The following is a 57671-nucleotide window of genomic DNA, read 5'->3' as shown; positions in this document are numbered from 1 at the left end:
TTCCAGGGCCAAGGTCCCGGGTGTGTGGGTTTGCATGGACTTCTCGAAAAAGACCACGCGGCCTTTTCCCATCGATTTGGCGCGGTACATGGCCACATCGGCGTCGCGGATCAGTTCCTCCGCGCTGGGGTAATCCGAGCGCCACACCGCGATCCCGAAACAGGCCGATATGTACACCTCGTGGCCGTCTAATTCGAAGGGCACCGCCAAGGCGTCGAGCATCGCCTGAGCAAAATCCTCGGCCTCACGGTCCCCTTCCAAATCCTCCAACAGCACCAGAAACTCATCGCCTCCCACGCGCGCAAAGGTATCGATCCGCCGCACGCAATTTTGCAAACGTTCGCTGACAGCCACCAACAATTTGTCCCCGAGCAGGTGGCCCAGAGAATCGTTGACCGGTTTGAAGCGGTCGAGGTCGAGCGCCAACAGGGCAAAACGTTCTTCCGGATGGCGTTTGATGCGCTCGACCGCGTGGGCCAAACGATCCATCAATAAGCCGCGATTGGGCAGCCCGGTCAGGCCGTCGTGGGCCGCATCGTGTTTCAACTGTTTTTCCGCATGGCTGCGTCCCAGGAAATTGGCCAGCATGGCGCCGACCGTGCGCACGATGCGTTTGTCGTCTTCACCCCAATACCGACAGCCGGTTAAATCGGCAATCCCGATGTAACCCCAACTACCGCGCTCCTTGGCCGCAACCGGCATCAGCAGCAAGGCACGGAGACCCAGCGCTTCCATAAAGGCCGCCGCCGGCTCCATGCCCTTTTCCAGGTCGGTGCAATTGTCAACCACGATTTTCCGGCGCCGCACGATGCGTTCGTGTAAGCGGGGGAACCGGGTCAGGTCTAACTCAACGGGATCGGGAACGGTCACCGCGACGTCGGGACAAGTCCACTCCAGGATTTTGCTAACGCTTTTGTCCTGCTGGTTAAAAATACCGACAAAGGCGAGATGGGTCCCGGTCACCTCGCCCAGAAGCCGCACCGCTTGGCGCAAGTCGGGATAGTGAATGGTGGAAAACAGGTTGGAAATACGCGCCACCGCCTCTTCAATCATCAAACTCTGGCGCAACTTCTCTTCCACATGACCCCGCTCCCCCACCTCCTCTTCCAACCGTTTATTCACCTGGCAAATCTCTTGAAAACGGTTTTCGAGGGCCATGTGGGCATGGGTCAGGGCCAAACTCTTGCGGTTGAACTGTTCACCGTAGCGATAGGCGGCAAAACCCCCAAACAACAACACCGCCAATACCGACAAAATGGAATGGAACCGTGCCGATTCCGTCTCGGCGCTGATCCAGGCCATGCGCTCTGAAAATGCCGCGGCGCGCCGCGTGCGAAACGCCGAAACCCGATCAATCAAACCATCGGCAAGGGCGTCCAGTTCGGCCCGGCGCGGGTCGGCGGGGTCGATTTCGGTCGTACGACGATCCGACAGCCATTCCATCCCGTGGCGGGCAAAGGTGGAGGCTTCTTTGTGAATCTGAAACACATCGCGATCCCGCGCCGCCAACTCGAGGCGCGCAAAAGCTTCCTCCACGGCGAGAATCCGGGCACGGGCATCCATTAAACGCTGGTCGTCAACCGGCTCGGGGTTCACAAAATGATCGTGCAACGCGCGCAGGCGCTGCTCCATTTGGTAGGTCTGTTCCAACACCTGAAAACGCGGATCGTTTAATTGCTCGATGTGGCGGCCGTTCTGATAGGCAACGCGGGCATGCCAAAGCGTGACCAGCAACGCCGGCACCAACACCAAAAAAAATCCTAGGAACAAGTCCTTGCGCGATCTCATAACCCGCCTCGCCGTCTCCGAGTGGCCATCCTCATTCGCCCACCTTCCGCGTGACGTCCCCAAGCGCCAACCCGAAACCCATCATCCCGAACCAAAGCCCAACGGACGCCGCGACTCGCCGACCGCCTCATGGGAAGCGCCGGGCACAGCCCGCGTTGGGCAAAGACAACAGATGCGTGCAACGGGTTTTTCGATTCTAACCTGAGGCCGCGACTTGGAGCGAGAGAATTCATAACCGAAGCAAGATTCGCCGGCGATGGGAAAATTCACATTATTTGGCAAATCATCCGACTTCCGCGGCATACGGGGTCGCGATCACCCTTCCCAATCGGTGCGTTAGGTCAAGAGACGGAACAACAAAAAGGCACCGACGTAGTTCCCGAGATTGGAGCCAAGGTGACTCATCACCACCACGAGCAGGGTGCGGGTCAAGGGATTGGCATAGATACCGCGCACGCTGCTGAGGTCGATCGGGATGCGTTCACAATCGGTCACCCGCGGCCGCCGACGCCAACCTTCGACCAAACCCACCACCACCGCGGTACGCAGGAGCGGACTTAAAACGGTAAAAGGCGTCACCAGCAAACCCGCCGTAAACGCGGCCAAGGTGGGACGCGCCGGGAGCATGAACAACCCCGTGCATAGCCAATTGGGAATGGCCCAGGTCAACAGAATTTCACGAAAGGATAGGTCACCGCGGCCAAAGAACCCATAGACCAACAAGCCGATGAGGAGCGCGCTCACCATCCAAGGGAACACCCGTACCCACCACGGGGGTTGCGGCATACCGGCAAGGGCATCGCGATCAACCGGGGTTTCGAAGTGGCGGGCCACCGCGGCCAAGCGTTCGGCCGGAATCAAGGCCACCACGTGGTCGCCCTCGGCGCGGCGAATCGAGTCCATTAAATATTGATCCGACTCGTCAAAAAAGGGTTGGGCGACCTCGGGCAAATGGGCACGCAGGGCGCCGTGCATCGATTCGGCGGGTAGGCTGTCTGGCTTGCGGCGCCAAACCAGGGCACGCAACAGTTGCAACAGGGTTTTGGCACGGCGGTTGGGTGACAGTTCCCGCCAGCTCCGTTTCAGGGTCACCTGGAGATCGCGCTCCCCAAAAACCAACTTGGCGCCCATTTCCTGCGCCACCTCCATGCGCGCCAGCATTTCCTGACCCAGCCGCACGGCCACATCTTTGCCCTGCCGGTGTTGAAACCAGGCGGCGGCCACATTGCCCAGCAACATCAAAAAGCGGCCTTGACGCAAGACGTCGATCACTTTGAGGCGACGCCAAAACAGATCGTCGGTAAGGATTTTGAAGCGGGTTTCGCACAAAGCGACACACACGGTATCGGGATTGAGCGCGGCGATCTTTTGGTCCACGGCTTCTAAGTCGGCGGTGTCGTGATCCGTGAGGCCCACCAAGGAAATCAGGCGATCCCCGTCCTTGATTTGCAAAAAGGGCGGATCGCCGGGCGGGTGGTCGGCGGGGTTGGGCGGTGATAAAGCAGCGGTCAAAACAACAACTCCGTGGCGGCGGTCCGGCGGTATTCTAACCGAAGCCCGTGGAACTTGGAAAAAATAGCCGGGTTGGGGATGGATTTCTCCCACCGGCGCACCTCAAACGGAGGGAAACCCCTATTCGGGTGACCCAACACTCAGTATGAGGGTTCCCGACGAAGGGGCCGCCTTCCCAGGTACCACAAAGAACGCGGCAACCAAAAATTTACCGGGAAACCAAGGATGATCCCGCGCCGCATCCTCGAGAAAAAGCCAGGTAAAATTCAAGTAAACGAGGAACCTTTTTTGTCCAACTCTTGATAACATACGGCAACTTATCAAAGCGCAAGAACGGCTAAGCGTCGGGCATTAAAAACAAGGCTCGCCTTAGGTCAAACAACAAAGTGACGAAAGAAAGACACCTTTTCTGACCGATACAGAGGGTCACGAAAACACAAAAACCCGCAACCCGCGCGTTACTTAGTATGCTTTTTTTAATTCATTGCTGCCTTCACCGCGAAGGCCTGCACGCGGCGCATCCCTAATTGAGTCCATGGCAAGGTCGGCAAAAGCCTTTGATTCAGGACGATCCGAACCTGATCACTCGGCATTAAGCGGCGGAAGCGTTCTTGATGATCACGAACCTCGGCCGAATCACCGAATATTTTGCCATCCCGCGGCGATTCCGAGAAGCGGCCCAATTCTTAAAAGTACCGTCCGTTTCGCTCCATTCGTTCGATAGAAAAAGAGGGTTAAAAAGGGTGCCGAAGAGGGAGAATTCTCCGGCACCAAACACCATCGAAGAAAAGAACGAGGACGAGAACGAAGGAAGTAAGGACACTATCCCACGGGAGTTTGCTTAGTCTTTATGGGTTAAAGGTTAGGCACCATCCTACTGCCAAATGCAAAATCTCTCAAGTGAAATTTTCCCTTAAAAAACTTCACAACAACTCACCAAGCCTCAAAAACCGAAGTTTTTAAAATCTCAATTTAACCAAACGTTCAAACTTTCAATCTGTTTCTCGTGGAACCGCTACCCAAGGTTCCGGTGTAACCATGATGAAGGCTAATCTCCTCATCCTTTTTCTTAAGATCCGTCCCCGGATTGCATCATGTTTTGCGCGTAACCCCATAACCGAAGGCCCGCCTCCCTGCCCCTGGTTTCACCCATTGCCGCCCGAAAACCTGAAACCACCGGCCCAACGGTTCATTGCCAGACGGAAACCCTGGTTTTCTGAAATTTTTCACGACCAAACCTTTGTCCTGGTTCGTCGTAAAAACACCACCAAACCACGCGGTTTCTCCTATGCCTAGCTTATTTTCCCGCTTATCCATCATTTGAAGAGAGGTTCCCATGACGCAGTCGACCCCCAGCCCGGACAACCAACCCGGTCCCGTCACCCGTTTGCTCAACCACTGGCAACAAGGTTGTCCCGAGGCGTTGTCGCAACTGATCCCCCTTGTTTATGACGACCTGCGCCGCATGGCCAACGCCCACCTGTACGGCGAAAACCGTTCCGCGCTCCAGCCGACCGCATTAATTAATGAACTCTACCTGCGCCTGCAACAAGCGGCCCATTACGATATTCAAGACCGCACCGATTTTTTCCGTTTTTCCAGCGCCTTGATGCGCCGCATTTTGGTGGACGAGGCCCGTTACCGCTGTGCCGCCAAACGCGGCCACGGCAAACCCATGCAATCGATTGACGATCCCAACTTCTTTAAATTGGCCAACGGTGAAACAGTTCAGCCCGAAACCTTGCTGAGTATTGACGAGGGCTTGCGTGCTTTGCAGAAACGGCACCAGCGCGCCGCCAAGGTTTTGGAGATGCGGTTTTTCGCCGGGTTCACGGTGAAGGAAATCGCCAAAATCCTCGACGTCTCCCGCGCCTGCGTGCTGCGCGACTGGCAACTGGCCCGCCAATACCTGGAACCCCGCTTGAGCCCCGGCGATCCCAACGCCGAGGAAAAACAAAGCGCGTAGCCCGCATTTCTCACCTGTATCCTGCTTCGCGAGCCAAAAACCTTGCTATCACCGCGTTTGCTCCCACCGTTGCATGGCAACGGTGAGAACCGGCCTTCGACGTAGCGCTGCTACGCCGAATGGTCGGACCCCTGTGTCCGGTTTCGGTCGCAAGCCTTGTGCTACCAAACTTTTTGACACGCTCGCGACGAAAACTGGTGAGAAATTCGGGCTAGCCCGGTCCAACCTAAAGGAGCAAGGATGAACACCGCCCGTCCCATCCCAGCCGATCCCGACGCCACCGTGGACAACCTGGTCGAAGCCGCCTTCGATTATCCACCCCAACAGCAGCGCCTGTTCCTAGAAAACCGCTGCCGAAACCAGCCCAAAATCCTGGCCCAGTGCCTGGCTTTACTTGGTTTAGATGAAGTTGATTCGGTGCTGTGCAGCAACCTCGATGTGGAATACGCCCACGAAACCCGCGGCGGCATCGCGGCCTTGACCGACCGCTACCAACTCGGCGGCGTGGTGGCGCGCGGCGGCAGCAGCAAGGTGTATTACGCGCGTTGCCGCGCGACCAACCAACCGGTCGCACTCAAACTCCTCAAGGCCGGGCCGGCCCACGTCTCATGGCGGCAACACTTTTTGCGCGAACAAAACCTGCTGGCGCGCCTCGACCATCCCAACGTGGTGCGCTTCCACGACGCGGGCCAACTCCCCGGCGGGCAATTGTACGTGGCAACGGAATTCATCGCGGGCGATTCCTTATTGCACCACTGCGACCGGCACCAACTGGACCTGCTGCAACGGCTGCGTTTGTTCCGCAAATTGTGCGCGGCGGTGGGCGATCTACACCAGCAGCGCCTGATCCACCTCGACCTCAAACCGGACAACATCTTGGTCACCCCGGAAGGCCGGATCAAACTGATCGATTTCGGCTTGGCCCAACTGAATCCCTACCATAGCGACTGGATCCACGGACAACCGAGCATGTTGACCTGTGAATACGCCGCCCCCGAACTGCTGGGCGGCGAAGGCTTTAACCACCAAAGCGACATCTACGCGCTGGGCGTGGTGCTCTACGAATTGCTGTGCGGGATTCACCCGTTCGAGGGCGTTTCCACCTACGACTTGGTCCACAAACGCCGCGAACAAGCGGTGCTGGCACCGAGCACCTCGCTCAAGCTGCTGCGCATCAACGAAAAAGGCCGCGCGCGTCTGCGCGGTTTAACCAAAGCACGACGCATGCAGGGCATCCCGGTTGGCGAATGGATCGCACCGGATTTAGACGCGGTGGTCCTAAGGGCCATGCATCCCAACCACGAGGAACGCTTCAGCGACACCAAACAACTCAGCCAGGCGGTATTGCGCCACCTGCTCGGATTCACCACCCCGAAACGGGGTAACCGCTTGTGGCAACGCACCTTGGCGTGGCTACGCCGCTTCGATTTGGTCGCTTAGGAAGATTTACCGCGGTGAATGGAACCGATTAAGGTGTGCCTGTCCGCATTGTGAACATACCTTCCTCGGTGTCAAACACCAAGTGCTTGTCCTGGTGGCGGGCCAGGACAATGAGGCTGTCGCTAACGGGAAACAGCTTGCCGTTTTCGAGCTTGTAGCGTTTGCGCGTGACCTCGCCAGATACCGAGTCCCTGGGATATAGATCGAAGTACACGGCATGGGCATCCGCAAAAACCCCGTGAATCAGCGATTCGAAGGGGTTCCTTCGATACTGCCGGCTGGACTTTTTTCGTTGCACCGGTTCACGTTCAGGCAAGTGGCGCTGTACTTTTTGGAAGGTAGCATCATATTCAACCACGGAACCGGTTTTACTGTGCAACGCAAAGAAGGCCTCGCCATTCGCATAAAAATATACCGTGTGGTGCTTTTCGGATTGAAATTGGTGCACCGGCAAAAATTCTTTTCTTTCTAAGTCAAGAAAGGACAGGATATGCAGCCCTTCTTCGTCCTTAAAGCGACAAAGAAACCGGCCCTCTGCTAAAGCTTGGGTACCATACCAAAGCATACTTGCCGGGCGTCCCTTAAATGATTCGAGCTTAATCGTTTCTCTGAATTCGCGCTGGGCGGTTACATAATAGGCAAGCTTGTTTTTCATAACTAAAAAGCCGTCTTTGTAAGGAAAGACCTTTCTGGCGGCAAAAATTTTCAATCGTGGGTCGTCGATTTCATGGACTTGGCCGGCTTCGAGATCAATCAAGCACAATTTGGTTTTCATCTGAGAAAAGTTGAGCACGGCAAGATGGTTTCCGTTTTGTGCGGCACCATGAAGGTTTTGGACAAAGTAATCATCCAACGGGAAGGCTTCGCTGCTCAAATCCGAGAAGCAAAGTGAAAGGAGAAAGAGCGTAACAATCATAAATACAACCCTTTTGGCTGAATCAAAACAGACCCGGAGCCAGTCCGGGTCGCGCTTTAAACGCTATACCAAGATCAGTAGTTTTGCAGTTCGCATTCAGCCCAATCTCGTTCGATCATTTCCCAGGTTTCTTCATCACATGGCGACGGAAAGGTCTGTACCGAACAATCGTAAATTTCCTCGAGAATGTCAAGACAGTCGGGCGTGCTGTCCGCAAGCATCACAAATGACAGAGAAGATAGAAATAGAAGAAACGCGATAACCTTTTTCATGGAATCAATCACCGATAGCGTGACGAAAACGAAGACGCGAACAATCGAACCCCGTCTGTCCTCGTCGTTGATTAGGGCGCCTCAAACGAGGCAGGCCTGATTCCAACATATCAATCACAGAACTGTCTATTGAAAAAAAATCACAGTAAACCGTCAAGTCTCTCAAAAGCAGCTTACCTCTTCTAAACCCGAATCCAGCCAAACAAGCACAGATAATTATCTTGTCTCCATTGCTGCTTTGGAAAACAACACTGTTTAAATTTAGAACCGTCCTTTGGCGAACCATAGGTTGGTTCCGTCTCATCGCGTCACGCTGTTCCCGCGGTAATTTTTCGCGTCGCGAATTGATTAATCCGGCCGGCCCGAGACCGTGATCGTGTTTGGGAACCTGACCGTCGTCTCGAGCACGCCTGTCCCTGTCCCACCCACGAGCACGCTTTTCTTTTTTCTGGTTAGGAACCTCCGGCGGGCCGGAAGCCCTGGTACTGCCAGGTGCTGCCCGGCGCGCTCGCGCCCCGGTAGGCGGACCGGCAGATCCTCGCGCCGTTGGAGAAGCTGCCACCGCGCACCACGCGCTTGCCGCCTCCCGCGGCGCCGACGGGATTCATACCATCTTGTGGGTCATAAGAACCGTACCAATCTGCGCACCATTCCAAAACATTGCCATGCATCTGATAGAGACCCCAGGGATTACACGGCAGATCCTTAACCGAAACAACCTGGTCGCGATAAATTTGATCAGGTTTGTTTTGCCGATACCGATATCGTCCATCAAAGTTGACCTGAGCCGTGTCAATCCTTTCACCGAAAGAAAAAGGTGTTTCGGTTTCCGCCCTAGCGCCCGCCACTGAGAACAAAATGCGGTCACATCGAAAAAGGAGACCGATTCAACGGGAAAGTCTTCGCCTGGGGATCGGCTGGGATTGTCACCCATTACGGCCGACCACAACGCCTGGGGGCAAGCCGTATCGGCGAGCCAAAAGCCTTTGGTGAGGGTGATTTCCCGTTGATCCTCATCGTCTGATCGCCCATGTTCCGTCGCGGGCGAACCCATGGTGAACTGTCCCGGTGGGCACCAGCGGAAGGTTTGGTCCACGCCGGCGACCTCGACCGTTTGCCAAATGCCGTAGGCGTCCCGGCCGTATGCGATGGTGCTCGGGTAGGGAAAATCGTCGGGTGGGGCGATGCGTCGCACCCGTGTTACCGCCATCTTGCCTTCCCCTTTTCGTCGCCTTTGATCATGATCAACTGCATTCGTTTCACACCGGTGTCTTCGTTAGCAGCGGGCGGTTTTTTTCTTGCGGCCGAGGCGGTTTTTTTCTTCGAGTTTGGCGATGTAGGTGGTAGCCAGGTGGACTTTGCACTGGGTTTTGCCCATGTCGACGTTAACCTTGCCGATTTTGGCGGCCACCGTTTTGGCTTGCTCAAGCAGTGGGATGGTGAAGGCGGCGGCGCCGAGCACAAACCCGTTCATGGCGTAGCGGGTTCGGTTGGGGCAGTCGTGGATGGTGTCGCCGACCCGGGTTAGCAAGGTTTCCAGTGTTGCGAAATCGAGTTGGTCGTCGGGTGTGATCGAGAGGCAATGGGTCAAGGTGGCCCAGCCCGCCGCGCTGACATGGTCGCGGTCGTCCTCGATCCAGCGCAGCGCGACGTCCCAGCCGTTGCCCGATTCCGCCGCCACGCCCGCGACCGAATATTCCGAGATCCAGAACCAGAAGGCTCTGTCGGCCCAGGCGTCGAGGTCTTGTTCCGTGAAGGTTTTGGGGTCGGCGGCCAGGCCCGCCAAATATTGGGCGTCGGCGTTGCCGGTGTCGAACAAGGCGCGCACCAGGTCTTGGTCTTTTTTGATCCCTTTGACCATTTTTTTGAGTTCGCCGACACGCACCCCGAAGGCCTCGCCCTCGTAGCCCTGGTTGCGGTAAATGCGCAACGCGTCCTCGTTGCTCTTGGCCTCTAGCTCGGCCATCACGGTTTCCAATGTGGTCATCCGTGCCCCCTGTTGATTGGTTTTAATCCGTATCTAACAGGATTCGGGCGCGGGATTCAATCTTATTTGAAGCGGTAGGAGAATCCGGTCAGGAACGTAGAAAGGCGGCTTTTATCGACGATGGGGCTGTCTTCGATGGTGCTCGGTAAAAACGAGGTGTTAAAAATGCTCAACCATTGCCAACCGGAACGACCCAGGGGCCGAATCACCTGCACACCGACGGCGGGAATCACGGCGGCATCCGGCTGATAGAAAGGCCGGGTCGGCAGGGCCTCGGGTAGGGTGACACCGTAGTAATAATCGGTGTTGTTTTTATCGCGGTAACCCAGGGAGAGGTCGCCGGACAGAATCCACATCCCGGCACGGTGCCTTCGCTGGAGCGACAGGTCCAATTCGTAACCACCGCTGCGGTCCAACACATCGAACATGGCCTCAAAATTCAAGCTGTTACGGCCGAAATTGCGTTGATAGGCCAGGCCGAGATCAAGGGATTTTTCGCGATCTTCCATGCCGCGCAACACCTCGGAATCGTCTTCCTCGTAGCTTTCGAAACGGGGTTGCAGGGCGAATTCGAAGGTTTGTTTGCGGGACTGCACCAAAGCGTAACTTGCGCGGATCCCTTGAAAGGTAAAGCGCCCCGACCGGTAGGTCAGCAACGGGATCGGGATCACCTCGGAATCCTGGCCGGCATAGGCGTTGTCGTTAACGAGCAAACCCAGGCCCAAGCTGAACCGGGGCGGACCGGGCTCGGCGCCGGCGGGAGGTTGTGCTTGCAGGAATCCGAACAGAAGCAGGGCGAACAGCGAAAAAAGACGGGGCATAAGCTTCTTCTCCTGGAATTGATCGGGGTGATGGTTTTTCGACACGGGGTTCAGGGCAAGCGCGGCCACTCCGCCTTTGGGGCAAGCGAAACCGAGCGGGCCGAAACCCGCTCGTGCAAAGTACATGGGACCTATTTGGATTTAGCCGGGTTTGGCGACCAGGACGATGCGTTCGCGACCGGAAACCACCACGCCACCGGGTTTTTCGATGGTGATCGCGTAGAGGGCCGGTTTTTTGACACCGATTTTGGCATCGATCGGGATGATAACCTCGCCGTCACCCGCGGGCATGTCAAACACGCCGCCGTCGACGGGGAAGCGTTCGTCCCCTTCTTCGTCGAAGATCCAGAGTTGGTATTGGTAGGTGCTGGGATCGTTGGCGGCCAAACCTTGGATGCGCATGTAGCCTTCTTGGGCGTCGCCGGACCAGACCACGTCGCCGGAAGCACCGGTCGCGGTTTGATCCGGGGTCGCTTGCCAAGGCAGCGTGGTCGCATCGGTTGAGGCGAGCAGTTGTTGTCGCTGTTCCAGCGGCGAGGGCGGCCGGTTGGCGGCTTCAATCGAGGCGCGCAACTCTTGTTCCAAGGCCGGACGCATCTCGGCGATGGTCGCGGTACGAATTTCGGCGATTTGATCGGCACTGGGCTCGCGCGGCAGCAGGGCGAAGGCGGCCAGGGCGGCTGCAACCAACCAACCGATGATGTTGGTCATGATACCGGCGCTGCTGGATGCTTCCGTTTCTTTGGCCGGAAAAGGCGTCACGACCCCGTTGTCGGCTTCATCCTTGGGCGAAGCGCCCTTTTGGTTCTTTTCCGCAAAAAACATTTTGGCGTCTTCGGCGATGTGGATGTGCAGTTCAGCGGGTAATTTTTCTTCTTCGGATTCCTCGTGGGCGAGCATGGCGGCGGCGACGGCCAGACCTATTTCGTCTTCCAATTCAGCGTAGGCATCCAGTTCGAGCCCGGCGAGGGCGATGCGGTCCTTGCGGTCGAGGTCACCGGTTTCACGGTCAACCAAGATATCGAGAAGGCGTTCGTTGTTCATTGAGCGGCCCTCCTTTCCTTTGGTTTCCCGATCCGTTCCAATTTCTCGCGAATCGTGGCTAAGCCGCGGCGGATGTGGGACTTCACGGTGCCCAGTGCCACCCCGGTGGTTTCGGCGATTTCACCATGACTCATGCCGAGGTGAAGGGACAGGTACAAAACTTTGCGCTGCTCGCGACCCATGTCGTTCATGGCCTCGTGGGCGCGTGTGGCGTCGGCGGAAGCTTCCAAACCGGCGGCGTAGGCGGGTTCGGCGGTTTCGGCGAGTTGGACTTGTTCGGGCCGCCGCTTTTGTTGGCGGAGCCGGTCGATTAAACGGCGTCGAGCGATCATCACCACAAAGGTTTTTTCCGAGGATTTTTCGGCATCAAAGCGCCCGGCATTTTTCCATAGATCGATAAAGATCTCCTGCACGGCGTCTTCGGCTTCTTGTGCGGGGCACAGTCGTTTGGCGACGGACCAGATGAGACCGCCGTAAGTGTCGATACACTTTTTAACCGCGCCTTGATCACCCTGCGCAACCCGAGGCAGCAAGGGGGTGGTGGCATTCATGGATACTCCAGGTAAGGGGTCCGTGGTATCGAAAACCCTGAGCGAGCTTACGAGCATGGATCAATCTCGCGGGATCCGCGGGGGTAGGGCATGGCATGGCGCAGAACGGGGGAGATTGAAACAGGTATCATCGTAGCCGCTTATCCTCCAAAAATCCTATGCAAATCGACAAGAAACAGTGAAAAACCGGGAAGCGCGCACCCGGCTCGGGTTCCGGGCCCCTGAAGAACGCCTGACAAAAGCTGGACAATCAATAGACAAGACAGGAAATGGAGACAGCAAGCGGTGGGAAGTCCGGGTCGGCCGCCCCGGGCCCGGTGCGATTGCCATCCACCGTTACCAGTCTCTTTCGCCGGCGAGGATGGTATGGATGCAGGCGATGTCGTTTTTTTTTGCGAGATGGTTTGAGGATTTGGTAAGCCCTTTTCCGGCAGGGGTTTTCGTTCGGGTCCGCACTCAATTTTGCTTTGTTTGGGATTCTTTATTTCTCAGGATGTGCGGATGGTTTGAGGATGCGGCCACGCCCCGGCACCCTCTGATCCCTCTTCCCGGCGCGGATGAGGCCGTCACTTCGATTCGGCTTCCCGGCGTTTCAAAATCAAGCACCGAACCCATTGGTTCCCGGCATGATAACCCCGGGCTTTCGACAGTTTAGGTAGACCGAACCCCGTCTCATCGGTTCCATTCGGATGCCGAAACCCAAACAATACAGCACCGTCGAAGCCACGGCTTCATCCGCGTCGGGTAAGCGCAACAGAGGGCGCCTCACCGCGCCCGCATCCTCTTTTCATCCTCATATCCTGAGAGAAAACGGATACCAACCCATGCCTAAAACATGGACAGCATCAACCCATCCTCGTCCAGCGCTTCGCCTTCAGTTCAAAGCGCGGCAAGGTCCCCTTGGCCACCACCTCAATCGGGATCCGCAACGCGAATTCAGCCTTGAGCGCCTCACCCAAGCTTTCCACCCAGTCGCCCTCGGCGTTGTCGGTGGGTTCGACTTGGAGCCGCATCTCGGTCATGGCGTCCCGTTCTTCAAGGAGTACGCGGTACTCGGCCACGACCGCGAAGCGGCGCACCACCGCCTCCACCGCCGCCGGGTACATGTTGACGCCGCGCACCACCACCATGTCGTCCGCGCGACCCAAAATTCCGCAGGGAAAACCCCACTCGATGGTTTGCCAATGGGGCTCGGGCGCTTGTAATTGGACCAAATCACCGGTGCGGTAACGCAGCACGGGGGCGGCCTCGCGGCCAAGCGTGGTGAGCACCAGCTCGCCGCGTTCACCCGCGGACGCCGGCGCCTCGGTAACGGGGTCGATGACTTCCACCAGGTAATCGCTTTCAATGATGTGCATCAACCCTTCGACATGGGGGCTCTCATAACCGGCCGGGCCGATTTCGGTCATGCCGTAATGGTCGACCACCCTTGCCCCGCGCCAAAATTGGCGCATCGCCCGGCGTGTCGCGGGGATGGCACCCCCCGGCTCGCCGGCGACAATGATCACCTTGAGGGGAATGCTGTCCAGATCGAAGTCGTTCTGCGCGGCGACCTCTCCCAAGCGCAAAGCGTAGGTCGGGGTACAACACAAAACGGTGGTTTGGTTGGCCGCCATCGCTTGCAAGCGGCCCAAACTGTTCAGAGCACCGCCGGGGATGCAGAGGTTCCCGCCGGCTTGGGCGGCCTCGAAGGCCGTCCAAAAACCCAAAAAGGGACCGAAGCCAAAGGCGAAAAAGATGCGCTCGCCGCCCCGCACCCCGGCGGCATCGTAAACGCGCAACCAGTGGCTCAGCATCCAATCCCAACTCCCCGGGGTATCCAATAACCGCAACGGCGCCCCAGTGGTGCCGCTGGTTTGGCAGTAACGGGTATAGTGGTGCGCCGGCTCGGTTGTGTTGCGACCATAGGGGGGAAAGGCCTGCTGATCAGCAACCAAATCGCGCTTAAAGGTAAAGGGAAAGGCGCGCCGAAAATCGGCCAAACCCATTTCCGGGAACCGCGCCAAAAAGGCGTTTACCCGCTCGCGGTAAAACGCATTGTCCGCGGCGAGTCGGCCCAACATGGCGTGCAGACGGGTTTGCTGGTGGTGTTCGAGCGCGTGGCGGTCGGAAAAAAACGGCGGCATGGTCGGCATAAACGCTCCCCTCGGCAGACACAGGCTGATCAACATCCGGTGGCGACAAGCGCCGGCCGTTACTCCACGGCTTCCAACAGCTTCTTGGGCGCCTCACTAATTTGGTCGTACAGCTTGTCGGGGATTTTGGCGGCTTTGAGCTTGCGGGTATCGTTGTCGACGCTCACGAATACGACGGTCAAGCGGCCCTTGGCCACCAGGCGGCCGTCGAACACACGGCGGAACAAAAAGACGTAGTTCAACACCTTGCGCAGTTTTTCTTCGACAACGAGATGGACCTCGACTTCCTCGTCGTAGGCAAGCGGGGCGAGGTAATCCATTTGCGCTTTGACACGGGGCCAACCATGGCTGTTCTTCTTTTTGAGGCGAAAACCGGAGAAGCCGAGCTCGTGGTAAAACGCGTGTTCGGCGAGTTCCATGTAACGAAAATAGTTGGAGAAATGAAGAATCCCAGCGGGATCGGCCTCATGAAATTCGATCCGTTTGATGTACTTGTATTCGTAGATGGCGCGTCTCCTCACAAGCGAAAACTTTTGTTAAGAACACTTAAGCTCCGATCAACCGGTAACCGGAAAAAGGTAAAGCTCACCGCGCCGGCACAAATGACGCGGCGATGCACGCGTCGTGAGATTATCATGAATCGCCCGCGAGGTTGGAGCCCTTTTTATTGTGGGCGATTTGACCCTGAGGGATGGCGCGACAACGCCTCGCGTGTCAACACCTTCAGCGTTTTACCATCCGTGAACGCCTGAGACCCAGGGTGCGACCATGTTCAATGATCGTACCCGGGGCTAACATAGGGAATCCCTTCAGGATTCGTCCAGGGTGGCCGGGAAAAGCCCGGCTTCTATTCAAAGCATGGTCCAGGGATGGGGTGGTGCGGCCCCGGTTGGGGCGCGCCGGGCCGGGGTTTCGCATTTGGCACCACGCCATTGGGTCGGTTATCGCTTCAAGGGCGAGGTTCCGCTTAAACCGAAAGCTTAGCTGGTGCGGGCCAAGCTCTGGAATTGCTTGGTTTTCTTGTGGCCGGCATGGATTGGGGTCGGCATCGGCACGGCATCAAACGACAGCAGGTAACGGTACACCGATTGATCAACGCGAAGAACGGCCGCCCACCGACATTCGACCTCGAGCGGTTCGCCGTCGTAGGGATGAAGCATCACGGTTTCCGGGTCGTGTTCGTGGCAATCACCCACGGCCAACATGGCCTCCAAAGTCACCACTTGGTCCGGCTCGGCCAAACGAAACACCTCAATCAACCGGCGACCACGTGCCAATTGCAACATCCAGCCGGTCAAGCGTTCCGCCTTGGTGTTCATGTAAACCACGGCCCCACAATCGTCTACCTGAATCAACGCCTGCTCCGATTGTTGCATCACCATCTGACTAAATTTGACGGCGTCGGCGGTCTGGCCTTCCACTCGATGGCGAAAACACGCCAGTTCAAGGGAAAGCCGCAATTCACGGAGGGTGAAATCGGGGTGCAGGTAGTGGAATGGATCGGTCTCTTCAAAAGCTTCGTGGTCCCGTTCCGAAAGCAACAATACCGGCCGAAAGAAACAATTAGCTGTCTCCAGCGCGGTCCGGGTGTGGATCATTCGCTGATCCGGGTCGGTTAAATCAATAACCACCAAAGTGTTAGCCTGTTTTTCCAACCAATCAGGTAAGGTCTCACGGGTCAAAACAGTAGCAACCAGGCGGAGTTGCTGAAAACGGTCAACCAAAAAACGACCGCGCTCGAGGTCGCAGCACAAAATACCAATGTTTAAGGACGAAGGAAGCATAAGCACAGCACTTTCGGGTGTCCGGCGGCAGGGCCACCCAGAAAAAATAATAGATCGGCGAAAATTAAGCCAAATGAAGTGGATTGTTGAGACCTAATATAAGGGAAAAAATGACCCGTTTTCAAGTTTTTTGCCCGTTCTTTTTCACAATTCTTTAACTTTCGGTGCCGCGACCTTGCCCGACCCCCTCCTTTTCAAATGTCACCGCCTTTGAAACAATGATTTCATTCTTCCCGTAAATCGGGACATGATTACCAATATGGATACCCAACCGATGTTCAGTACCCTCGCCGACGCACTCGACCTCAACCTCGATGCGATGGTCGCCATCGACGGCCAAGCCATGCCGCAACCCTACCGCGATTTACTGGTTCACGAGGGCGACATGACCCTGCGCCTGCAGGACCATTACCAAACCGAGATCCACTTGCGCGCGCTCAGCGTGGTGCGCGAGCAAGAGCGCCTGTTGCGCAAGGTGTTGCTTACTCGCCCCGACGGCTTGCTGGTCGAGTTCGGGGTGATCCGCATTTTCCTGGATGTCTTCACCGACGAGGTGCGGCCCTGGGTAGAAAGTTGCCGTTACCCCCTGGGCGGCTTGCTGGCGCGGTTTAACGTGCCGCGCCGTAGTGAATTGCAAGGCTTCTTTCGCATTCGCAGCGATGCGGCCCTTGAGGATGTGTTAGGTTTGGAGAGGACGACCGATTTGTATGGGCGGCTGAATCGCCTGGTCACCACCGACCACCAAACCATCGCCGAGGTGGTCGAAATTTTGCCACCCTCGTAGGCGGCAACCGAACCGAGCCGTTTCCAGCAGGCTCCAACGTTTATCGGGAAGGGCGCCAAACCGCCCAATGCTCATTTGTTCGGAGGCATGGTCGCATGTTGCAACACGAAACCGTTGACGCCGTCATCATCGGCGCCGGTCCCACCGGCTGTATCGCCGCCACCCATCTCGCCAAGGCCGGTTTTAAGGTCGCGGTTTTAGAGAAAACAACCTTCCCACGCTACCGCGTCGGCGAGTCCCTCATTCCCTACTGTTATTTCCCGTTGGAACGCGCCGGCCTCATTGACAAAGTGAAAGCGGCGGGATTCCAAAAGAAACACAGTGTCCAGTTTGCGGCAATGGACGGCACCTGCTCCCATCCGTTCTATTTCACCGAACACATGCACCATGACGCGGCGACAACCTGGCAGGTGGAACGCACCCGCTTCGACCAAATCTTGGTGGATCACGCCCGCGAGGCCGGGGCCGAAATTCATTTTGAAACCCAGGCCAAGGACCTTGTTCGCGATGCGGCCGGCACGGTCACGGGTGTGCAAGCCCTCCACAAAAGCCACCCGATCACCTTCGAGGCGCGCCTGACCATCGACGCCAGCGGTCGCGACAGTTTCGCCATTAACAAAAACCAATGGCGGGTACGGGATCCAAAACTGAAGAAAGTCGCGATTTGGACCTATTACGAAGACGCCAAACGGGATGAAGGTTTGGACGAGGGCGCCACCACCATCGCCTACCTGCCGGAAAAGGGCTGGTTCTGGTACTTGCCGCTGGGCGAGAACAAAACCTCGGTAGGCATTGTCGCAGAAAAAGCGTACCTGTACCGCGACGGCCGCGAACCGGCCCAAATCTTTGCCCGCGAAGTTCAGGCCAACCGTTGGATCGCGGACCACCTGGCGGGCGCTAGCCACAACGGCGCCTTCCGCGTCACCGGCGATTACAGCTACCGCGCCAAACACATCGCGGAGGACGGTTTGGTGCTTGCCGGCGACGCCTTCGCGTTCCTCGACCCGGTTTTTTCTTCCGGTCTGTTCCTGGCCCTGGTAGGCGGCGAGCAGGCGGCGCAGGCAGGCATTGCCGCCCTCCGTGCCGACGACGTGCGCGCGGCCCGCTTCGGCGATTACGCGGAACGCTTCATCGGGGGCATGGAAGCCTTCCGCAAACTGGTTTACGCCTTTTACGATCAAGGCTTTAGCTTCGGTGCCCTGGTCAAAAAGTACCCGGACCAAAGGCCCGCGCTCACCGATTGTTTGATCGGCAATGTGTTTCGCGATTTCGACCAACTGTTCCAAGCCATGGCTGATTTCGCCGCGGTCCCCGAGGCCTTGGGTCATGGACGGCCGCGCACCGAGTCCGTCTCGTGCTAAAGCCAACCGGCACTAAGGCCTTTGTACCTAATTCGTTTCCCACCCGCCGCTAGGAGGGTGGGAAACCCAATAAAACGCGGATCGTAACTGCATCCGCATTTCCTTTGTGCAGCGCCTTTGGGTAGAATGGGCATGTTTTTCTACCATGTCTCCCGAGGCGGTCTGATGCAGTATCTATTGGTTGTACCTGTTGCTTTTTATCGTGCGCCCGACGGTCGCGTCGCCTGTGAAAGCGCCTTCGTTGAACACCTGCGCATGACCCGCACGATGTTCGAACCCAAGTTCACCTCAATGCGCATCGCCGCGCCCACCATGTCGGACGAAGAATACGAAAAGAACAAACACCACCTCGGCCATTTCACCGAAGAAGAAGAACAAATCTTCTATACGCGGCTCCACCAATTCGAAGCGTCCCGCCTGTTGTTCGCCCTTTTTTTGTGGCTGCCCACCTACTTAAAGATCATCGGCGCGGTGCGCAAGGCCTCGCTGGTCCACAGCGGCCTCTCGTTTGACATCCTCATGCCGTTTGAAATTTTTTCGTTATTTGCCGGCACCGTTATGGGTAAAAAGACGGTGTTCGTCATTGATATCGACAACCGCAAAAGCGCCGATATGCGCTACGCCACCGGCGCCATGTCCAAGAAGAGTTACCTGATCAGCAAGTACGTTTACAACCCGTTGCGCATCCTGCAAATTCGCTGGGCGGTTCGTTTTTGCTCCCTGCTCATGCTCAAAAGTCAATCGTTGGTCGACGATTACGGCAAAGGCAAAGACCACGTCAAAAACTTCTACGACGTCGCCTTTTCGCCCGAATATGTCATTCCCGAGGACCGCTTGGCGCAAAAAACGCGCGACGTCCAAGACACGGGTAAACCCCTCGACCTCACCTTCTTCGGCCGTTTGGTTCCCTACAAAGGCATCGACTACTGCATTCGCGCGGTAAAAAAAGCGCGCGCGTTGGGGGCCGTGGGCGCGCGCCTACACATCCTCGGGTCGGGTTACCAAGAAGACGAACTCAAGGCGCTTACGGCGGAATTGGGTGCCGAGGACTATGTGATTTTCCACGGCGCGGTCCCCTTCGGCCCGGTTTTTTTCAACCAGCTCTACGACTATCATTTATTAATGGCTGCACCCTTGTCCCAAGACACGCCGCGCAGCCTGTTTGATGCGATGGCCGCGGGGATTCCTTTACTCGCCTTTGACACGGATTACTACAAAGATCTGGTCAACACGGGCGCGGTGGACGTGGTTCCCTGGCGGTCGGTGGACGCCTTGGCGGAAAAAATTGTCGCCTTTCACCAGGACCGTCCCCTTTTGGCCCAACGCATCGAAGCCGGCGTAACCTTCGCCAAGGAAAACAGCCAAGACATTTGGATGGCGCGCCGCCACCGCTGGATTCTGGACCTTTTTCCTGATTAACGCGGAAATTGGGTCTGAACCAAATTGGGTTTATAATACGCGTTAATTTTTGCAGTCTTCCGTCCCCACGCTGACCACCCGTCCGACATCGATATACAGCGACCGAAACAACCGCGACACACAGCTTGATCGCGGCCGAAATAAGGTATTCGTCCTTCCTGAATCAGGTCGCACGATTCGCCGCCGTACCCGACACAACCGCGTTACGGCATGGGTAGCAGAACCGCGGAACAGGCAGACACGGCAACCCGGCAGGGTGCGGCGCGGGTCGAAAAGACCCGTCAAGGGGCTTCGGTTTGTTTTCAAGCCCGACACCCTTGCGCGGTTTGCCACCGATTCAGAGGTCTCGACTCCGTCGCCGCCAGGCGGCTTTCCACAAAGGATTCCCACCCTATGAAAAAGAGTTTCATTGGCTATTGGCTCTTGTTTGCCGCCGCACTCGCGAGCGCGCAAACGCGCCACCACGCGCGCCAACCGGTTGGTTTGCAAGAAAATCCCCCTACCGCCTACGCCGTTACGGGCGTAACGGTCCAAGCCGATCCCAAAACGGTGATCGAGAACGCGGTCATTTTGGTTCGCGACGGCGTGATCGAAGCCGTCGGCCCGGCCGCAACGATCACCCTTCCGGCCGACGCCTTGGTCATCGACAAAAAGGGCGCATTTGTCTATCCCGGATTTATTGATTTGATGACGGACGCGGGCAAGAAGAAAAAGGCCGGCGAAGGCGGCAAAAAGAATCAGCCCGCCGGCACGGCCGACCACAACGCGGAAAACACGGCGGGCAAACTGCGCGCCGACAGCTACAACTACCCCAAGAAAAAAGCAAAAACCCTGCGCGAGGCGGGTTTCACCGCGGCCGTCTTTGTGCCCTCCGGCGGTATTTTCCGCGGCATCGCCTGCCTGACCTTACTCCAAGAAGGTCGCACCAACGACGTCATGCTCGACCCCGAGGTCGCGGGCGTCGTCAGTTTTGAAGGCGCCGTCCGCCAGGCGTACCCAGATTCAGCCATGGGTGGTATCGCCATGATTCGCCAAACCGTGGGCGACGCGCGCTGGTACGAACAAGCCCATGCGACCTACCAAAAACACCCCACCGGGCAAACACCACCCAGTGTGAACCGCGACTTGGCCGCCCTGGTTCCTTTTGCCAAGGGCGAGAAACCCTTTTTGTTTCAAGTGCGCAACCACCACGAGGCCTTGCGCGCGCTGAAATTGAGCGAAGAGCTGAAGGTCACATCCTGGGTTTTCGCCGGTGACGACGCCTACCGGCGCGTCGATGCATTTAAAGCGTACAACCCCAACTTGATCCTGCCGTTGGATTTCGCGGAAAAACCGGCGGTGGCTGATCCCGCCATGGAAGGCACCATCAGCCTGCGCGAACTGCGCCATTGGTACCTCTCCCCCGCCGGCCCGGCGGCGCTGGCCGAAGCCGACATCAACTTCGTGCTCACCAGCCACGGCCTTAAGAAAAGCGGTGACATCCTCGGCAACCTGCGTTTGGCACACCACCGCGGTTTGGCCAAAGAAACGCTGTTGGCGGCTTTGACAACCCGACCTGCCGCCTGGTTGAACCAATCGGACCGCATGGGTGTGATTAAAGCGGGCGCCATGGCCAACTTCTTCATCACCGCGGGCGACCTGTTCACCACCGAAACCACGGTCGGCGAATCCTGGGTCCGCGGTGAACGGCGGCGCTTCGACAAGGGCGACGAACAGGGTGTGTTGGGCGATTACCAATTCACGGTCGCCAAGAAAAAATACAGCCTGACCCTGGCCGGCAGCCCCAAGAAACTGAAAGGCACCTTGAAGCGCGGCAAAAAAGACGTGACCACCTCGGCTTGGTCGCTGGACAAGGGCCGGCTGGTGTTCCACATCAACGACAGCACCCTGGCGGGTGAAGGCGTGGCACGGGTGAACGCACGGGTTGAGGAAAACGGTTTCTACGGCCAGGTAATTCGCGCCGACGGTACCCGTTTCTCATTGAACGCCCAACGCGGGAAAGCGGCCGACGCCGACAAACCCAAGGCCTACCAAGGTCCCAAACTCTTGGACGAACCGCTCGCCACGGTGTTTCCCGACGGCGCTTTCGGCCGCAACGCCATGCCGGAACAACCCGCGCTGGTTGCCGTTACCAACGCCACCATCTGGACCTCCGGTCCCGACGGCAACCTCGAAAACGCGACGCTGCTGGTCAAAGCCGGTAAAATCGCCGCGGTCGGCACCGATGTCGCCGTGCCGGAAGGTGCGCTCGTGATCGACGCCGCCGGCAAACACGTCAGCCCCGGCTTGATCGACGAGCACTCCCACGCCGGTTTGGACGCGGTCAACGAATGGACCACCACCAACTCGGCCGAGGTCGGCACCCACGAGGTGATCAACCCCGACGACATCAGCCTGTACTACATGATGGCGGGCGGCCTGACCATGGCCAACCAGCTCCACGGCTCGGCCAACCCCATCGGCGGCCAGAACTCGGTGATTAAGTTGCGCTGGGGTAAAACTGCCGAGGAACTGCGTTACGCCAACGCCATGCCCGGCATTAAGTTCGCCCTGGGTGAAAACGTCAAACGCGCCAACTTCCCGGCCCCCGACGGTTACTATCCCCTGACCCGTCTTGGTGTGGAACAGTTCTTCCGCGATCAATTCGACGCGGCCCTCGCCTACCGTGCCGCGTGGCAGGACTACGAAAAAGCGGCCGACAAAAAACACCGCATTCCCCCACGCCGCGATTACCGCTGGGACACCCTGCTGGAAATCATCGACGGCAAACGCCAAATCCACTGTCACTCCTACCGTCAGGACGAAATTTTGGCCCTGATGCGGGTCGCCGAAGACTTCGGTTTCAAAATCGACGTCTTCACCCACATCCTCGAAGGCTACAAGGTGGCACCGGAAATGGCCAAACACGGCGCCATGGCCAACACCTTCACCGATTGGTGGGCCTTCAAAATGGAAGTAGTCGACGCCATGCCCTACAACGCGGCGCTGATGCACCAAGCCGGTGTGGTCGTCGGCTTCAACTCGGACGACGACGAACTGGCGCGCCGCCTCAACACGGAAGCGGCCAAGGCGGTTAAATACGGCGGCGTTTCACCGGAGGAAGCCCTCAAAATGGTGACCTTAAACCCGGCCCGTCAACTGCGCATCGACGAACACGTGGGCAGCTTGGAAGTGGGCAAAGACGCTGACTTTGTCCTGTGGAACCATTCGCCCCTGTCCATGTACGCGGTCGCCCAGCAAACCTGGATCGACGGCACCAAGTACTTCGACCGCGAGGAAGCCAAACAACACACGGCCGAGGCACAGAAGCAACGCCGTGTTTTGATTCAATTGGCGCTCTCCGACAAAGGCAAGGGCCCCAAATCCGACCGCGCCAAAGGCAAAACCCGGCGCATGATGCACTGCGAGGATCTGGACGCATTTAGCGACGGTTCTCTCGACGGCCATCATCACCACGCACACCACTAGGAGGTCCCCCTATGAAACCTTTTCCATCTTTTAAGCGGGCGCTCCTGAACGGGATGCTCGCGGCCCTGCTGCTCTGTTCCATCACCCATCTCAGCGCCCACGACTCGGTCCCCGGCGCCAAACAATCCCAACCCGTCGCGATTAAAGACGTGATGATCGTACCGGTCAGCGGGCCGGTCATCGAAAAGGGCACCATCGTGTTTTCCGAGGGTAAAATCGCGGCTTTGGGCACGGACGTCGCCATTCCCGCCGGCAGCAAAATCATCGACGGTCAAGGCCGCCGCGTGGTGCCGGCGTTCATTGAAAGCTGGTCCTACCTTGGCCTGCGCGAGGTCGGTTCGGTCAAAGCAACCCAAGACTACGACGAGTCCGGTGAGATCAATCCCAACCTGCACGCCCACAAGGCGGTCAACCCCGATTCCGAATTGATTCCGGTTACCCGCGCCAACGGGATCGGCCTGGCGATCACGCGGCCCAGCGGTCTGATCGGCGGCCAAGCCTCACTGATCCGCCTGGACGGCTGGACCTACGAGGACATGACGCTGGCCCCCAATGTGGCGATGGCGATGGATTGGCCGCAAACGCGGTTCTTGAACGTGCCGTGGTTGCCCCAACAGCGCCGCGATGAATTTAAGAAAAAGCGCGAAAAGGATCTGGCGGCCTTGGAAGCGTTCGTCAAACAAGCGCGCCACTACCAACAGGCCCAAGACGCGGCCAAAGAAGGCAAAGCCAAAAAGCCCCAACCCGACCCACGCCTCGCGGCGATGGACAAGGTGCTGCGCGGCGAGCAACGGGTATGGATTCGCGCCAACCGCGCCGATGAAATCCACGAGGCGATTGATTTCTGCAACCGCCATGACCTGAAGATGGTGCTGGTCGGCGGCCGGCAAGCCGACCAAGCCGTCGATCAACTGAAACGCTACGGCATTCCGGTGATTCTCCACCGCACCCAAGCGTTGCCGAGCCGTCGTGACGAGGCCTACGACCATGTCTACCGCATGCCCGCGATCCTTCACGAGGCGGGCGTTGAATTCGCCATTACCATCGGCAACACCCTGGGCAACGACCGCAACCTGCCCTACCAAGCGGCGGCCGCGGCGGCCTACGGCCTCGACCCGGCAGCCGCGCTGGCTTCGATCACCTTGGCCCCGGCCAAAATTATCGGGGTCGCCGACCGGGTCGGCAGCCTCGAGGTCGGCAAAGACGCCACCCTGATCCTGTGCGACGGGGATCCCCTGGAGATCACCACCCACGTACAGGCGATGTTCATCGAAGGCGCCGAGGTCGATCTCACCAGCAGGCACACGCGCCTCTGGAAAAAATACGAGACGCGCATCAAACGCCTCAACAACGGACGCTAACCCATCGAGCCGGCCCCCGGGGCCGGCTTTTTTTGTGCCCGAACCGAGATGCATCCCGGCAAAGGTACCAACCACACCTCCCCTTTCGCGCTGGTTCGTGTACAATAGCGCCAACCTTCTTGCCCCTGTCCTTATTGTAAAGACGGTTTATGACGCAACCCGGCGAAGCGACGCCGCACGGGAACCCTCATTCTATTCGGAACCCAAGCCTTTATTTGGTTGCGCCGATCTCATCGACACGCACCTGTCCCCGCGTGCCCTAAGGAACCCACCATGAAACTCCGTAACCTATTGTTTGTTTTCGGCCTGACCGCCGTACTCTCGGCCGCAACACCGGCCGAACCCACCAAAAATTACCAGCATGTTCGCGACGAACACAGCGCCGCGATTAAAGCCGGCACCCCGGTCAAAGTGGTCAATCACTATGGCGACATCCGCACCCGACCCGCGACGGCCAACACGGTAGAAATGGTCAGCCACAATCAATTCCAAAATACCCCAAAACCCCAACTCAACATTGTGAACGAGAAAGACAAGCTGCTGATTGAGGTGATTTTCCCTGAAGCCAAGGGCGACGTCACCGGTAAAAAAATCCAACGGGTCGACCTGACCCTGTTTATCCCCGAAAATTCACCCCTGACCATTCACGGCAAACACGGTTTGGTTGAAGTCAAAGGCCACGCGGCGCGTCTGGAAATCGAAGCCGACCGCGGCCACGTCCGCTTTAAAAACAAAGCCGAAACCCTGGTCAAAACCGTTCAAGGTGATATCAAAGGGAATTTTAAAGGCAAACCCGCCGGCAAGTCCCACATCGAAAGCATCCACGGCACCATCGACCTGCGTTTCGCCGACAAAGCCGCCTATAAAGTGAAAGCTGTGACCAAAGGACACATCACCTCCGATTACACGATGAACGTCGATTGGAAGGGCCGCGAACGCCTGAAGCACGCCGAACTTGAAACCGGGAACGCCGGGGCCGAGTTAATGGTCGACAGCCGCCACGGCAACGTCATGCTATTGCGCGAAATTTGAGGCCGGTAACAGAATAATCGGCACGGTTGTGGTGCAATGACCCACCGTGCCGTGTTCCCAAGTACCGCCGCTTCCGCGTCCCCAAGGAAACCGTGTCATGAACCGTCCTTCTGCTTATTTTGTTTTGCCACGGCCGATTGGGGACCGATCCCTTTGGTCCTTACTCCTTTGTCTGGTACCACTTTGGGCCCAGGGCCAGGCCGATGGATCGGTTCAAGTTTCCGATCCAGTTGTTCCTTATGTGGTTGAGGTCAACTTAGGTGACCTGCCCACGGTTCCCGACTGGCAACCCGGCGACCCGATTCGCGAGGTCCCGCGTTGGCAAGACCCAACCCGTCGCCCCCCGGTGCCGGCCGAAGAAAGCGTCGACCCGCTGGCGGCAAGGCAAACTGCCGCGTCCTTCCTTCGCGACCCGAGTTTTTCCGAGCCACTGCTCAACTTTGACGGCCAAAACTTTAGCGGGCGTACCCCGCCGGACCCCATCGGCGCCGTTGGCTTGAACTATTACCTTCAGGCCGTCAACAGCAGCACCACCTCGGTGATGGTCTACGACAAAAGCAGCGGCAACCGGGTGGCGGGCCCCATCGCCTTGAGCAACTTTTCCGTGTGCAGCGGCGGCGGCGACCCCACCGTGCTTTTCGATCCCTTAAACCAACGCTGGATTTTGGCCGAATTCGGCACCGCCAACTCGTTATGTGTGCTGATTTCCCAAAGCGCCGATCCCATTGGCGATCCCACGCAAACCTGGTACGCCTACAACTTCCAAACCCCCAACAAACCGGACTACTTCAAAATCGGCATTTGGAACGACGCTTTTTACGTCACCAGCAATGAGCTGGGCGGCTCCCCGGTCTACGTCCTGGAACGGGAAGCCATGCTCCAGGGTCAACCGGCGCGGATGTTGCGCCTTGAAGCACCCGACCTGGCCGGTTTTCCGTTTCAGCTGCTGATGCCGGCCGGCGTGGACGGAAGCAACCCCCCGCCCCCGGGTTCACCCGGAATTTTGATGCGTCACAAGGACGCGCAAGCCCACGGCGGCACAACCGACCAACTGGAACTGTTTTTTTGTTACACGGACTTCGATCAACCGAACAACACCTTCCTGGTAGGCCCGGTCGCCGTTCCGATCAGCCCGTTTTCCTCCGATCTCTGCGGCTTCGAAAGCCTCAACTGTTTTCCCCAGCCGTCCGCCCACGTTTTTCTCGACCCCTTGCGCGAACCACTGATGCACCGGCTGGTGTACCGCAACTTCACCACCCACGAGGCCGTGCTCGGTAATTTCACGGTAGATGTGGACGGCACGGATCGCGGCGGCATCCGCTGGTTCGAGCTGCGCCGCGGCGGCAACGAACCCTGGACGCTGTACCAAGAAGGCACCTATACCGCGGAGGACCGCACCAACCGCTGGGTCGGTTCCGCCGCCTTTGACGGGTCGGGTAACATCGCGCTCGGCGCCAACGTGGTCGGCCCGACGACCTATCCCGGCTTGCGCTACATCGGTCGTCTTGCCGATGATCCCACCGGCACCCTCCAGCGCGGCGAACATACATTAATAGAAGGCACCGCCGCGGCCAACAACAACCGTTTTGGCGATTATTCGGCCATGACCATCGACCCCGTCGACGATTGCACCTTTTGGTTTACCGGTCAGTACAACCGCGAGGGGCGCTGGAGCACCCGCATCGGCGCCCTCCGCTTCGCGTCATGCGGCTGCGCGTCCCCCTCGCCGACCAACGTCCTCGCGCAACCCGGCAGCGAGGACAACGAAATCTTGGTCAGCTGGGATCCCGTCCCAAACAGCCAGGGGTATGATCTGTACCGAACCATTGGTGCATGCGGGACCTCCGGTTACCGCTTGATCGCGGAAAACCACCAAGACCCCCAATTCCTCGATCAAACCGCCTCCAGTCGCGTTCAGTACGCCTACACCGTGGTCAGCCGCGACGCCACCCTGTTGTGCCCCTCTCCGCCCTCGGCCTGCGCATCAGCCGAAACCACGGGCCGTTGCCTGGTGCCGCCGGAATTGGAAGTACCGCCGAGCGCGGTCACGCCGGGCCGGTTTACCTGCCGCGTCGACTTAAGCTGGGAAGCGGCCTTTACCTTCTGCACAACCCCGATCCGCTACAGTGTCCACCGCGGGTTAACGCCCGACTTCGACGTGACCGAGGAAAACGCGATTGCGACCTGTTTGGAAGCAACGACCTTTAGCGACGAGACCTTTTATTTGGATCAGACCTATTATTACAAAGTCATGGCCGAGGATGCAGAGTCAACCGGCGACGGCGGCTGTAACGGCGGCAATGTGGGTAACCAAGCCGTAAGCGTCAGCATCCAACCCCTTGCCTTGGAGGCCCTGTTTTTTGACGATATTGAGCAGGGAACGGACAATTTCACCACCGAATCCGAACAAGGTTGGACGCTTCAGGGTGACACTACCAGCTCGGGTAAGGCGGCCTGGTTTGCCCCCAACCCCGATGTTTCCTCGGATCACGCACTTGTCCTGGCCCCACAAAGGATCCCGGAAGATGAAACGATAATTCTTCGCTTCCAATTATATTTTTTCACCGACAGAACCTTTGATGGCTTGGTACTTGAATACGCGATAGGTGAAAGTCGACAGTGGTTCGATATCCTCGCCGGCGACGGCGGATTAATTCCCGAGAATCCGAATCGATTTTTGGCGAATGGGTATTCCGACCGAATTTCCGCGCAAGCCGACAGCCCGCTCGCGGGCCGTTGGGCATGGACCGGGGTCAACTTTCGATTTAACGAAACACTGGTGGATCTAAACGACTTCCGTGGCCAACACGTCCGCTTCCGCTGGCGCATGGTGACCGACCCGGATACGGATCGACTCGGTGTATTTCTAGACGATATCGGCATCACCAAACCACGACGCTGTGGTTGCATCTATCCCGAGCAGTGGCCGAACCAAAGCATTTTAGGATTCATCCCTTGTCTGAACGCGCTTCCCTAGGTGAAACCGGGTCATTCAGCCGTATCCCGCGCGAATACGGAACAGTCAGAACAAGATAATCCACTAAAAAGTAACAGTTTACGACGTGACGTCACGGCTTTCGACCAGCCGAACACCCGTCACACGGCAATTCCAAACACCGCGGGAGCGGTAGCTAGGGGGTTCTCTCTTAAAAATCAACGGATAACTTATAACACTCTTTTTATCAGGTAGTTCCGAGCGAGGCGGTGGACCTGTACGTCGCAGACCCCGGAAAGTGCCAAAATTTGCGGCCCTATGACGGCCGCCGGCGTTACTCGCCCAAAAACAAGCGTGACTGCGTGAGTAACGCTCTGCATATACTATTTATTATCAGCACATTACAGAATTTTCTTTAAAAAGCGGTGCACGCCTGGTGACGCGACGAGTCACGGATTTTCGGCTTTTGGACCCCAACCGGCCGCCTGCATGCCACACCAAACTATTAACTTGTTTATTTACAGCGTTTAGAAAAATGGCACACCTTATGCTCTATCGCTAAGCAGCGACACAAAGCGGTTCGCACTATGGCGACCGCCGAACCGGAGAAGACACCATCCGGCAGGCAACGAATTCTCGTTGGCCGGCCGTGGTGTGCCCGGACAAATCCAAAAAGTCGCACTTACGAGGGAGTACACCATGAAAAAAGTAATGCAGACCTTGATCGTGTCCTTGTTTTTCCTGAGTTCCACCGGTTTCCTCAGCGCCGCAACCGCAGCACCGTTAACCCAAGGTGATGTACTTTCTACTCAGGTTGTGAATCTTGCCGCCAATCTCCAAGGGGACAACGTATTTCCTCCCCAAGATCCTCCCGAGGACCCAGATCCCCACGGAAACGGTGGCGGTATTGCCTAATCAGCAAGAACGCCGGTTCTAATTGTCAGGGTTTCAACCAATACGCGCTCCGCTTCAGAAACGTGACAAGGAAACAAAAAGTACCCGGCCTCTAAAAAGTAATCCCAAACAGCGCGACCAGGGTTTTCGCTTTCTTCTGGAAAGCGATAAACCCCTGTCGAAGCAAATCGAAACGGGCCCCACCTAAAAAGTTTTGCCCCATGACTAAACAGGCATCGGTTCGACCATACAGCCGCGAAGCTTGTGTTTTGTCAACAAACGGTGCAAATAAGTTCGATGCATGCCGGCGGCTTTGGCCGCCTCGGCAATTTCCCGATATTCAGTCATCAACGCCCGCAGGAAGCGGCGTTCGACATCCTCACTACACTTGCGACAGGCACTTTGCCGATGCGATTTTAGTTCTTCGTTAGAAAGCCGACGAAAGGTGGCCAGAATCGGTTCGGGATCCAAGCTGTCCGCATCCGGTAATTCGTTATCGCGATAACTCTCCAAAACCTCGGCGGGCAACAAATCCGGCCCGATCTCCTCGGTTTTGGCCAACAAACAGGCCCGCTCCACAATATGGCTCAGTTCGCGAATGTTGCCGGGAAAGCTGTAATTCTCAAGAATCAACATCGTGGCGGGATGAATCACGGCTCGGGTAGGACGCTGCCAGAACCGCTTCATAAAGTAGTCGATCAACAGCGGCAGATCGTCGCGCCGCTCACGCAGTGAAGGCAAGTTGACTTCCACCACCTTCAGCCGGAAATACAAATCCTCGCGGAAGCTTCCCTCCCGCACCATGGCCGCCAAATCGCGGTGGGTGGCCGCCACAATCCGTACATCCACGGTTTCAACCCGGTCACAACCAACCCGCTGAATTTCACCGAACTGGAGAAAACGCAGCAATTTGGCCTGAACATTAAGGGGAATCTCGCCCACCTCGTCAATGAACAGCGTGCCCCCATGAGCCGCCGCCAAACGCCCTTTGCGATCATTGACCGCCCCGGTAAAAGCCCCGCGTCGGTGGCCGAACAATTCGGCCTCAAGCACATTTTCATTCAAGGCGCCGCAGTGCAACACGGTAAAAGGTTTGCTTCGGCGATCACTTGCTTGGCAAACCGCGCGCGCGATCAGTTCCTTACCCGTGCCCGTTTCACCGCGCACCAGAACCGGCGCCCGGCTCGCCGCGACCTGCGAAACCATGTCCAGGCAAGAGCGCAACTTGGGATGGCGCCCGATGATCTCGCGAAACTCGCCCCGATTCTCCCGTTCCGATTCATAGACCCGCAGACTTGAATGAACCGCTTCCAACAACTTCGCCGGCTCCCACGGTTTCATCAAAAAGCGAAACACATTGGCCTTGTTAATCGCGTTGATCACCGCGTCAATATCGGAGTAGGCGGTGAGAATAATGCGCTTGGCGTCGGGGAGCATGCGTTGGGTCTCCATTAAAAAAGCAACACCGGACATATCGGGCATGGCCTGGTCCGTGATGATGACCTGAAACGGATTGGGGCGACCTTCCATTTCGCGTCGAATCAGGGCCAACGCTTCGTTCCCGCTCGTCGCCTTAGTCACTGAAAAATGCGCGGCAAGGTAGCTTGCGAGCTGATCGGCAATGGCCGGTTCGTCATCCACAACCAAAATCCGATATTTCTTGGCGGGCGCGGCTTTGCGCGCGTCGCTTTTGCTGGGGAGTTGTTTTCGGAAAACCAAGATTTCCTCCTTTAAGGGCACCATTCTTCTTTTGTCACGGCCGCGTTGAGACGGGCCGGGGGTTGGTTGACAAAGGGCGTTGACATGGGTGCGCACCGCGCTCGGGTTTTCAACCGGCGTGGCGATCACGGGCTGGGGGGACTTGTTTGGGGGGTTACACGGATGAACGGTTTGTTGAACGAGACGGCTAGGGAACCATTTCGGCGACGATGGGCGCGGCCGGTTCCGGTTTCAACGATCTGCCGCACATGGCCTTGGGCAGCCGAACCAAGGCCTCACAGCCAAGGCCTAGCTCGCCGGAAAGCGTCAGCGAGCCATGGTGTTCCGCCAACAGGCGACGGCACACCGCAAGGCCGAAACCATGCCCCGAGGTTTTTGGCGCGGTAAAACAGGCTTGGTTCAGCAGCGCCTCGCGATCACCGTCAAACCCGACGCCGTTGTCGCCAATGCGAACCAGCCAATCCTGCTCGGTTCCTTCCAACACCAAGGCGATTCGGCCTTGCCCCTTTTCGAGAAACCCGCGTCGGACGATTGCCTGGCAGGCGTTGAGTAACAAATTTATAAACACCTGTTCGAGGGCGCCGTGGACGGCCCGTACGGGTGCGACGTCGGACACCTCAAAGGAAAAGGTGATTCCGTCGTGATAGCGAAGACGAAATAACGCCAAAACCTGTTTCAGGACCGTACGGAGACTTTGGGGGACAAAAACGCGCGGTCGCTCGCGGGCAACATCCGACCAGCCGCGTAGGACGGATTCGATTTGGAGGGTGCCGCGATCCAAGGCGTAAAGTTGATCGCGGAGCACGTCGAACTGTTCGCTAAAAAGGGCGCGATAGGGGGAATCCTCATCTTCCAGAAGATCACTCAGTAATTGCTCAAAGCGACGGCCCCAGCGCTCGAGATGGAACAAGGCACCGCGCAGCAAGGTATTCGGATTGCGAACCTCGTGGATCACGGCCGCCGGAGAAAAGACCGGCCCCCCCGCGACCGGTACGATGGGGGAAGCGGAAGATGCGGTTTGAATCATGTGATGCAGAGAACGAATCCTTTCATGACAGGACAAGGCCGTCGCTTTTGGGGTGTAATCCGTTTCCAGTTCGCGCAGAAAAGACATCGAATGAAAAGGAATTCCCTGAGTCCAATTGCGTAAAAAGACATCAAGCTGACGTCGGATTTTTTGGAGAGACATTTTTCCTCTAAAATTATCCTCGATTAATAACGGTTCAACAATCCTTTCATACACGATTCTGACGTCAGAATTTTTATCAGAATCGGCGGGTTTCAACAGAACCGCCTTCTCACTTTCACCGCAAAACTCTTGCGCGATTTCCGCCAATAAACTTTTCAATAACAACCCAAGTTGTTGCAGTTCGTGTCGAAACGCGGGCGCCCAACCGGCATCGGGCCAAGCCTGATCGTGCGTGGTCAAGGCGCCGACCGCATCCGCCGGGGTGGCGTCTAGCGCAAAAGGTCCGATGCGGACGGCACGAAAGTCAAGGAGCCGGACTTTTTTATCAGCAGGGTGGAACAGCACATTCCTGGGATGTAAACTACCGTGAATAATGCCGTTACGGTGCAGCGCGATAACGCAGTCGAGCAGCGAGGCGGCCACTTCCAAAGCATGACCCAAATCTTTCACGGCCCCCTGCCAACCACAGCCGCCACCAAAACCGTTAGGCAAACCCAGGGTCAAGGCGGCACCCGCGTGGTCTTGAGAGAGACGCGGCGACTCGAGACAAAAGGCGGGCCCAACATAGGCGACAAGATACCATTCCAGCAACAGGCGCCAATAGGCATCTTGGGAATCGGATGATACAACCTTACGCGTCAGGGTACGCGACGCATACTGCCAATGGTTGCTTCGACAAGCGCAGTTTTCAACCATTCCTGTGTTGCAATGACCAAAACCACATTCTCCATCCTTTTCGCAAAGACATTCACGCATCATATCCACCTGTTAAATTAGTATCCTTATTAACCCGTTCTCACAACCTCATTTTTCGACTTTTTCTGATTGTTTACATTACTATTATTATTCTTGCTTTAAGGTGGCTCCCTCAATCCCCAAACCCAGAATGCCGCCGCCTCGAGCCGCGGGCGTCCGGCGACGCGAGCGGACCCCCTCGACAACCGCCTTCTCACCAGAAGCTGATCCGAACACGTCCATCCCGGCATCATCATCAAGTCTCCTGTTTCTAGGTCTTTCAAGACTCGAGCGGATTCGAGACAAACGAGATAACCCAACTCGAAACAACCAGCTTTCAACCCTTTACCAAAATTCCAACACCTGATCTTTTTCACCAATGTAACATTTTTCAGCACCCTTTCAATCAACCCCACATCTGCACATCGGTTCTTTTCAACTGATCACAGATAAGGCTCCTTTTCTTTGCGCAACTTATTTACAGATATTGATCGTTTAATCTTCCAATTCTTGAAATGCATACCACTGCAAAGACATTGCCAATATTCCTCGCAAAACCCGACAAATCCATTGTCTTTTTCAAGCAAATACCTGGCTTAACTATGGGATGTCGTTCATAAATAGCATTTTGCATTTTTGGCACCACCAGGCCAAATGCATCAACCGGAACCGCGAAATCCTTCACCCAACCAAATACGCCTGCACCTTCCCGCGGCCTACCGCTAAGTTGCGGGCCGCGAACGGTATAGCGCCCAACGATGGGCCGCGGGCTCGGCGCCGCCAACGGCCAGGCTGCACGCGGCGGGCGCGGCAATCTTTCCGCAAGATTGCAGAATCCGCGCGGCCTTGTTTTTGTCGTCAACAAGAAAAATTCGGACCATCTGACGTCAAAATAATGTTATTTTTGACGTCAACGTTCATTCTTGACGTTTTTCAAACATCACTTGTTGTTCGGTCCTCAACACAAACAACAGCCTTGTTCATTTAAAGCTTTTGATTTAAAAAACTTAATTCAGCTTTCCCAGAAGAAGCGCCCCACCGCTTCATGCTGGAACACCTGTTGCTCTTGGTTCTTCCCAACGCCCTAACGCATCTCGGGAAGGACATCTCCTATGGAGCCAGAGACCAACAACACCAACGCACCTAAGAACAACCAGGATCAGGCTATGCCCGACTTTCACAGCCAGACGCGACCTCCCGACGAGCTCCACGCGCAAACCGCCCAACTTCGCGTCCTCTCTTTCACCATCGCCTGTCATCCCGACCCAACCCGCATCGGCGAACGGGCCGTCCTCCATCAACTCAACGAGGGCAAGGCCGAGGCGGTGTCCCGCAACCAACCCGATTTTCACAGCCCGGTTACCGGGGTCTCGCGCGCCCTGGATTGCGCCACCATCAGTCGCCGACCCGTGCTCCTCGAACACATGGACGACGGCGTGCTCATCAGCACCGGCATGGGCAATTCAAAAATTCGCATCGACGGCCGTCCCGTCACCACCGAAAGCCTGATCTCGTTCGACAAAATCGAACAAGGCGTGGTCCTGGAAATCAATCGCAGCGTGGTCCTGGTCCTTCAACCCAGCTTGGGCGAGCGATCAGACGGCGCCGATTTCGGACTCAAAGGCCACAGCCCCGCCATTTGCCATATTCGCGACGACATCCAACGTGTCGCCGATTTGGAAATGCCGCTGCTGATTCGCGGTGAATCAGGGACCGGCAAAGAGCTGGTCGCCCGCGCCATTCACGAGCGTGGCTCGCGCATGAAGAACCCGCTCGTTTCGCTCAACCTCGCCGCGTTGCCCGCCACCATCGCCGCCGCCGAGCTGTTCGGGGTCCGTCGCGGCGCCTATACCGGGGCAAGCGAATCTCGGCAAGGTTTCTTCCGTGCCGCCGACCGCGGCATTCTCTTTTTGGATGAAATCGGTGAAGCCCCGCTGGAGGTTCAAGCCATGCTGTTGCGGGTGCTTGAAACCGGCGATATCTTTCCGGTCGGGTTTACCCAACCGGTTCGCGTCGACGTACGCGTCTTGGCCGCTACCGACGCCGACTTGGAAGCCCAATGCGAACAAGGCCGCTTTAAGGCACCCCTGCTCCACCGCCTGTCCAGTTATGAAATTTGGCTGCCGCCCCTGCGCCGACGTCGCCAAGACATCCCCGAGTTGTTTATCCACTTTGCCACGGAAGCGCTCACGGAGCTGGACGAACACCTGGCCGACAAAAGCGCCCACAGCGAACACCCTTGGCTGACGGCACAACTGGCAACCCAGTTGATCATGTTCCACTGGCCGGGCAATGTGCGTCAGTTGCGCAACATTGCCCGCCAACTCGTGTTCGGTAGCCGCAAGCAGAACCGGCTCAAACTGCCGCCTCGGTTCGAGCAATTGTTCCAAAACGATGCCCAACAACCCACGATGGAACCACCGCCGCTGGAAAGCAAACCACAAGTCAGCGTGGCCAAACCCGCAACACCCAAAATGCACCGCAAGCCGGCCAGCATCACCTATGAAGAATTGCATCAAGCCCTGCACGCTTGCGATTGGAAACCGGCCGACGCCGCCCGTCACCTTGGCATTTCCCGCTCCTCCGTTTACGCGCTTATGCAGCGGTATCCCAACATAAAAATCGCCGAATCGCTGACCCAGGAACAAATTCAAACCGCCCTGGAAGCCAGCGACGGCGATATCGACGCGGCCGCCCGTTACCTACAAGTCTCCAGCGCGGGCATGCGGCGGCGGATCGTCAAGCTGGATATCGACCCCCAGGTCTATGCCTCGGAAACCAACGGTACCTGAGACGTCCAGGGGCACATGGAAAGAATCGCAACCATTTCTTAGCTGATCCGGGGTTTTGTCCGATACGGGATAACAAAGGTGCGAATCGCCTTTCGCTTCGGCAACACTCTGAGGTAAAAGAACGCGGCACGATTGACCCATCCCCGTAAGCGGTCAACCGCGTTATAATTTCGGCATGAGCGAAAACCCAAAAAAATCCGGCCAAAAGAACATCAGTGAACAAGGTTCGCGTATAACCGCGGCCGGTCCGGCGCTTTCCGCCCTGGAAGAGGAAACCTTTATCCCCCATGCCGAAGACACGATTCCACCACGGGACGATCAGGACACCTTAATTCCCCTTGCCGAGGACACGATTCCACCCCACGACGATCAAGGGACTCTGTATCCCGAGGCGGCGGCAAGCTTCCCCCCGGTAGCGGGTACCGCGTTCGACACTACCCTGATGCCGGCGGACGAAATCGCCGCCGGTAGTACCACACCGGTACAGCATGCCGCTCGCCGGCAAGACCCCCTCATCAACGGCGATCCCGAATACATCGGCCCCTTTGCCGTCCAACGCAAGCTGGGTCAAGGCGCCATGGGTTGGGTTTACCTCGCCGAACAGCTCAAACCCAAACGTCTGGTGGCACTGAAGCTCATTCACCGGGATGTGGCCACCCACGCCTTCCGTGCCCGTTTCGAACAGGAATACCAAACCCTTGCCGGCATGAACCACGACAACGTGGCCCGCATTTATTCGGTGGGAACGACCGCCGACGGTACCCCCTATTTCAGCATGGAATACATCGCGGGTTCGCCGATTGACGACCATTGTCGTGCCCTGCGTTTACCCCTTGACGCACGCCTTCGTTTGTTTCTCCAGGTTTGCGACGGGGTCTTGCACGCCCACCAACGAGCCGTGGTTCACCGCGACCTAAAACCGGCCAATATTTTGGTCTCCGATGAAGGCAGCCGCGCCTGCGCCAAACTCATCGACTTCGGCATCGCCAAAAACCTCAAAAAAGCATTCAAAGAGGAGATGCTGGAGACCCAAATCGGCTCGCTGGTCGGCACCCCCGCCTACATGAGCCCTGAACAATTCGGCGGCAGCAAAGTGCCGGTGGACACCCGCACCGATGTCTACAGCCTCGGTGTCTTGCTTTATCAGCTCCTCACCGACCAACTGCCCCTCGAAGGCAACCTGTTTGAAAACAAAAGCTGGGATCAATGCATCCAGATCTACCGCGAAACAGAACCCTCGCCGCCAAGTCAACGCACACCCCTACCCGACGACCAGCGCGCCCATTTCAACACGCCCGCCGCAAAGGCATTACGCGGTGATTTAGATTGGATCGTCATGAAAGCCATGAGCAAAACGCCGGAGCGGCGCTATGAAACCGTGGCGGCGCTGCGTCAAGATATTCTCAATTACTTGGACAACCGGCCCGTGAGCGCCGGCCCGCCTTCCCTGCGCTACCATTTGCGCAAAACCTTACGTCGCCACCGCAACCTGGTGCTGGCATGTACCACGTTGGCGGTTGGGTTGGCCATCGGCCTGGGTACAGCGGTGCAGTCGTGGCGCGAAACCGAGGTCCAACGCGCCAAAGCAACTTATTTAAGCGACTTTTTGTGGGGCATCCTCGAAAGTCCCGACCCCCGCAACCTCGGCCGCGACGCCAAATTGGTCGACCTAATCGACAACGCGGTCGATCAACTCGAAAACCGGCCCGACACCGAACCCGAAATCAAAGCCTCAATTTTGGGTCGCCTTGGAGCAACTTATTCCGGACTCGGTTCCTACGACCAAGCACTCCCCTTACTCGAAAATGCACTAGACATCCACCGAGCATCCTTGGGTGAGATTCATTCAGACACCCTACGAACCAAGTTCAACCTTGCCGCCCTACACAGCTTGAGGGGAAGCAACGATACAGCCCTCTCCCTTTTCCAAGAAACCTTGACAGCACGCCAAAAGGCGCTTGGTCCCCATCATCCAAAAACACGAGCCGCGGTGAATGCCGTCGCCCTTTCCCAAAACCGATTAGGCCACTACGAAACAGCCACCAATACCTATCTAAGTAACCTTGGTGAAGCCTTTCGACCGAACCCGGCTGCTGAACAGCAAGTCGAGGACCCCAGTTACCTAATTGCAATGAGCGGCCTTGCCATCAGCCTGATGTACCAAAACGAACACGGCGCGGCCGCCCAAGTTCTCGAAGAAGCCATCCCGCTCCTTAAACACTATCTCGGCAATGAGCATCCAGACACCCTGGCTGCAATAAACAACCATGCAGGTTGTTTGCGGCGCCTCAAGCATTTTGCCGCCGCGGAACAGACAAGCCTCGAGGTGGTCGCGATCCGTTCCCGCTTGATGGGCCCCGATCATCCCGACACCCTAAAAGCTCAGGTCGATGTAGGGCGTGCCCTCTGGTACCAAAAACGGTACGAGGAAGCCTATACCGTTTTGTGCGAGGTTTGGCTCGATCAATTCCAGGCCAAACCCTACAAACCGAGTTGGGTCTATTCTGCCAACATGTTGGCCTATGTCCTGTTTGGTCTGGAAGACCAAGAAGGCTGCGCAACACTGTACGAGGAAATCCTGCGCAAGTTAGGGGAAACCGGCCTTTTGGAAAACCGCGCCGCCATTCAAATTTTTCATGATTACTCGATGCTTTTGGCGCAAGAGGAACAATGGGAAAAAGCAGAGGACTTCATCCTCACTCACCTTGAGCGGGTCCAACGCCTCGGCGGCAAAAACCAAGCACTCGCGATGCGCGAAAGCCTGGCCAAAAGCTACCTCGCCCAAAACAAACGGGAAAAGGCCCTTCCCCAAATTCAGTTCCTCTACAACTACGCCCCCAACGAAACGATGAAACAACGCGCGATGGCTCTGGCCAAACAAAGCGCCCTCCAACTCGATTGAGCCACGCTTTCCATAAAACGCATCTTTTTTCATTTTTTCGGTCACAATGGATCACCGCCACTTGTCTTGTTTAACAGAAGCGGGCAACACGCCCCCATAAACAAGGAGCCAACCCCATGAACGAAATCCAGATGTACCAATTTGCCGGCGGCTACGGTGTCGCCAGTTTCAGCCCTTTTTGCCTCAAACTCCAAGCCTACCTGCGCCTCGCCGGCGTGCCCTACCGCGCGGTCAATGTGCGCGACACCTCCAAGGCACCCACCAAAAAACTGCCCTACATTGTCGACGGTGACCAGGCCGTGGGTGATTCCGGTTTGATCGTGACCCATCTCAAAAACAAGGCCGGGATCGATCCCGACGCCCACCTCAGCGCGGAACAACGGGCGCAAGCCTTTGTGTTAACCCGCATGCTGGAAGAACATTTCGCCTGGCTCCTGGTTTACTCGCGCTGGGTCGATCCCGACAACGCCGAAAACCTCAAAAAGATTTTTTTCCGCAAAGTCCCCGCCCCGGTAAAAATGCTGATCGTGCCCATGTTGGTTCGCCGCGTGCGCCGCACCATCTGGGGCCAAGGCATCGGTCGCCACGACAAAGCCGCGATTTACCAAAGGGGTCGTGACGACCTCGACGCGCTGGCGACGTGCCTCGGCGACAAAAACTACCTCATGGGCGACCAAGCTTCCACGGTCGACACGGTCGCATTCGGCTTTTTGGCCAACCTGCTCAACACGCCGTTCCCCTCCCCGCTCCAAAATCACGCCCGCAAACACGCCGACCTCGTGCGTTACGTGGCACGCATGGACCAAGCTTGGTTCGCCAACAACGACTGAGGCGGCAACCATGACTCGGGAAGAACCACCCGCCAAAGGCGACGCCGGGATCGACACCGGGATCGACGCCGGGAGCGACGATCATCGTGACGCCTTGGCCGATTTGGCGCGACAAGCGCTCGCCGGCTCCTCGGCCGCGCTCGAACAACTGATGGAAGCCGTGCGCGATCCCATCTACGGCTTGGCACTACGCATGCTGCTCCATCCCCAGGACGCGGAAGACGCGGCCCAAGACATCGCGATCCGCATCATCACCCACCTCAGCCAATTCCGCGGCGAGGGTTCTTTTATTAGCTGGGCGATGCGCATCGCCGCCAACACCCTGATCAACATGAAGAAAAAACGCCGCCTTGAACAACTGACGTTTGCCGATGTCGGTGCCGAACTGGAATCGGGTTGGGACGCGCCGCCGCTCGCCGGCCAAAATCCGGCCACGACCCACCGCACCGAACTCAAATTGCTGGTCAAAGAGGTGAAAATCGGCTGTAGTTCCGCCATGTTGCAGTGTCTGGACCGCGACAAACGCATCGCCTACATTCTCGGCGAAATTTTCGAGGTGACCAGCGAGCAGGGCGCTTTTATTTTAGAAATCACGCCGGCCGCCTTCCGCAAACGCCTGTCCCGCGCCCGCGAGTTGCTCACCGCCTTCATGCAACAACACTGCGGCCTGGTGGTCCGCGAAAACCGCTGCAACTGCCGCGACCGCTTACCCGTCGCCGTATCGCGCCACCACGTCGATCCCAAGCAATTGTTTTTTGCCAACCACCCCCGCGCCGCGGTTTCGGTTCGACAACAGTTGAATCCCACCACCCCAGTGAGCGGTGCGGTCCATCAAACAGTACGGGAAATAGACGCCATGCACAAAGTGGCGGCCGTGTTCCGGTCCCACCCGGATTACCGCGGCCCGGAGGCTTACATGCAATCGGTGCGGGCCTTGATGCAATCCGGCAGCTTCCGCGCCTTCGAGGTATAACCGCAAGCCAAAAAGAAACCGGGGAAACAGCGTCAAAACCCTGTTTCCCCGATCCTTTTCACCGAAAAAGTTTACAGCTTAGTAAACGAATTGCTCCTTGTAAGACACCGGCATCATGCGGCCGCGTACACCGACCACCAGGCGGTACTCACGCCCTTCTACCAAATTGGCGCCGTGGAATTGGGTATTCAGGTTCACACCGGGCTGCTGGGGGACTTCGCGTTCGAATTGCAGCGCGCCCGTGGCAACATCGTAGATGGAAAACACCGCGGTGGTGTTGGCTTCGCCGTCCCACACCCAGGTCATGCCACCCATCTTCAGTTGGTTGTAAACGGTCAAGGTCGGCGCTTTTAATTCGAAGGGCGCGGATTCCATCGCCACGTTGCCGTTCGCATCTTCCACGCGCATGATCAGTGGGTGGTTGGGATAGGTGAACATCAGGAACAGGCGCGCGGTGTGTTCACCGACGGTGTTCACAGCGTCCAAGTTTTGTCCGGTAATCACCCGGCCCTCGCTGTTCACATAACGAACCCGCCAGGCGGAACCGTCACCAAGCACATTGCGGCGGAAACGAATGTCGAGGAGCTGGTGCGTGTAAAGCGTGGTGGGGATTGCATCCAGGAATTCGCCCGGCGTTTGGGTGACGGGAATCAGTCCGCTGTCACGAGTGGTCGCACCGGCACGCATCCGCAGCAAAACACCGTTGCTGGGGAAGCCGCGGGTGAGGTCGCCCGTGCCAAAGGAGAAGGTACCCGTGTTGGTGCCCTCGGCAAGGGGCAGGTTCGTGCCCAGGGTTTTGATCAAGGTTCCGTCGGCATAGTGCAGCGACAAAGAAGCCGTCACGCCGTCGAAACCGGCCGTTGCATCCCAATTCACCACGAAGGGGAAACCCGGCGCAACGGGTGTGGCGGTGGTTACCAGGTTTTCAATCGAGGGTTCGCCGATGGTGAACATGTTGGAATCACCGCTAATCGAAGCCGCGTACAAACGGAAGTAGTAGTTGCCGGGCGGTTGGTTGAGCAGGAAATCGTGTTGGTTGAGGCCGTAATCGGAGCTGTTGGTTAACACGCGCGCCACTTCACGGTGGTTTTCATCGCGCAGGGTGATCAGGGTCTGACCGGCAAAATCACAACGCGCCTGCCATTCAAGGCGCAGCGTGCTATTCGGTTCAAAACGGGTGCCGTTGGTGGTGGCGGTAATCGCCATGGCGCGAATGGTGACGGGATTGGAAGCGACCCGACGGCCTTCCGCGTCGGTGACCCGCAAACTGTAACCACCCTCTCTCAAGCCGGTGGACAAGGTGACCGAACCCGCGTTCGCGCCGCTTTGCAGGGTAAGCGAACCCAAGTTTTGGGCGACTTGGCCGCTGCTGTTCACCAGGGCCAGGGTCGCGCGCTCGCCGGCGGCACAGGCAGCGGCGGTCACCTCGTAGCTCAGGCTTTCACCGCGACAGATATGGTTGCCAAACAGGGTCGCACCCACAATTTGGGTTTCGCATTCGGGCGCGTCGGACCAGGTCGCGGTCAAGCTATAACCGATGCCGTTCAAAACCTCAATGCCGCCGTCGTTGCGGATGTAATTCGCGTCGGGATAGCTGGCCCCTTTCACGCCGATGAACCACTCACCCGCGGGGGGGTTGTCGATCACCAAACTTTTGCTGCCGCCGCTGCCGACCACTTCACGGGTGTTGTAACCCAAAAAGGCGAAGTCACCGTTATGGAGGAACAGGTGCAGGTCGAACGGATCGGTAGTTCCCAAATCGATGCGCAGGAAGCGTTGGCCGGAGGGAACCGTCACCTTGTAGTGGTGGTATTGCCCGTCGCCGACCTTGATCTCGTCCCATTGTGGCCAGAAGCTATCCTCATAGGCTTCGTGGGGTTGGCCGTTGGCCAGTTCTTTTTTAAGGACGGGGCCCTGGTTACCCGCGATGGTTGCTTCCAGCATTTCGGCCACAATCGCCACCGCGTTTTGGTCCCGTTTCATTTCAGGATGTACCCCGCTGAGCAGGAGCCGTCCCTCGTCGAGATTGTTGGGATTTTCGTAAAACCAGGTCGCACCTAAGGTGCGGCTATGTCGGCCCCAGGGGACGATAATGGTGGCAATCTCCTCAAGCCCGGCGATTCGTTCCGGCTGATGTACCCAGGTCCCGCCGGCTTGCAGCACGTAGGGAATATCGCCGTAATCGGAATGGTAATCACCGGTAAACGTCGAATCCACGGGTCCGGGATCCTGGGGATACAGGTAATCAACCAACCCAATCGGCTCAATGCCGAAATCGTCCATAAGCTGCATGCCCGCACAAAAACCGGCATAGCCGCTACCGCCGTCAACAAACTTCACAATCGCATGATTGCCGCTCAAATGAGGCTTAATTGGATGGTAATACTCCTGCAAAATGGTGCCCTGTACACCGCCGATGAAGACGCCGTTCTCACTACTTGCTCCGCCGACGGTCATAATGCGGTAACGGGGGCTTCCGTCGGGGTACAGCAACAGGCCGTTGTGGTCTTCCAAGCGGCCGGCAATATGGCCGTAAAAGGTCCGACGGTCTTCTTCGTCGTTTCCACCACTGACGACGTCGAAACGCCAACCCAAATATTCGGCATGCAACCGCGTGTCGGAGGAACCGATACCGGGACCGCGGTTAACCAACTTTTCTTTGAAATAACCCTCGCCAAAAGGATAGGGCGAGGTTTGGGCGAATGCCCAAGATGAGGCCGCGAGGGCACACATCAATAATCGAAACAGGACTGTTTTAAACATAGGTTTATTACTCCAGGTTCATAGTTGTTTTCACAATCAAATCATTAACTAAAGGGTAACCAAGGGACCATCAATGTGGTGGCACCGAGCACACTTGCTAAAGAGAAAGGTTCAAACTAAAGCGGGCGTTGCTCGTTCCATCACCCCTTATTTAGCAAGGCACGGTATTTGGCCTTTTCCGCTAATCTTTTTTCACTTTTTGTTCGAATCCCGCTCGAGGTTCAACCGACATCGGGAAAAAATGGGGGAAACAACGGAAAACGCGGTCCCCCCATTCGGTCGTTTAAGCGAACGACGGTTTAGTAAATAAAGGTTTCGGTATGAACCACATGGGCGAGGCGGCCGACAACGCCGACCGTCAACCGGTATTCACGACCTGGCACCAAGTTAACCCCACCAAAACCCATGTAGAGGTTGATGCCGGGACTGTTGGTCATGGTATGTCGGAAAAGCTCCGCGCCCGTGGCAACATCGAAGATCAGAATCACCGCGTTGTTACCGGCTTCACCATCCCATTCCCAGGTGATCCCGCCGAACGCCAAATCGTTGTAAACCGTCAAGGTCGGCGCCTTCACCTGGAACGGCGTCGAGGTCACGGCCACGGTGCCCTGGCTGTTTTCCACCTGAATCCTCAGGGGTCCAACCACATTGGTGAAACCAATCACCATGCGGTCGCTGTGATCGCCTACCGTGTTCGCACCCGTCACGGTTTGGCCGCCCACCGAAACGCCGTTGGCGTCCAGGAAGCGAAGGCGCCATTCGGAACCGTCGGAAAGCACGTTGCGACGGAAACGGAAGCTGTACACCTGGTTTTCGTAAAGGATGGCCGGCACCGCTTCCAGAATCTCAGCCGGCGTTTGGGTTACCGCAATCGCCGCGCTGTCGCGGGTGGCGTTACCCGCGGTAAAGCGCAGGAACACAGTGGACGTGTTGAAACCACCGGCGAGATCGGCCGCCGTAAAGGAGAAGGTTCCCGTGTTCACACCTTCCGCCAAGGGCAAGTTGCTACCCAAAGTTTTGATGAAGGCACCGTTCGCGTCGTGCAGACTCAGGCTTCCCGTCACGCCGTCAAAACCGGCCGTTGCATCCCAATTCACCACAAAAGGGAACCCCGCGGCCACCGGCGCGGCATTGCTCACCAGGCTTTCAATCGAAGGTTCGGCGATGGCGAACATGTTGGAGTCACCACTGATCCAAGCGGCGTACAAACGGAAGTAGTAGTTGCCGGGAGGCTGGTTCAGCAAAAAGTCGCTTTCGTTCAAACCGTAGTCGGAGCTGTTGGTCAGCACGCGGGCCACTTCTTGATGGTTCTCATTGCGCAAGGTAATCAGGGTTTGCCCTTCGAAATCGCAACGCGCCTGCCATTCGAGACGAAGGGTACTCCCCGGCTCGAAACGGTCGCCGTTGGTGGTGGCCGTGATTTGCATGGCGCGCATGGTGATTGGGTTGGATTCCGTTTGATTGCCCTCGGCATCCGTCACACGCAAGCGGTGCGCGACCTCTTTTAAGCCGGTAGGGGTTGCGATGGTACCCGTGTTGGTACCCGCGCTCACCACGTGAGAACCCAAATCAAGAACCACCTGGTTGACACTGTTAACCAGCTCCAAATTAACGGATTGACCCGCGGCACACTCGGCAACGAGGAACTGATAATCCAATCCTTCGCCGCGGCATACGTTGGTTTCCAAAAGCGCCGCGCTCAAAACAGCCGTTTCGCATTCGGGTTGGTCCGACCAGGTCGCGGTCAGGGTGTAGCCAATCCCGTTCAGCACCTCAATGCCCTCATCGGTGGTCATGTAGGAGGCCGCCGGATAGCTGGCGCCTTTCACGCCGATGAACCACGCGCCTTGGGCGGGATTGTCGACCACCAACACCTTGGAACCACCGCTTTCCACGAGTTCGTAGCTGTTATGACCCAAAAACGCATAATCATCGTGGTGGAGGAACAAATGCAAATCGAAGGGATCCAGGGTACCCAGGTCAATGCGCAAGTAGCGTTGGCCCGCGGGAACCATCACCTTGTAGTGGTGGTACTGACCGTCGCCCACTTTGATTTTGGTCCAGTCGTGGGTAAAGGTCTCCGCGGTGGCGTCGTGAGGGACACCGTTCTCCAATTCTTTTTTGAGCACGGGTTCGTGGTTCCCCGCGATGGTGGCTTCCAGCATCGCCGAAACCACCGATACCGCATGTGGGTCACCATTCATTTCCGGGTGAACACCGCTCAACAGCAGTCGGCCTTTGTCCAGATTGTTGGGATCGGTGTAAAACCAGGTCGCGCCCATGGTCCGATCACTATTATTGCCCCATGCCACGGTCATCCGAGCAATTTCCTCCATACCGGGATGGCGTTCGTACTCGTGAATGTAGGTACCACCCCACTGCAATACATTGGGAATGTCGCCGTAATCGGATGCGTAATCCCCGATAAACCGCGAATCCACCGGGCCGGGATCTTGTGGGTACAGGTAGTCCTGCATGCCGACCGGTGTCAGTTGAAAATTGTCGGCCAACTGCATGCCCGCGCAGAAACCCGCGTAACCGCCGCCGCCTTCAACAAATTGTTTCACCATGTGGACCCCAAGATAATGGGGGTGCATCGGGTGGCGACCGCCAAGGAGCGTCCCCTGCAGACCACCGATAAATGCACCGTTCTCGCGAGTCGCCCCGCCCACGGTCATCATGCGGTAACGCGGGCTCCCGTCTGGATACAGCAACAAACCATTGCGGTCTTCTTCACGCCCAGCCATCAATGCAACAAAGCGATCCATATCTTCTTGGCTACTTCCGCCGCTCACGACATCAAAACGCCACCCCAGGTGATCCGCATGCCGCCGCGTCGAGGTGGCGCCGACACCGGGCCCCGCGTTAATTAACTTCTCTTTAAAATAACCTTCGCCAAAGGGATAAGACGGGGTTTGGGCGTAGCTAAAAGTACATGCCGCTAGGGCACAAAACAACATTCGCAATAGGACTGTTTTTAACATATCTAGGTCACTCCATAGTGGTAATGGTTCGTGTTTCATTAGTACCTAAGAAGCGGGATAAGAGCGAGGGATTTTGGCTAAAGATCTGGAGCGAAATGGCTTGGAACAAGCGGACCGGGGTCGCGCCCGACCGCACCCGGTGGGTGCGGTGAGCATTTTTACAGGCCGTTGTAGCCCAGAGGTTTGGCTAAAATCACCGCGACTTATCGCGCTTCTTAGGTAGTACCTTGGTGACAATGCGAGGTGCCATTGTCCAGGCACACGGATTCCAGGATAGGAACACTTTAGGTGATCCGTACTTCTCATGACGTGAGGCGTTTTTCCGGTGTGAACCGGCAGTATTTTTTCTACCAAAAGAACAGGCGCAACTGTTCCTTCTCAAGCCGCCGGCACGAGCCACCTCACCATCAAGGTAAGTCGCAATGGACGGGTTGTAAGTGTGTTTGTGTTTGAGACGTGGTCGATAATAGGCGTTTACCGGCAAAGTTTTGCGAGCCCGCATTTCTCACAAGGAATTCTGCTACGAATCCTTGTCAGAAATGCGGGTAGCATCTCAATAAGTTCCGTTAACCAAAAGGGTCCATGCCCACCGAACCGAAGAGCAAGGTGATTTGAGTAACCTCACCCCTTATAGGGTATCGCGCAAAATTCCCAAATTCCGTCAGCGCTTCTTTAAATTTTTTTTCAGCCAACGCGAATGGACCGCCAAAATTCAATAAATACAGAGACTTAACCAAAAAGATAAACCATCCTTAAATTGCGCCTCAATGCGCATTCTAGACCGCCGGCGAGGTCATACGGATTCAATTCGTTGCTAAAGCACGCCCTACGACCCAGAACACCGAGGCATTTCCGTTTCTGTCATAAAAATCAAATATTCAAAAGGTCACATCAACGACTCAAAGTCGTCAACATGTCAACCAAAGCAAGAATACCAAAAGATAAACCTTCCGCCCACCCCGGTCGCGGTGACGAAAATCACCCTTCCACCGACATGCTCAGCTTTGGAAATCGCGCCGTTCACCCGCCACTTCCGAAGCCTCGTTGACCTCAGTTTCCCGATGCGCCGCTTCACGCCAATGCACCATCGAGGGCAATGCCGTCATGTGGTCGGCGTAGGCGGCGCACACTGGATCCATGTCAATTTGGTAACGGGTGAAGCGAAACACGACCGGGGCGTACATCGCATCCGCAATCGTCAGGAAATCGCCGAACAGGAAAGGACCCCCGTGTGTTTGGATCAGGTCACGCCACATGGTTTGAATGCGTGCAATTTCCGCTTCGAGCTTGGCGTTGGGTTCGGGTTTGGGGCAAAGGCGGCGCACGTTCATCGGCATCAAGGAACGGACCTGTTTGAAGCCGGCGTGCATTTCGGCACTGACGGAACGCGCCACCGCGCGGGTCGCGGCGTCTTCCGGCCAACCCCGCACCTCGGGACAAGCCTCCGCCGCCCATTCGCAAATGGCCAGAGAATCCCAAATCGAGGTGCTGTCGATGCGCAGGCAGGGCACCTGACAGGTGGGCGACACGGCGCCGACCTCGCGATAAAAGGCGTCGCTGTTAAACGCGTAACGGCGAACCTCCATGGCGACACCATAATGGTGGAGCAGCAGCCATGGGCGCAGCGACCAACTGGAATAATTGGTGTTACCTATGTAAAGAATGGGTTGGCTCATGATCGTTCCCCTACCAAAATTTCCACCAGGGTTTCTTTTCCAGGACGGGCGTCGCTGCTTCCCCTTCAGAACCGGATGGATGCGCCGGTGCCTCGTTCGCCGCCGGCGCGGCATCGGTCGCCTCGGCCTGATCCGAGTCGGGTTGATAACGCCGCCAACTCGGCGCCCGCGCCGCGCGCCGCTCGGGATAAACCGGGTTGCCGTGTTTTTCCACAATGCGCGCCAGTTGTTCCAAAAAGGGTTGGGCCCGCGCGGGATCCACCATCTTGAGGAAGTGGGCGTAACCCGTTAAGCCCGCGATCACATGCTCAGCCTGACCCCAGTGTTTCCCTTCCGGCCCGTCTTGTTCGACCTGAAACATCACCGCCCGAAAACGCCGCAGCGTCTTGCGATCCACCGACAACTTCTCGTTCACCACAATCCCGGTCACTTCCTGGCGGGCGTTGTTGCGCAACACCTTGGTTTTGTCCGGGTGCAGGGTAAAGCCGTGGGCGCCGACATGTTGTTCGATTTTGCGCAGCACCCCGCCGATGCGTCGGTTCGCCTCGCGGCCCCGCGTGGAAAAGGTAATGTCGTCGGCATAGCGGGTGTATTCGTATTCATTGACCAGGGCCAGTTCTTCCAATTCCGCATCCAAACCGCGACAGATAATGTTGGTGAGCGCCGGACTCGACGGGGCCCCTTGCGGCAAACGCCGCTCGCCCTTTGCCATCCAATAACGTTGTCCGTCCATTTCCAGCGCCACCATCTCCGGCTCCGTGGTCAGCATGGCCAGGATGGTGGCTACCTGGCCGCGATAACCCAACTTGCGAAACACGCCTTTGACGCGGGGATAGGTCACCGTCGGGAAAAAATCTTTGATGTCGACGTTAATCACCACATCGGCACCCACGTGGGGTCGCGCATTATCGACAATCGACTTACCACGCACAAAACCGCGCGCCGCGGAGCGGATCGGCACCTTTTCCAAAATCTCGCGCAAAATCCAGCTTTGTATCTCTTTCAGGCGCGGCATCGGCGCCGAAATCAAGCGCAACCCACCGCTTTTTTTAGGTACCTGGAAACGCTGGTAGTGTGTGGTTTGGGACACCTTGCGACCAAATGCCAACCAGCGCAACTCACCGATGCTAATGCCCATCGCCGCGGCCAGAGCCGCCGCGTTCTCATAGGCGGGCAGCGCGCCGTTTTCGTCTAAAGCTGCCGCATCGCACGCGCCCTGCTCACCCAGCGAATGGGAATATCCCTCGCCCAGGTACAAAATGTCCTGTTGTTTTTTGAGCCGCCAGGCCTCGGCGCGCGCCTGGCGCTCGGCCTCACGCCGTTTTTTGGTTTCAACCCGACGTGCCTTGGCCTGCTCCATGTTGCGCTTGCGCAGGGCTTTCAGCATCGCCTCTTGGTTGTCGATGCGCGCCATTTCACTCCGCAAGGCGCTCATCTCCCGCTCCAATTCGGCGGTTTTGCCAATCAGCTCGGCGGCCGCTTCCTTGCCCGGTTGCGCCGGATCCCAAAAGCCGAGCGCGATCATTTCTTCCAGAATCACTTCATCCTTGGAAGATTCGCGGATGCGGTCGTACAGGGCTTGGCGTGCTTGGTTCATGCAGCACCTCGACAAGCCGGTCCACTACCGGGATAGGGGCGACGGCGACGATCCATCTTCGATGAATTCCCGAGACCGAATCGATCAACTCGACGCGGAATCGCGCTATGTTCGACCAGGAGGTTCAGGGAACCCGTACCGGCCTGGCGAACATAGCGTGAATTCCGCACAGTGAAGATCGAGTCGGTGAAGCGTGACAAACCAACAAGCACGGATGGCGATCCGCCATCCAGATTGCAAGACGGATCGTCACCGTCGTAATGGAGACCATCATAAGCCCAAAGGGACAATGGCACAAGGGGTTGCACCGGGTGAACGGGGACGGAAAAACGCATCAGGAAATACCTCCCTGTTCCAACGAAAAACGCAGCCGCGTCGCGAGTAAATGCACGCAGGGCCCACGGTACAATTTGTTCTGGGTAAAAAAGTTACACTGACAGCTTCCTTCCTTGAGCGCTTGGTCGCTGTTAATGCGCAGTTGGGTTTGGTAGGTGCGTTTGCCTTCCTTCACCGTCGCGCTCAGGTGCAGGTTGCCGTCGGGATCCAACCGCTTCTCGTGCAGCGTCACCCCGCCCCCGTCCACCAGCGCCCGCGCCTCGGCTTCCCGTGGGTTGGCAAAGCGCAGCTTGTCCATCGGCAGGGGTTCTCGGCTTAGTTCGCGGGCGCGAAACACGTCCTTGGCCAAGTCGAACATCACCGAACCGGCTTGGGTATAGGCGCTGAGCGCACCCAACACCGTTTCCCGCGCCAAACCTTCGCTTTTGGCGACCGCGTCGGCCGTGTTTTGCCAGTCTTTGCGCAATGCTTTGAAAACGCGCAGCTTGGTGTCCTGATCTACCTCGGCGCGCGGCGCCATCAGGTCGAAATTACCCGCCCGTGACCAGTCGTTGCTGGTCCAGCCCGACATGCCGAGCGTGAAACTCATGCCGCCCAGGTCGGCCACCATAAACGAGGGCATGCCCGTGCCCGCCAAACAAAAAGTAAAACCCCGAGCGATGGGAATCAGCCGTTCCAAAATCAGCAGACGCCGCCGGCCCCACAGCCGGATTTCGGTTTCCTCGCGGCCGCGGAATTCACTTCGCGCGAACACCAACGTATCGTTCCAGGGTTCGATCAAGGCGCGAATCGGTTCGCCGGGTTTGAGTTGAAAACGAATCGAGCGCGGGCCCTGTTTTTCCCGTTTGCGCCGCAACACAAAACACAGGTTGTGGATGTCCATCGGCGTCAGGTGCAAACGCACCATCGGCAAGGTCATCGCCGAACTCACCTGGAGGAACCCGCGCACCCAGGAATCGGGCAGATCGATCTTAACTTCCTTGAAACCCTCGTCCAACCCCGTGGTCACCTCAAAACCGCCGGGGTCAATGTCGAAGCGGGTGGTTTTGTAGGTGCGAATTTTTTGGAATTCACGGTAAAGGTTGGCCGAGTAGTCGATGTTGGTGGTGCCACAGGCAAAATCGTTGATGTTCTTAAACACCCCGTAATCGCAACTGAGGCGACCATAGGTGGCCTCATCCTGGCTAAAACACTCGAAGAACAGTTCGTCGGGATGCACGGTAATGACGGGATCCAGCACGAACCACTTGTCGTAATCTTTTTTGTAGAGGTAGTCAAAGTAACGGTTCCGCGCTTTGTAAAACGGGGCCAAGGCCGCGGCTTTGGCACGCCGCGCTTCCGCCAAACGGCGGCCGACAGCTTCCATTTGTTTGGCCAGGTCTTGTTTCCCCGCCGTCAGCTCCGCCAAATCTTCCATGTCGCGCGCTTCACGCCAAGCCTTGTAGGCCGTGGTATCGCGCGGCTTAAACCGCAAATCGGAAACCACCACCGCGTGCAGTGCCGAAATCGCCTCGCGGAACGGGACCGCTTGCGCCAGTTCGCCGCCAAAGTAGGTGGGTTCGCGCAAGGTGTCCGGCGCAAACGACATGTCGGTACGGTTGCCGTTGCTTCGCGCCTCGGTGGAACCGCTGTAACGGTAGTTAAACTCCACGTTTCCTCCTTTCGCGAATCGGCGCCGCCACCACGCGAACCGGCCCGACACACTCGGGATATTCGGTCGCACACTGGTGCAGAATCGCCATGCAGCGATCCCGGTCGCCGACGGCAATCGTCTGGGATATCGGCGCGAGGATGTCGCGCACCACCTCGGCACGATCCCGATCCCCGCCAACCTGCTCGGCCAAAAAGGCGTAGATGCGGGTTTTGGCGACGCGCGAACGGTTAACGCGCATCAAGACCGTGGTGAGGTACGGCTGCAGGGCACGCAAGCCGGCCGCGCTGGGTTCGGCGTGGTCCAGCAACCAGTTGGAAGCCAGCAATTGCATGTCGGCGGCGGGGTGCTCACTGAGTTTGAGCAGGAACTCGCGGCCCTGTCCCTTTTCGAAACGGGCCGTCAGCAGTTCGTACCCAAAAGCGCGGACCTCGGGTCGGGTACTGTCGCAGAGGGCGACCAGGTGGGTCGGTGCCAACGCGGAAAAAACCGGTTCGGCGCGGAACAAAACAAAGGCCGCGTCGCGGGTATCTTCCCAATCGGTGTCGGGCAGACGCACCGCCTCGGCCAGATCATCCAACAAGCGGGGGGCAAAATCACGGCAAGCCCCAACCCCGAAATCGCGCAGTTTTTGTTGATCGCTATGGGCCAGCAACACCCAATCCCGCACGTTCAGTTCTCCCGGAACCCAAGCCTGGCTGACGATTTCGCCCGCGGCTTGGCGCGCAAATCGGTAGGCGCTCCGGCTCATTTTCCAAACCGTGTCTTTTTCGATTTCGGCCAAAGCCGACTTAAGCGGGTTGGCCAAAAGATGGGCCAAATCAGCGTGTTGGGTTTCGTCCGCGACCTTGCGCAACAAGTGGCGACACAGGGTTTGCGCCAACAACACGGCAAAACCGCGGTGGGCGGCGGCAATGCGTTCGACCAAGGGCACCGCCGCATGGCGAACCGGTGCGTGGGCGGACAGGACCGCCGCCAAAACCAGGCTGTCGCGATGGAGCAGCGTCTCCAACGGCAGCTTGCCGACAAGGGTTACCCCGGCCGCGCGCACCCGCGGATCCTCGGCGTCCAAAAGCGCGGCAAACACCTGTTGGGGAAATTCCTCGGCCGGTGTTTCGTGATCGCGCAACAGCCGACCCGCGAACCCTTGCACCGCCGCCGCCGGGTGTTCCAGCAAACGCATGATCTGTTCTAGGTCGATGCGGCGCAGGTAGGTGGCCAGCGGCCCCGCGAACAGGTTGTAGGCTTCGTCGAGCAAAGCATGGGGCGTATCCTCGGCCAACCCCACCAGCGCCGCCAACAAAGTGCGGCCGATCTGCGCCTGATCCGGCAGGGCCAAAACCCCACCGGCGAGCACATCGGCGATGACGCGGCGCACCTCGGCCGCGGCGTGAATGCCCGCCGTCACCACCAGCACCGCGCTTTCGCGGGTGGGGCGGGGATGGGCGCGCATGAAATCGGCGGCGAGTTGGTGGGCGGCGGCAACCTCGGCCCGCAGCAAGGTGGTTAACATCGCCACCGGGAACGGGTCGGGCTGCAACCGCTTTTCGATCAGTTCCACCGCGAAGGCCTGGGTTTCTTCATAGGCTGAACCCAGCCAAGCCGCGAGATGTTCGTCGGTAATCGCTTCATGATAGCTCGGGTTGGCGCGCAGGGCCTTTACCGCGAAGCGATGGACCTCGTGGTGCTTGGCCCCGTCCAGTAGGGGTACCAACGCGTGCGGGAACTGATCCCATAGTTCGGGATAAGGTTCCTCGCGTTGATCGCGCGTCGCCGCCGGCCGGTTGCCGTCGTAGGCATCGATGGTGTAGCGCAGTCGGGCGCTGTCTTGAATCACCTCAAAACGATCACTTTTGCCGAAAAGCAGCATGCTGAATGCAAACAAATCGGCAAACGGCGGATAGTGGATCAAGCGATCTTGATCCGTTTCCCACTGGTACATCGACCGCGAGGGGATGTTGCGGTTGTCGCTGTCGCGGAATTGCAGCAACAGTTGCCCGGCCATTTGGACAAAGGTTTCGGGCCGATCCCGCGCCGCGCGGGTTAATTCCCGCCAGCTCCGTTTCACCAAGTATTTGCGTGTTTCGCGGGTGAAGCCGACCCGCGAGGTGGTTTTTCGGGCTTCATTATATATATTGATGTAATCCCAATCGATGGTGGCGTAACCATAGGCCCATTTGGCTTTGGTGGTGTGGATGCGATGGGAGAGCACGGCGAAAACCGCCCAATCCTCACGCAAGATCGCGGCTTTAAAAATGAAGCGCAGGTGAGGCCAGTAGGGCGGCTCAAGCGGGATGTTTTGCAGGAGGGCAAGCAGCGCCGGTCGGTATGCAGGGACATCGAAATGGTAGAGGTCGTGGAGCAGGCTGCTTTTTTCGAAATTGGGTGACTGGAAGTTTTTGAGAAACCAGGCGACCACCTCATCGGGCGCCGCCAAGGCTTGCGCCTGTTCCAGCGGCAACTCGGCCGTGAATTGCTCGGCCGCGGCCGCGCGTTCCTCGGGTGACAGCAGGTGGAAACGGGTCTCGCGAATCCAGACCTTAAGCCAAGCGGGCCGCTTTTTTTGCTGGAGGATCGGCGCCAAGTCGGGAAGCAATTCGCGGTAGCCGCAACGGGCGATGACCCAGCAAGCCGTGTGCACCATGCGGTCGTCTTTGCTTTTGAGGTGGGGTCGGATGATCGCCTGGGCGCCGTCTAAGCGACGCTCGCCGATGCGCCACAACAGGCGGGTTAAGGTGCGGCCACCGCGGCGGGTCAGGTTTTGGGCCGCGAGAAAGGCTTGTTCGAGAATTACACGGTCCCCGTGGCTTAGCGCTTGATCCAGGTTCGGAAGGTCGGCCGCCTGGGTTTCCTCGGCCGCGCCCGGCCCGTCGACCAGCGGCTGGTAGCCTTTTTTGGTTTTGGAGGCGACCAGTTTGTCAAAAACCGTTTCGGCCTCGGCCAAACCAACCGGCAAGGGGGTTTTGGAGCCGTGGCGCAAATTGCCGCCGCTGGGACCGTAGCGGAAATTGACCACGTAGGCGTCTTCGCCGACACGGCAGAGATCGACCTCGTAGACCTTGTCGGAGGCGCCTTTGCGAAAAAAGAGGCGTGTTTGCCGCTCAAGTTTCATGAGCACATTCCATAAAAAAGTAAATCGGGACAACCAACAGATGAGCGCATTATGGCATAAGCTCGGACGCGAGCTCAAGGCGGAAAACTCCCTGTTTCGCCCGCGCCGGTTGCCGCTTGCGCCTCAAAATAAGATGGTTAGCGCCATCCGTAAAACGCCGAAGCGGCGGCCCGCGCCACGAACTGGAAAGACGCCGCGCACCCAAACGCGCGCGGCGTTTCGGGCTAGTTATTGCAAACGGAAGGTTAAAACCGCCGCCATGGCACCGCTTGTGCCAAGCGAAAGTTCGTCCCGCTGGAAGTCCACCGCGGTCACCGCCTTGAGCCGCATTTGCAGGCGATCACCCTCGGCCGCGAGCGCCGTCACCGCCGCCGGCAGGGTCACCGTGACACAGGCCCCGTCGCCGTCCGGTACCGGCACCGTGAAGGCGTTGAACAGGTCGGCCGCAGCGCTGTAATCGCCGCGGGCCAGGGCCGCGTTGCCGCCGAAACCGCCTTGAATCGCATCCACATCAAGGCGCTGCACCGCACCGACCAGTCGCGCGCGACACAGGCGCAGCCGGCCCTCGGCGAGGACCGCGCCCTCGGGAAGCGCGCTCAGGTCGAAGGACAGGATAATGCGGCGCCGTTCCCCGTTAAACATGCCGGGATCGCCGGCGACCAGGCTGCTACTGAAAACACCGTCGACGTAATACAAACCCACCGTCCCCTGCTCACCCGCGACCGACACAAAATCCAATTCGGTCGCCACCGTCACGCGGTAATCCTCGCGACGCACCGCCTCCCAATTCCCGGCCGCATCCACCGCGCGGAACTGGAGCAGGGTATCGGCGGAAAAAACCAGCGGTTCGCTGTAGACCGCGGCGCCGGCGTCGGGGGTGGTCCCGTCGAGGCTGTAATATATGGTCGCGGGTTCATCTACCTCAAGCCGCACCGTCACCGAACCGCTGTAATCACCCCCTGGCGGATTGGCGAGCGTGGTGGGCGCCGTGGTATCCGGGCCGTCGTCGATGCGGTACACCGCCGTTTGCACCGCCTCGCGGTTGCCCGCGCCGTCCACGCTGAAAAAACGCAGGGTGGTCGTGCTGTTAAAAACGCGCGGGCCGTTCCAAACCGCGGCGCCCGTGTCCGGTTCGGAACCGTCCAGGCTGTAATAGGTCGTCGCCGCCTCATTGACCGACAGATCCACCGTCACCGGTTGTTGGAAGGTACCGCCCGCGGGGTTGGCGCGGGTCACCGGCGGCGTGGTGTCGGTTGGGTCGCCGTCCAGTCCGAAGAACGCGACCAGCAAGGCGGAAGCGTCGGGGCCGCTGCTGTCGGTAAAGGCACCGGAGCCGCCGGACCAGGCATGACCCATGCCGTCGACCCGATAGTACGCGGTCAAAACCCGCCCTTCGGCATCCTGGTACAGCGCTTTCGAGAATGCCCGCCCGCCTGGCACCCGGTCGTTCTCGACGCTGTCGGCGAGGGCGTCGACGCTTTGGTCATCGGCGCCGTTGTCAAGCCAATCATGGGTCTGAAGCCATTGGCGCACCACCTGGTCGCCGTTGATGGGGGCCACCGTGGTATCGCCGGTGCCGTGGACCACGATCACCGGCATGCGCCGCGCACGAGAACCCATCACCTGATAGGCACGGGTCCCCTTTTGGTCGGGATCGGGGCCGCCGCTGTTCATCACGGTGAAGGCCGTGTTGCTGTTGACCGCGGCCTCGTATTCCAGGCCGGCGCTAACCGCGACCCCGGCGAAGAGGTCGGGATAGGCGACGCCCATAATCACCGCCATGGCGCCGCCGGCGGAAAAGCCGCCAACGTACATTCGGTCGGCATCGACCGCATAGCGGCGCTGCAGCTCGGCCACCATGGCGGCGATGGCGGCGGCTTCGCCGGAGCGGCGTTGGTTGATGGTTTCAAACCAATTCCAGCAGCGGAAGAGGTTGGCACTGCTCGATTGTTCGGGGTAAAGCACGATAAAGCCGTGTTCATCGGCGAGGGCGTCCATGCCGGTGGCGGCGGCGAAGTCGGCGGCGCCTTGGGTACAGCCGTGGAGGAGCACGAGCAGGGGCCGGGGTGTTGCGGCATCGCCGGCGGGAAGGGTGGCGCGCCAGGCCAGGCCGGCGGTCGAACCGGTTACCGTGTTGGCGGCGTGAACAAGGGTGAAGGAGCCGAACAAGCAAAGCAGCGCAACCCATAAGCAGGGCAGAGCACGGGACATAGATCACCTCAACGTGGGTGGCGGCGCAAGGGCCGCCGCGGGATTGGGAAATTGGGGCAGAGCCAGGAGGAGCACCCAACCCAAAGCCAACCAGGGCGAGGTGCGGCACACAAAACAAAACGATCATTCGGTTTGTTTAACAAATTACACAACCGTTACATTCCCCGCAACGCTTTTATGGACGCACGGCAAAAAAGGTGATGCGGTTCCCATCAAAACCGGGGTGAACAAGGCAGCGAAGATGGGTCGGCCAGAAGGGTCAACGGCGCGAGGGCCGGACCAGGAAGGGGCCGTTCCGGGTCGGGGGCGATGCGCATTGCCGGTCCCGTTCAGCGATTAAAGGGATTCGGGTGGCGCCGGTGAATGTGACGCTGGTCGCCGCGGGCCGCTTTTAGCCTTGGGTCTCATAGGGATCATGCCGTCGCGCCGGGGTTGCGGTACGCCGCCGGCGTACTTTTTTGGGGGAACGTGAACCATGGGTAGGGCCCCGCCTGCTTCGCGCCGGTTCCCTACCCATGGCTGAAATCCGGCACGGCGTTGCCGTGCCAACGGTTTGCACGCCGGCGTCCCATCCCTTTCGACCCGGTTTTTGGGGCGCGTCTGGTGCACGCCGCCGTCCCATCCCTTTCGACCCGGTTTTTGGGGCGCGCCTGGTGCACGCCGCCGGCCCATCCCTTCCGAGCCACTTTTTGGGGCGCGCCTGGTGCACGCCGCCGGCCCATCCCTTCCGA

The 57671-nt window shown here is 57.9% G+C and carries 36 protein-coding genes (1 of these 36 running past the window's edge); 15 read left to right on the top strand and 21 right to left on the bottom strand.

Annotation, left to right across the window (positions count from 1 at the left end):
- Both J3U88_RS02135 and J3U88_RS02130 read right to left on the bottom strand, forming a co-directional pair.
- Positions 1-1788 carry the 5' portion of a putative bifunctional diguanylate cyclase/phosphodiesterase gene (locus J3U88_RS02135; protein ID WP_207856478.1) on the bottom strand. It extends 804 nt beyond the left edge of the window, so only the first 1788 of its 2592 coding nucleotides appear in the window; its start codon is at positions 1786-1788; the stop codon falls past the left edge of the window.
- A 336-nt stretch (positions 1789-2124) separates the two neighbouring features.
- Entirely contained in the window at positions 2125-3300 is a 1176-nt protein-coding gene (locus J3U88_RS02130) for a hypothetical protein (protein WP_207856477.1), read from the bottom strand.
- A 1336-nt stretch (positions 3301-4636) separates the two neighbouring features.
- Between J3U88_RS02130 and J3U88_RS02125 the strand changes: the two genes are divergently transcribed.
- Together J3U88_RS02125 and J3U88_RS02120 are read left to right on the top strand one after the other, a co-directional pair.
- Positions 4637-5266, top strand: a complete 630-nt coding sequence (locus J3U88_RS02125; RefSeq protein ID WP_207856476.1) for an ECF-type sigma factor — start codon at positions 4637-4639, stop codon at positions 5264-5266.
- Positions 5267-5506: 240 nt separating this feature from the next.
- A complete protein-coding gene (locus J3U88_RS02120) occupies positions 5507-6706 on the top strand; it encodes a serine/threonine protein kinase (RefSeq protein WP_207856475.1) in 1200 nt (399 codons plus the stop codon).
- A 28-nt stretch (positions 6707-6734) separates the two neighbouring features.
- Here J3U88_RS02120 and J3U88_RS02115 read toward each other — a convergent pair whose 3' ends face one another.
- The 9 genes from J3U88_RS02115 to J3U88_RS02075 all read right to left on the bottom strand — a co-directional run bounded on the left by J3U88_RS02115 (position 6735) and on the right by J3U88_RS02075 (position 16216).
- Positions 6735-7622 (bottom strand): hypothetical protein, encoded by an 888-nt coding sequence (locus J3U88_RS02115; protein ID WP_207856474.1) that lies wholly within the window; start codon positions 7620-7622, stop codon positions 6735-6737.
- A 724-nt stretch (positions 7623-8346) separates the two neighbouring features.
- Positions 8347-8742, bottom strand: coding sequence for a formylglycine-generating enzyme family protein (locus J3U88_RS02110; protein WP_341535170.1), 396 nt, complete (start codon positions 8740-8742; stop codon positions 8347-8349).
- A gap of 428 nt (positions 8743-9170) precedes the next feature.
- Positions 9171-9881 carry a DNA alkylation repair protein gene (locus J3U88_RS02105; RefSeq protein ID WP_207856472.1) on the bottom strand — a complete coding sequence of 237 codons (711 nt, stop codon included), beginning with the start codon at positions 9879-9881 and terminating at the stop codon, positions 9171-9173.
- Between the two features lie 62 nt (positions 9882-9943).
- Complete coding sequence (locus J3U88_RS02100) at positions 9944-10702, bottom strand: MipA/OmpV family protein (protein WP_207856471.1); 759 nt, start codon at positions 10700-10702, stop codon at positions 9944-9946.
- 141 nt (positions 10703-10843) lie between these two features.
- The gene (locus tag J3U88_RS02095) at positions 10844-11746 is read right to left on the bottom strand and encodes an anti-sigma factor (RefSeq protein ID WP_207856470.1); all 903 of its coding nucleotides are present in this window, start codon (positions 11744-11746) and stop codon (positions 10844-10846) included.
- Entirely contained in the window at positions 11743-12297 is a 555-nt protein-coding gene (locus J3U88_RS02090; protein WP_207856469.1) for an RNA polymerase sigma factor, read from the bottom strand. The genes J3U88_RS02095 and J3U88_RS02090 overlap by 4 nt, the downstream gene beginning before the upstream one ends.
- A gap of 845 nt (positions 12298-13142) precedes the next feature.
- Positions 13143-14432, bottom strand: coding sequence for a phenylacetate--CoA ligase family protein (locus tag J3U88_RS02085; protein WP_207856468.1), 1290 nt, complete (start codon positions 14430-14432; stop codon positions 13143-13145).
- A gap of 59 nt (positions 14433-14491) precedes the next feature.
- Positions 14492-14953, bottom strand: coding sequence for a thioesterase family protein (locus J3U88_RS02080; protein ID WP_207856467.1), 462 nt, complete (start codon positions 14951-14953; stop codon positions 14492-14494).
- 459 nt (positions 14954-15412) lie between these two features.
- A complete protein-coding gene (locus J3U88_RS02075; protein ID WP_207856466.1) occupies positions 15413-16216 on the bottom strand; it encodes a PAS domain-containing protein in 804 nt (267 codons plus the stop codon).
- Positions 16217-16475: 259 nt separating this feature from the next.
- On the opposite strand from J3U88_RS02075, the gene J3U88_RS02070 reads away from it, so the two are divergent.
- From J3U88_RS02070 to J3U88_RS02035, 8 genes are all read left to right on the top strand, one after another.
- A complete protein-coding gene (locus J3U88_RS02070; RefSeq protein WP_207856465.1) occupies positions 16476-17000 on the top strand; it encodes a hypothetical protein in 525 nt (174 codons plus the stop codon).
- A gap of 95 nt (positions 17001-17095) precedes the next feature.
- A complete protein-coding gene (locus tag J3U88_RS02065; protein ID WP_207856464.1) occupies positions 17096-18361 on the top strand; it encodes an NAD(P)/FAD-dependent oxidoreductase in 1266 nt (421 codons plus the stop codon).
- Positions 18362-18526: 165 nt separating this feature from the next.
- Positions 18527-19780, top strand: a complete 1254-nt coding sequence (locus J3U88_RS02060) for a glycosyltransferase (RefSeq protein WP_207856463.1) — start codon at positions 18527-18529, stop codon at positions 19778-19780.
- 393 nt (positions 19781-20173) lie between these two features.
- A complete protein-coding gene (locus J3U88_RS02055) occupies positions 20174-23248 on the top strand; it encodes an amidohydrolase family protein (RefSeq protein WP_207856462.1) in 3075 nt (1024 codons plus the stop codon).
- A gap of 11 nt (positions 23249-23259) precedes the next feature.
- Positions 23260-24609, top strand: a complete 1350-nt coding sequence (locus J3U88_RS02050) for an amidohydrolase family protein (protein WP_207856461.1) — start codon at positions 23260-23262, stop codon at positions 24607-24609.
- 273 nt (positions 24610-24882) lie between these two features.
- Positions 24883-25641, top strand: a complete 759-nt coding sequence (locus J3U88_RS02045) for a DUF4097 family beta strand repeat-containing protein (RefSeq protein ID WP_207856460.1) — start codon at positions 24883-24885, stop codon at positions 25639-25641.
- Between the two features lie 97 nt (positions 25642-25738).
- Positions 25739-28618 carry a fibronectin type III domain-containing protein gene (locus tag J3U88_RS02040; RefSeq protein ID WP_207856459.1) on the top strand — a complete coding sequence of 960 codons (2880 nt, stop codon included), beginning with the start codon at positions 25739-25741 and terminating at the stop codon, positions 28616-28618.
- Between the two features lie 657 nt (positions 28619-29275).
- Complete coding sequence (locus tag J3U88_RS02035) at positions 29276-29491, top strand: hypothetical protein (protein WP_207856458.1); 216 nt, start codon at positions 29276-29278, stop codon at positions 29489-29491.
- Positions 29492-29695: 204 nt separating this feature from the next.
- Here the strand turns inward: J3U88_RS02035 and J3U88_RS02030 are convergent, their stop codons facing one another.
- Positions 29696-31189: a sigma-54-dependent transcriptional regulator gene (locus J3U88_RS02030; RefSeq protein ID WP_207856457.1), complete on the bottom strand. Its 1494-nt coding sequence runs from the start codon at positions 31187-31189 to the stop codon at positions 29696-29698.
- 187 nt (positions 31190-31376) lie between these two features.
- Positions 31377-33074: a sensor histidine kinase gene (locus J3U88_RS02025; RefSeq protein ID WP_207856456.1), complete on the bottom strand. Its 1698-nt coding sequence runs from the start codon at positions 33072-33074 to the stop codon at positions 31377-31379.
- Between the two features lie 1151 nt (positions 33075-34225).
- Between J3U88_RS02025 and J3U88_RS02020 the strand changes: the two genes are divergently transcribed.
- From J3U88_RS02020 to J3U88_RS02005, 4 genes are all read left to right on the top strand, one after another.
- Complete coding sequence (locus J3U88_RS02020) at positions 34226-35905, top strand: sigma 54-interacting transcriptional regulator (protein WP_207856455.1); 1680 nt, start codon at positions 34226-34228, stop codon at positions 35903-35905.
- A gap of 175 nt (positions 35906-36080) precedes the next feature.
- Positions 36081-38807 carry a serine/threonine-protein kinase gene (locus J3U88_RS02015; protein ID WP_207856454.1) on the top strand — a complete coding sequence of 909 codons (2727 nt, stop codon included), beginning with the start codon at positions 36081-36083 and terminating at the stop codon, positions 38805-38807.
- A 116-nt stretch (positions 38808-38923) separates the two neighbouring features.
- Positions 38924-39637: a glutathione S-transferase family protein gene (locus J3U88_RS02010; RefSeq protein ID WP_207856453.1), complete on the top strand. Its 714-nt coding sequence runs from the start codon at positions 38924-38926 to the stop codon at positions 39635-39637.
- Positions 39638-39647: 10 nt separating this feature from the next.
- Positions 39648-40610 (top strand): RNA polymerase sigma factor, encoded by a 963-nt coding sequence (locus J3U88_RS02005; protein WP_207856452.1) that lies wholly within the window; start codon positions 39648-39650, stop codon positions 40608-40610.
- A 78-nt stretch (positions 40611-40688) separates the two neighbouring features.
- Here J3U88_RS02005 and J3U88_RS02000 read toward each other — a convergent pair whose 3' ends face one another.
- The 8 genes from J3U88_RS02000 to J3U88_RS01965 all read right to left on the bottom strand — a co-directional run bounded on the left by J3U88_RS02000 (position 40689) and on the right by J3U88_RS01965 (position 56940).
- Positions 40689-43373 carry a PPC domain-containing protein gene (locus J3U88_RS02000; protein WP_207856451.1) on the bottom strand — a complete coding sequence of 895 codons (2685 nt, stop codon included), beginning with the start codon at positions 43371-43373 and terminating at the stop codon, positions 40689-40691.
- 299 nt (positions 43374-43672) lie between these two features.
- Positions 43673-46357, bottom strand: a complete 2685-nt coding sequence (locus J3U88_RS01995; RefSeq protein ID WP_207856450.1) for a pre-peptidase C-terminal domain-containing protein — start codon at positions 46355-46357, stop codon at positions 43673-43675.
- A gap of 566 nt (positions 46358-46923) precedes the next feature.
- A complete protein-coding gene (locus tag J3U88_RS01990; RefSeq protein ID WP_207856449.1) occupies positions 46924-47094 on the bottom strand; it encodes a hypothetical protein in 171 nt (56 codons plus the stop codon).
- 261 nt (positions 47095-47355) lie between these two features.
- Positions 47356-48033, bottom strand: coding sequence for a glutathione S-transferase family protein (locus tag J3U88_RS01985; protein ID WP_207856448.1), 678 nt, complete (start codon positions 48031-48033; stop codon positions 47356-47358).
- Positions 48034-48043: 10 nt separating this feature from the next.
- Positions 48044-49630: a reverse transcriptase family protein gene (locus J3U88_RS01980; RefSeq protein WP_207856447.1), complete on the bottom strand. Its 1587-nt coding sequence runs from the start codon at positions 49628-49630 to the stop codon at positions 48044-48046.
- A gap of 334 nt (positions 49631-49964) precedes the next feature.
- Positions 49965-51617, bottom strand: coding sequence for a hypothetical protein (locus tag J3U88_RS01975; protein WP_207856446.1), 1653 nt, complete (start codon positions 51615-51617; stop codon positions 49965-49967).
- Positions 51607-54729, bottom strand: a complete 3123-nt coding sequence (locus J3U88_RS01970) for a hypothetical protein (RefSeq protein ID WP_207856445.1) — start codon at positions 54727-54729, stop codon at positions 51607-51609. Before J3U88_RS01970 ends, J3U88_RS01975 begins: the two co-directional genes overlap by 11 nt.
- A 228-nt stretch (positions 54730-54957) precedes the next feature.
- Positions 54958-56940 carry an extracellular catalytic domain type 1 short-chain-length polyhydroxyalkanoate depolymerase gene (locus J3U88_RS01965; protein WP_207856444.1) on the bottom strand — a complete coding sequence of 661 codons (1983 nt, stop codon included), beginning with the start codon at positions 56938-56940 and terminating at the stop codon, positions 54958-54960.
- 515 nt (positions 56941-57455) lie between these two features.
- Here J3U88_RS01965 and J3U88_RS01960 point away from each other — a divergent pair.
- Positions 57456-57671 (top strand): hypothetical protein (locus J3U88_RS01960; protein ID WP_207856443.1); only part of this gene is annotated, 216 nt, incomplete at its 3' end.

It is taken from the genome of Acanthopleuribacter pedis (assembly GCF_017377855.1).
GTDB lineage: Bacteria > Acidobacteriota > Holophagae > Acanthopleuribacterales > Acanthopleuribacteraceae > Acanthopleuribacter > Acanthopleuribacter pedis.
Note: the sequence above shows the minus strand (reverse complement) of the source record. Positions and strands in the feature narration are given on the sequence as shown.

Excerpts from the sequence above, each read along its gene's own strand:
- J3U88_RS01985 (WP_207856448.1), bottom strand. The coding sequence starts at position 48,033 with ATGAGCCAACCCATTCTTTACATAGGTAACACCAATTATTCCAGTTGG.
- J3U88_RS02100 (WP_207856471.1), bottom strand. The coding sequence starts at position 10,702 with ATGCCCCGTCTTTTTTCGCTGTTCGCCCTGCTTCTGTTCGGATTCCTG.
- J3U88_RS02085 (WP_207856468.1), bottom strand. The coding sequence starts at position 14,432 with ATGCCGACCATGCCGCCGTTTTTTTCCGACCGCCACGCGCTCGAACAC.
- J3U88_RS02060 (WP_207856463.1), top strand. The coding sequence starts at position 18,527 with ATGCAGTATCTATTGGTTGTACCTGTTGCTTTTTATCGTGCGCCCGAC.
- J3U88_RS02040 (WP_207856459.1), top strand. The coding sequence starts at position 25,739 with ATGAACCGTCCTTCTGCTTATTTTGTTTTGCCACGGCCGATTGGGGAC.
- J3U88_RS01970 (WP_207856445.1), bottom strand. The coding sequence starts at position 54,729 with ATGAAACTTGAGCGGCAAACACGCCTCTTTTTTCGCAAAGGCGCCTCC.
- J3U88_RS02095 (WP_207856470.1), bottom strand. The coding sequence starts at position 11,746 with ATGAACAACGAACGCCTTCTCGATATCTTGGTTGACCGTGAAACCGGT.
- J3U88_RS01980 (WP_207856447.1), bottom strand. The coding sequence starts at position 49,630 with ATGAACCAAGCACGCCAAGCCCTGTACGACCGCATCCGCGAATCTTCC.
- J3U88_RS02125 (WP_207856476.1), top strand. The coding sequence starts at position 4,637 with ATGACGCAGTCGACCCCCAGCCCGGACAACCAACCCGGTCCCGTCACC.
- J3U88_RS02015 (WP_207856454.1), top strand. The coding sequence starts at position 36,081 with ATGAGCGAAAACCCAAAAAAATCCGGCCAAAAGAACATCAGTGAACAA.
- J3U88_RS02105 (WP_207856472.1), bottom strand. The coding sequence starts at position 9,881 with ATGACCACATTGGAAACCGTGATGGCCGAGCTAGAGGCCAAGAGCAAC.
- J3U88_RS02055 (WP_207856462.1), top strand. The coding sequence starts at position 20,174 with ATGAAAAAGAGTTTCATTGGCTATTGGCTCTTGTTTGCCGCCGCACTC.
- J3U88_RS02010 (WP_207856453.1), top strand. The coding sequence starts at position 38,924 with ATGAACGAAATCCAGATGTACCAATTTGCCGGCGGCTACGGTGTCGCC.
- J3U88_RS01965 (WP_207856444.1), bottom strand. The coding sequence starts at position 56,940 with ATGTCCCGTGCTCTGCCCTGCTTATGGGTTGCGCTGCTTTGCTTGTTC.
- J3U88_RS02050 (WP_207856461.1), top strand. The coding sequence starts at position 23,260 with ATGAAACCTTTTCCATCTTTTAAGCGGGCGCTCCTGAACGGGATGCTC.
- J3U88_RS02005 (WP_207856452.1), top strand. The coding sequence starts at position 39,648 with ATGACTCGGGAAGAACCACCCGCCAAAGGCGACGCCGGGATCGACACC.
- J3U88_RS01995 (WP_207856450.1), bottom strand. The coding sequence starts at position 46,357 with ATGTTAAAAACAGTCCTATTGCGAATGTTGTTTTGTGCCCTAGCGGCA.
- J3U88_RS02025 (WP_207856456.1), bottom strand. The coding sequence starts at position 33,074 with ATGGTTGAAAACTGCGCTTGTCGAAGCAACCATTGGCAGTATGCGTCG.
- J3U88_RS02020 (WP_207856455.1), top strand. The coding sequence starts at position 34,226 with ATGGAGCCAGAGACCAACAACACCAACGCACCTAAGAACAACCAGGAT.
- J3U88_RS02065 (WP_207856464.1), top strand. The coding sequence starts at position 17,096 with ATGTTGCAACACGAAACCGTTGACGCCGTCATCATCGGCGCCGGTCCC.
- J3U88_RS02045 (WP_207856460.1), top strand. The coding sequence starts at position 24,883 with ATGAAACTCCGTAACCTATTGTTTGTTTTCGGCCTGACCGCCGTACTC.
- J3U88_RS02070 (WP_207856465.1), top strand. The coding sequence starts at position 16,476 with ATGGATACCCAACCGATGTTCAGTACCCTCGCCGACGCACTCGACCTC.
- J3U88_RS02090 (WP_207856469.1), bottom strand. The coding sequence starts at position 12,297 with ATGAATGCCACCACCCCCTTGCTGCCTCGGGTTGCGCAGGGTGATCAA.
- J3U88_RS02075 (WP_207856466.1), bottom strand. The coding sequence starts at position 16,216 with ATGCTTCCTTCGTCCTTAAACATTGGTATTTTGTGCTGCGACCTCGAG.
- J3U88_RS02120 (WP_207856475.1), top strand. The coding sequence starts at position 5,507 with ATGAACACCGCCCGTCCCATCCCAGCCGATCCCGACGCCACCGTGGAC.
- J3U88_RS02000 (WP_207856451.1), bottom strand. The coding sequence starts at position 43,373 with ATGTTTAAAACAGTCCTGTTTCGATTATTGATGTGTGCCCTCGCGGCC.
- J3U88_RS02115 (WP_207856474.1), bottom strand. The coding sequence starts at position 7,622 with ATGATTGTTACGCTCTTTCTCCTTTCACTTTGCTTCTCGGATTTGAGC.
- J3U88_RS02035 (WP_207856458.1), top strand. The coding sequence starts at position 29,276 with ATGAAAAAAGTAATGCAGACCTTGATCGTGTCCTTGTTTTTCCTGAGT.